Below are 49,882 nucleotides of genomic sequence, written 5' to 3' on the forward strand. Positions count from 1 at the left end.
TGCTGCCCGGGCTCGCGCCCTTCGGCAGGCCCCTGGCCGGCGCCGCCGCGACGGGCCTGGACTGGGAGGGGGCCCCCTCCGAGCGGGGCCTCGACGCCGACGGCATGCTGGCCGCCGCCGCCCGGGGCGACCTGGGCGCCCTGGTAGTCGGGGGCGTCGACGTGCGCGACTTCGCCGACCCGGACGCCGTGCGCGCCGCCATCGCGGCCACCCCCTTCGTGGTGAGCCTCGAGGTCCGCTCCTCGGAGGTGACGCGCCTGGCCGACGTGGTCCTCCCCGTGGCCCCGCCCATCGAGAAGAACGGGACCTTCATCAACTGGGAGGGCCGCCTGCGGCCCTTCGGCCAGGCCGTCTCCGCGCGCTCCCTCACCGACCGCGACGTCCTGGTGCGCCTGGCGGAGGAGTTCGACGCCGACCTGGGGATCACGGCCCTGTCCGACCTCTACGCGGAGGCCAACCCGCTGATGGACTGGGAGGGCGCCCGCGAGGCCTTCGCCCCCGTCGGCGCCCCGCCCGTGCCCGGAGTCGGCGAGGGCCAGGCCGTCCTGGCCGCGCACAAGCCGATGCTGGACGCGGGCCGCCTCCAGGACGGCGCGCCCTGGCTTGGCCGGGGCGGCGCGCACCCCCGTCGCCCGTGCCTCGGCCGCCACGCTGGCCGCCGTGGGAGCGGCGGACGGGCAGCCGCTCACGCTCACCACCGGCCGCGGCTCCCTCACGCTCCCCGCCGTCGCCGACGACCTGCCCGACCGCGTCGTGTGGGTGCCCGAGTGCTCCAGCGGTTCCATCGTCCACGAGTCCCTCGGCGCGCCCGGCGCCGTCGTGACGCTCAGCGCCAGTCAGGAGGTTGCCCGATGAGCGCCCTCGCCCCCGCGGCCGCTCACTACACCGCAGCGGATTTCAGCGAAGAGACCTGGTGGCTGTCCCTCATCAAAGCGGTCTTCATCATCGTCTTCCTCATCCTCAACGTCCTGCTCGCCCTGTGGGTGGAGCGGCGCGGCCTGGGGCGCATGCAGACCCGCCCGGGCCCCAACGTGGCGGGCCCCCTGGGCCTGTTCCAGGCCTTCGCCGACGCGGTCAAGCTCCTGTTCAAGGAGGACATGTGGACCAGGCGGGCCGAGAGGTTCCTCTACTTCCTGGCCCCCGCCATCGCGGCGTTCGCGGCCTTCAGCGTCTTCGCCGTGATCCCCATGGGCCCGAACGTGAGCCTGTTCGGCCACTCGTCCCCGCTGCAACTGGCCGACATGCCGGTCGCCACCCTGTACATCCTGGCGATCGCGTCGCTGGGCCTGTACGGCATCGTCCTGGGCGGCTGGTCCACGCGCTCCACGCTGCCCCTGTACGGCGCCGTCCGCTCCAGCGCCCAGGTGATCTCCTACGAGCTGGCGATGGGGCTGTCCCTGGTCTCCGTGTTCCTCATGTCGGGCACGATGTCCACCTCGCAGATCGTCGCCGCGCAGGGCCAGTACTGGTGGGTGTTCACCCTGTTCCCCGCCTTCGTCATCTACTGCGTCTCCGCCACCGGCGAGGTCAACCGCCTCCCCTTCGACCTGCCCGAGGCCGAGGGCGAGCTGGTGGCCGGGCACATGACCGAGTACTCGTCCATGAAGTTCGGCTGGTACTACCTGTCCGAGTACGTGAACATGCTCAACGTCTCCGCTGTGGCGACCACCATGTTCCTGGGGGGCTGGCACGCCCCCTGGCCGCTGTCCCAGGTGGAGTTCCTCGCCTCCGGGTGGATGGGCATGGTCTGGTTCTTCCTCAAGATGTGGTTCTTCATGTTCCTGCTCATCTGGACACGGGCCACACTGCTGCGCTTCCGTTACGACCAGTTCATGGCCCTGGGGTGGAAGTGGCTGATGCCCATCGCCCTGGCGTGGCTCGTCATGGTCGCCCTGGTGCGCGGCCTCACCCAGTTCGTCACGGTGTCCGCCCCCGTGCTCTACGGCTCGGTCGCCGTCGTCTTCCTGATCGCCCTGGTCGTCATCTGGGTCACCGACCCCGGCGAGGAGCCCGCCCACGACCCGGCCGACGAGGAGTACACGGGCTTCGCGGACGGCTTCCCCGTCCCGCCGCTGCCGGGGCAGAGCCCCGTCGCCTCGCCGCGCGCCGGGCGCGCAGCCGCTGCCGCAGCCGGGGGCACCAGCCCGGCAAGCCCCCACGAGGAGGGTTCCGATGAGTAAGAAGAAGCCCGCCGACGACGAGCAGATGCTCTTCGAGCACGACCCCAAGGGCCCCATCGGGCGCTTCGTGGCGCCCATGGCCGGGTACGGCGTGACCCTCTCGTCGTTCTTCCGGCCCACCGTCACCGAGCAGTACCCGCGCGAGGAGGCGCGCGTCATGCCGCGCTTCCACGGCCGCCACCAGCTCAACCGCTACGCCGACGGCCTCGAGAAGTGCGTCGGCTGCGAGCTCTGCGCCTGGGCGTGCCCCGCGGACGCCATCTTCGTCGAGGCCGCCTCCAACACGCCCGACGAGCAGTACTCCGCGGGCGAGCGCTACGGCCGCGTCTACGAGATCAACTACTTGCGCTGCATCTTCTGCGGGATGTGCATCGAGGCGTGCCCGACTCGGGCGCTGACGATGACCAACGAGTTCGAGCTGGCCGAGTACACGCGCGAGGACGACATCTACGTCAAGGACGACCTGCTGGTCCCCCTGTCGGAGGGGATGCTCTCGACGCCCCACCCGATGGTCCCGGGGAAGTCCGATGGCGACTACTACCGTGGAGAAGTCGACGGGCCCGTGCCCGAGCAGATCGACTGGGTGGGGAGCCGGCGCCCCGACGACCCCAGCCTGCCGGGCGCGCGGGCGCTCGTGGGAGAGGACGGATGATGAACCTGCTGCAAGGCTGGCCCGCCATGGGCTCCGTGGGAGAGGCGGTCCTGTTCGCGTGCACCGCGGTCTTCATGGTCGCCTGCGCCCTGGGCGTCCTCTTCTTCAAGAAGGCCGCCCACTCCGCCGTGTGCATGGTCGGGGTGATGCTGGGCCTGGCGGTCCTGTACATCGCCAACAACGCCCCCTTCCTGGGAGTCGCGCAGATCGTCGTCTACACGGGCGCGATCATGATGCTCTTCCTCTTCGTCATCATGCTCATCGGCATCGGCGAGTCCGACGACTACGCCCTGCAGGGGCGCGGCAGGATCATCGCCGCCGTCCTGGGCGGCCTGGGCCTGGCGGTGTGCGTGACGGCCGCCGTGGTCCACTCCACCGCCGACGCCCGCACGGCCGCGCCCGTGGACCCGTACTCGAACGCCCCCATCACGGACCTGGCGGTCATGCTCTTCGAACGCCACTGGCTGTCGATGGAACTGGCCGGGGGCCTGCTCATCACCGCCGCCCTGGGCGCCATGGTGCTCACCCATTCGGACCGCCTCGTGCCCAAGGCCGACCAGGCGCAGACCGCGCGCTCCAAGATGCGCGCCTTCGCCCAGACCGGCCGCCGCATCGGCCAACTGCCCGCCCCCGGCGTGTACGCCCGCTCCAACGCGGCCGACGTACCCGCCGTCTCCGGCGAGACACTGGGCCCCGTCGAGGAGTCCGTCCCCCGCGTGCTGCGCGTGCGCGGCCTGGAGCGCTCCATCGGCGAGGTCGACAGGGAGGTCGCCCAGGCCCTGGCCCTGGCGCGCTCCGACGGGCAGGGCGATTCGCCCTTCGGGGCCGTCGGCCCCGCCGATGTCGGCCGCTCCGGCTCGTGGGGCATGCCCGGGCCCGCCGCCCCCACCGGACTCAACCAGCCCAAGCCCCGCCGCAGCGACGGGGCAGCCACCCAGGAGGAAGCAAAGTGAGCCTAGCCTGGTACCTCGTCCTCGCGGCGGTCCTGTTCGCCATCGGCGCCGTCGTGGTCCTCGTGCGCCGCTCCGCGGTGATCTCCCTCATGGGCGTCGAGCTCATGCTCAACTCCGCGAACCTGGTGCTCGTCGCCTTCTCGCGCATCGGGTCGAACATCGACGGGCAGATCATGGCGTTCTTCGTCATGGTGGTCGCAGCCGCCGAGGTCGTCGTCGGCCTGTCCATCATCGTGTCCATCTACCGTTCGCGCGCCACGACCAGCGTGGACGACGCCAACCTGCTCAAGCACTGAAGGAGGGCACCACCATGACACCGTTCCTCCTGCCCGCCGCCGCGCCCGCGTCCGCCACGGGGGCCGCGTCGCTGGCGCCCCTGATGATCCTGGTCCCCCTGGTCAGCGCGGGCCTGCTGCTGCTCCTGGGCCGAGCCGCCGATTCCTGGGGGCACTGGCTGGCCACCGCTGCCTCGTGGGCGTCCTTCGGGATCGGCGCGGCCGTGGCGGCCCAGATGCTCGGCTCCGACCCGTCGTCGAGGCGCTCCTCCCAGACGCTCTTCACCTGGATCCCCGCCGGGGACTTCACGGTGGACTTCGGGCTGCTGGTCGACCCGCTCTCCCTCACCTTCGTCATCCTGGTGACCTTCGTGGGCTCCCTCATCCACGTGTACGCCATCGCCTACATGGCCCACGACGGGGCGAGGCGCCGCTTCTTCGCCTACCTCAACCTCTTCATCGCGGCGATGCTCGTCCTGGTCCTCGCCGACTCCTACGCGGGCCTCTTCGTGGGCTGGGAGGGCGTGGGCCTGGCCTCGTACCTGCTCATCGGGTTCTGGAACCACGTCCCCGCCAACGCCGTGGCCGCCAAGAAGGCGTTCATCATGAACCGCGTGGGCGATATCGGGATGCTCATCGCCATGATGGCGATGGTCGCGAACTTCTCGTCCGTCTCCTACGCCGAGGTCAGCGCCCGGGTGGGCGGGGCCGGGCAGGCCCAGGCCACCGTCATCGGCCTCTTCCTGCTGGTCGCGGCCTGCGGCAAGTCCGCGCAGTTCCCCCTGCAGGCCTGGCTGGGCGACGCCATGGCGGGCCCGACCCCCGTGTCGGCCCTCATCCACGCGGCCACCATGGTCACCGCGGGCGTCTACCTGGTCGTGCGCTCCGGCGCGGTCTTCACGGCCGCCCCGGCGGCCGCGGCGGCAGTGGTCGTCGTCGGCGCCGTCACCCTGCTCTTCGGCGCCGTCGTCGGCTCGGCCAAGGACGACATGAAGAAGGTCCTGGCCGCCTCCACTATGAGCCAGATCGGCTACATGATGCTCGGCGCGGGCCTGGGGCCCATCGGCTGGGCCTTCGCCGTCTTCCACCTGTTCACCCACGGCTTCTTCAAGGCCCTGATGTTCCTGGGCGCGGGCTCGGTCATGCACGGCATGGGCGACCAGGTGAACATGCGGCGCTTCGGCGCCCTGCGCGGCGCCATGAAGGTCACGTGGCTCACCTTCATGATGGGCTGGCTGGCCATCCTGGGGGTGCCGCCCCTGTCCGGGTTCTGGTCGAAGGACAAGATCATCGAGGCCGCGTTCTCGATCCATTCCTTCGGCGGCTCGGAGGCGCCGTGGGCGCCCTGGGTGTTCGGCACCGTCGCCCTGGTGGGCGCCGGCGTCACCGCGTTCTACATGTCGCGCCTGTTCTTCATGACCTTCCACGGCAAGGCGCGCTGGACCACCGAGGCCGAGGGGAGCCCCGTGCGCCCCCACGAGTCCGGCCCCCTCATGACCATCCCCATGGTCGTCCTGGCCGTCGGGGCCGTCGTGATCGGCGCGGCCCTGTCCGTCGGCGACTTCTTCACCACGTGGTTGGAGCCCGCCATCGGCCCCGTCGAGCACGGCGAACCCGTCGTGGGCGAGTACGCCCTGCAGGGCGCCACCCTGGTCCTCGTCCTGGTCGGCGCGTGGATCGCGTGGCGCAAGTACGGCGCCGCCCAGGTCCCCGCCTCCGTCCCCGCGGGCAACGCCCTCACCGAGGCGGCGCGCCGCGACCTCTACCAGGACACCGTCAACGAGGCGCTCTTCATGGCGCCGTCCAAGGGGCTCGTCGCCGTGGCCACGGTGGGCGACTCCGCCGTCATCGACGGGGCGCTCACGGGCGCCGGGCGCGCCTGCCAGGGCGTCGGGAAGCTCGTCGGCGCCACGCAGAACGGCTTCGTGCGCGCCTACGCCTCGTACATCCTCGCGGGAGCGGTGGCCGCGGTGGCGCTCGTCCTGGCGTTCAGGCTCTGAAGGGGATCACGAACAATGGAAAACGCAATGGAAGCCTCACAGTTCCCCTGGCTGACCGCGATGGTCGCCCTCCCGGCCCTGGGCGCCGCCCTGCTGGGCCTCGTCCCCGCGCTGCGGCGCTCGGCGGGCAGGGCCGTCGCCCTCGCCGTGTCCGCAGCCGAGCTGGTCCTCGCGCTGGTCGTCGCGGCCACGCGCTTCGACTGGTCGGCCCCCGCCTCGTACCAGGTCACCGACTCCTTCACGTGGATCCCCCAGCTGGGCATCAGCTGGTCCCTGTCCGTGAGCGCGCTGTCCCTCGTCATGGTGCTGCTCGCCACCGCGCTGGTCCCCCTGGTGCTCGTCGCCGGGTGGGACGAGGAGGAGTCCGCCGACCAGGGGGCCTACCCCGCCCTGGTGCTCGCGCTCGAGTCCTTCATGGTCGTGATCTTCACGGCGTGGGACCTCGCGGTCTTCTACTTCGCCTTCGAGGCGATGCTGGTGCCCCTGTACCTCATGATCGGCCGCTACGGGGTGGGCGGGGAGGCGGAGCGCCACAGGGCCGCCATGAAGTTCCTCCTCTACTCGCTCTTCGGCGGGCTCGTCATGCTGGGCGGCGTCGTCGCCCTGTGGGCGACGGCCCCCGCGCCCGGCTCCCGTGAGCTCTTCTTCCGCTTCGACACGCTCGCCCAGGTGTCCCAGTCGCTGCCCCAGGGCGCCCAGGCCCTCGTCTTCGCGACCTTCATGGTGGCCTTCGCCATCAAGGCGCCGATGGTGCCCGTCCACACGTGGCTGCCCGACACGGCCGCCGTGGCCCGGCCCGGGACGTCGGTGCTGCTGGTCGGAGTCCTCGACAAGATCGGCACCTACGGGATGATCGTCCTGTGCCTGCGGATGCTGCCCGGGCCCTCCGCCTCCGCCAGGTGGGCGATGGTGGCCCTGGCCGTCGTGTCCATCATCTGGGGCGGCCTGGCCGCCAACGGGCAGAACGACATCATGCGCCTGGTGTCCTACACCTCGGTGTCCCACTTCGGTTTCATGGTGCTCGGCGTCTTCATCGGCTCCGAGACCGCGCTGGTGGGGGCGATGTTCTACATGGTCGCCCACGGGGTGTCCATCGCCGCGATGTTCTGGCTGTCCGGGTGGCTGTCGCGCCGGGGCGGCACCCAGGACATGCGCGAGTACGCCGGGATGCAGCGCGTCGCGCCCGTCCTGGCGGGGCTGTGGCTGACCGCCGGCCTGGCCTCCATCGCGCTGCCCGGCCTGTCGGGCTTCGTGCCCGAGTACCTGGTCCTGATGGGGACGTGGCGCGTCAGCGCCGCGGCCGCCCTCTTCGCGGTCCTCGGCGTCGTCATCGCCGCCATGTACGTGCTCATGCCCTACCAGCGGGTGTTCACGGGCGCCCCCGCCAAGGGGAAGGAGGGCCTGAGCGACCTCGGCGGGCGCGAGAGGGCAGTCATGGCCCCCGTCGTCGCCGCGATGCTGGTCCTGGGCATCTGGAGCGCCCCGCTGGTCTCGGCGCTCACCCCCATCGCCAATGACGCGGCCCTGGGCTCCCCGGCGCCGACCGCCTCCGCTTCTCCCGAAGGGAGCTCCAAGTGATCCTCCTGCCCCAAGCAGCCTTCTCCGCCCCCGACGTCCGGTGGGCGGCGCTGGTGCCCGTCCTCATCGTCCTGGGCACTGCCGTGCTGAGCGTGCTGGTCGAGGCCTTCGCCCCCGTGCGCGCCCGCCGGCCCATCGTCATCGGCCTCGCCCTTTTCGCCACCGGCGCCGCGGCGGCCGTCCTGGCGCTGCGGTGGACCACCGTGCTGGCGGCCCCCGCCTCGTTGGGGGAGTACATCGAGGATCCGCTGACCGTGGGCGCGCAGTTCGTCCTGGCAATCATCGGCTTCCTGTCGGTCCTGGTCATGGCCGACCGCACGCGGGTGGGGGACGGGTCCTTCGCGGCCCAGCCCTCCGACCGCCCGGGCTCGGCCGCCGAGGAGCTGTCCGAGGCGAAGGGCTACCAGCGCTCCGAGGTCTTCCCCCTGGCCCTGTTCTCGTTGGGCGGCATGATGGTGTTCCCGGCGGCGGACAACTTCGTGGCGCTCTTCGTCGCCCTGGAGGTCATGTCGCTGCCGCTGTACGTGCTCGCGGCCACCGCCCGCAGGCGCAGGCAGCTGTCCCACGAGGCGGCGCTCAAGTACTTCGTCCTGGGCGCCTTCTCCTCGGCGTTCATGCTCATGGGAGCGGCCCTGCTCTTCGGCGCGTCGAACTCCCTGACGATCTCGGCCCTGGCCCAGGCGATCGGCGCCTCCGTGGCGATGGACCGCCTGGTCCTCATCGGCGTCCTGTGCGTCATGATCGGCCTGCTGTTCAAGGTGGGCGCGGCGCCCTTCCACGCGTGGGCCCCCGACGTGTACACCGGCGCGCCCACGCCCGTCACCGGGTTCATGGCGGCGGCCGTGAAGGTGGCGGCGTTCGGGGCGGTGCTCCGCTTCTACCAGGTGGTGGCGGGCCTGTTGTCGTGGGATCTGCTCCCCGTGTTCCTGGCGGTCGCAGCCGCCACCATCGTGGTGGGCACCTTCGTCGGACTCGTCCAGTCGGACGTGAAGAGGATGCTCGCCTTCTCGTCGATCGCCCACGCCGGGTTCATCCTCATCGGCGTGTTCTCCCTGGTCAAGGGCAGTTCCGGCCATGTGCTGCTCTACGTGCTGTCCTACGGCCTGGCCACAGTCGGCGCCTTCGGCGTCGTGACGCTGGTGCGCACGCGCGACCAGGACGGCGCGGTGGGGGGCGAGGCCAACCAGTTGTCGCGCTGGGCGGGCCTGGGGCGCACGAACCCGTGGGTGGCGGCCTCCATGCTGGTGTTCCTGCTCTCCTTCGCGGGCATCCCGCTCACGGGCGGTTTCATCGGCAAATTCGTGGTCTTCTCCGACGGGGCCGCCGGGGGGCTGGCCTGGCTGGTCGCCGTGGCCCTGGTCGCCTCGGCGGTCACGGCCTTCTACTACTTCCGCCTGGTGCGCCTCATGTTCTTCACCGAGCCGGAGGGGGACGCGGTAGTGGTGCGCAGCGAGGGCCTGACGGGGATCGCGGTCGCGGTCTGCGCTGTGGCGACCATCGCACTCGGCGTGTTCCCGGGCCCCGTCTTGTCCCAGCTGTCGAAGATCGTCATACTTCTTCCGTGAGCGTTTCAGCAGCAGATCTCCATGTTCCCGGCCTCGAGTCCCGGATCTCCCCGGGGCTCGAGGCCGTTGAGCGCCAGCTGGCCGGGGCGGTCTCCTCGTCCCGGGACCTCGTCGACGAGCTGACCGCCCACTTGTCGGCGGCGGGGGGCAAGCGGCTGCGCCCGCTGCTCACCCTGGTGTGCGCCCAGCTGGGGCGCCCCGAACTGGCGCTCGGCGAGCGCGTCATCACGGGTGCCACGGCTGTGGAGCTCACGCACCTGGCGTCCCTGTACCACGACGACGTCATGGATTCGGCGCCCACACGCCGGGGCGTGCCCTCCGCCCAGCGGCTGTGGGGGAACAACAGGGCGATCCTGGCGGGGGACGTCCTCTTCGCGAGGGCGTCGGCGCTGGTCGCCGCGCTGGGCCCGGAGATGGTCACGCGCCACGCCGTGACTTTCGAGCGCCTGTGCACGGGGCAGCTGAACGAGACCTTCGGCCCGGCTCCCGGGGAGGATCCCGTGGAGTTCTACCTGCGCGTCCTGGCCGACAAGACGGGGTCCCTGGTGTCGTCGGCGGCCGCCTTCGGGGCGCTGCTCTCTGACGCGGGGGCCTTCGTGGGCGACGTGGTCGCCGAGTTCGGCGAACGGGTGGGAGTGGCGTTCCAGATCGCCGACGACGTCCTGGATCTGGCGTCCTCGGGGGGCCAGTCGGGCAAGACACCGGGAACGGATCTGCGCGAGGGCGTGGACACGCTGCCGGTGCTGCTGCTGCGCAGGCGCGAGGCGGAGGGCGGCCTTGACGACGCGGGCAGGCGCATCCTGGAGGGCCTGGGCTCGGATCTGTCCTCCGACGAGGCGCTGGGCGACGTGGTGTCGATGCTGCGCGTCCACGACGTGCTCGACGAGACCCGCTCCCTGGCGCGCGCCTGGGCCGCCGGCGCCATCGACTGCCTCGAGGCGCTGCCCAAGGGAGAGCCGAAGACCGCGCTGGTCGCTTTCGCGCACCTGATGGTGGACAGGCTCGCCTGAGAACGAGTGGGGCTCGTCTCAGATGGGCCCGCCCCCCTCCCCGGTGGATACACTTGCGTGGGGCGCCCAACGGCGCGCCCGCCGCGCGCCCGCACCGGGGCGCGGCTCCCCCGGGCGCTGTGCCCTGGGAACACAGAAGGAGGAACTGGGGTGGCCCCACTCAACGTTGCCGTCATCGGCGCCGGCCCCGCTGGAATCTACGCGTCCGACATCCTGGCGAAGTCGGGGCTCGAGGTGAGCATCGACCTGTTCGAGCGCCTTCCCGCGCCCTACGGGCTGGTCCGCTACGGGGTCGCCCCCGACCACCCGCGCATCAAGCAGATCATCGTCGCCCTGTACAAGATCCTCCAGCGCGGGGACATCCGCCTGCTGGGCAACGTCGAGGTCGGCCGCGACATCACCATCGAGGATCTGCGCGACCACTACGACGCGATCATCATCGCCACGGGCGCCGACAGGGACGCGCCCCTGCCGATCCCCGGCATCGGCCTGCCCGAGTCCTACGGCGCCGCGGACTTCGTGTCCTGGTACGACGGCAACCCCGACTACCCGCGCACCTGGCCGTTGGAGGCCAAGGAGGTCGCTGTGATCGGCGTCGGCAACGTGGCCCTGGACATCTCCCGCGTCCTGGCCAAGCACGCCCCCGACATGCTGCGCACCGAGGTCCCCGCCAACGTCGCCAAGGCGCTGGCCGAGAACCCGGTCACCGATGTCCACGTCTTCGGCCGTCGCGGCCCCGCCCAGGTGAAGTTCACGCCGCTGGAGCTGCGCGAGCTGGGCAAGGTCCCCGACGTGGACGTCATCGTCTCGGAGGAGGACTTCGACTTCGACGAGGGCTCGCAGCGGGCGCTGCGCGAGTCCAACCAGCAGCGCCAAGTGGTCAAGACGCTCACGAACTACGCGATGGCGGACCCGGAGGAGCGCACGGCGTCGCGGCGCATCCACATCCACCTCTTCCAGTCGCCCGTGGAGGTCGTCGCCGATGGCAACGGGCACGTCAAGGCGCTGCGCACCGAGCGCACGCAGCTCAACGGCGACGGCACGGTGTCGGGCACGGGCGTCATCACGACGTGGCCCGTGCAGGCCGTGTACCGCGCGGTCGGCTACTACTCGTCGCCGATCCGGGGCCTGCCCTTCGACACGCGGGCGGGCGTCGTGCCGAACGTGGAGGGCCGCGTCATCGACTCGGCGACCACGAAGGACCAGTCCGCCCCCGTGATCCCCGGCGTCTACGCGACCGGGTGGATCAAGCGCGGCCCCGTGGGCCTGATCGGCTCCACGAAGTCCGACGCGCAGCAGACCATCGCCCACCTCGTGGAGGACGCGGGCGAGGGGCGCCTGCACGCCGCCACGCGGGCCGTCGGCCACGAGGCGATGGTCGCCCTGCTGGAGGAGCGCGGCATCGAGTACACCACATGGGAGGGCTGGGAGCTGCTGGACGCCTACGAGCAGGCGCTCGGGAAGGCCTACGGCGAACTCCCCGGCGGGCGCGGGCTGCGCGAGCGCGTCAAGGTGGTGTCCCGGCGCGCCATGACGGACATCTCGCGGGGCCGCGACGTGGATCCCGCGGGGGCGGACCTCATCGGGCAGATGGGGGAGATGGGCGTGCCCACTGCCCCCGAGCGCTTCGAGGACTACACGGGGCCGGGACGGCGCCACTGAGCGCCCGGCTGGCCCTCGGCGAGGGTCCGGGGCGGTGGTCGGGCGCCGGCGCCCCGGGCGGGCCCTGCGGGCCGGCGCCGGGGATTCCAGCAGGGTACCCGGGTTCTCCCAGGAGCTTTACAGGTAACCTCCGTAGACTGTCGCGCATGACCCACCGGAGTTATCACAACGGACTGAAGACAGTCCTGTTGCTCGGAGGAATGTGGGCCCTGCTGCTCGCCGTCGGCGCCGCCATCGCGGCGGGCACCGGCAACCGGCTCTGGATCTTCGTGTTCGCGGCCATCGGCCTCGTCCAGACGGGGTTCTCCTACTGGAACTCGGCGTCGGTCGCGCTGCGCTCGATGGACGCCTACCAGGTGGGCGAGGCCGAGCAGCCCGTCCTCCACGCCATCGTCCGCGAACTGGCCGAGCGGGCCGGGCAGCCGATGCCGACGATCTGGGTGGCTCCCACGCGCACGCCGAACGCCTTCGCGACGGGGCGCGATCCAGAGCACGCCGCGGTGTGCTGCACGGAGGGGATCTTGGAGATCCTGGGGGAGCGGGAGCTGCGCGGCGTGCTGGGGCACGAGCTCATGCACGTCTACAACCGGGACATCCTGACCTCGTCCGTGGCGGCGGCCATGGCGGGGATCGTCATGTCCATCGCCCAGTTCCTCATGTTCTTCGGCGGCGGTTCGCGCAGGGACGGCGAGGAGGGGGGCCTCGGCTTCCTCGGCGCCATCGCGATCGCGCTGCTGGCCCCCATCGCCGCCGCTCTCATCCAGTTCTCGCTGTCGCGCACGCGCGAGTACGACGCCGACGAGGACGGAGCTGAGCTCACCCACGATCCCCTGGCCCTCGCCTCGGCGCTGCGCAAGCTGGAGGCGGCGACGGACCGCGTGCCCATGGCGCCGACCCCGGCGAACCAGAACGTCGCGGCCATGATGATCGCGAACCCCTTCCGCGCCGGGGGGCTGGCGAACCTGTTCTCCACCCATCCGCCGATGGAGGAGCGCATCGCCCGCCTGGAGCGGATGGCGGGCTACTAGCGCCGTCGGCGCCCGCCGTCTCAGCGGTAGTTGACGAACTGGAGGGCGACGTCGAAGGCGTCCCCGTCGGGGCCCTTGAGCAGGGCGATCACGGCCTGCAGGTCGTCGCGGGACTTCGAGGACACCCGGAGCGCGTCGCCCTGGATCTGGGGCTTGACGCCCTTGGGGCCCTCGTCGCGGATGAGTTTGGCGATCTTCTTCGCGGTGTCCTGGGGGATCCCCTCCTTGAGGGGGCACGTGAGCGTGAAGAGCTTGCCCGAGGCCTTGGGTTCGCGGCCCGCGTAGTCGAGGACCTTGAGGGACAGGCCCCTGCGGATGAGCTTGCTCTGGAGCACGTCGAGGACCGCCAGGACCCGGGAGGCCGAGTTCGCCGTCATAGTGATCGAGTCGGCGGACAGGGCGATGGAGGCGTCGACGCCCCGGAAGTCGTAGCGGTTGGCGATCTCCTTGGCGGTCTGGTTGACGGCGTTGTCGACCTCTTGGCGGTCGAGGGTGGAGACGATGTCGAAGGAGGAGTCTGCCATGGTGGCGCCTTTCATTGGAATCCTGCCGTTCCCCGTGCCGATTGGCGTTGCGGGGACCTTTGGTGCTATTCTTCCACGGCACCGCAAAACGGCGCACGGCAGGTTACCAAAGCGGCCAAATGGATCTGACTGTAAATCAGACGCTTCGTGCTTCGGGGGTTCGAATCCCTCACCTGCCACTCTCCCGGCGGCCAGCCGCCGGGAGGCGCGTGTGAGTTCCTTCTCAGGGAATCGGATTGCCCGCAGCGTCCGCCTTGGGATAGAGTTTCCGGCGTTGCCCCGATAGCTCAGTAGGCAGAGCGTCTCCATGGTAAGGAGAAGGTCAAGGGTTCGATTCCCTTTCGGGGCTCTGGTCGCGGCCCAGGCCGCGACCGCTGCGGCGGGGTAGCTCAGCTGGTCAGAGCGCACGACTCATAATCGTGAGGTCGCGGGTTCGAGCCCCGCCCCCGCTACCGATAACCGACAGGTCGCTCGCGACACCAACAGCAAACGAGGGAAGTACCGTGGCAAGCAAGTCCCAGGACGTTCGCCCCAAGATCACTCTGGCGTGCTCGGAGTGCAAGGAGCGCAACTACATCACGAAGAAGAACCGCCGCAACACGCCCGACAGGCTCGAGCTGGCGAAGTTCTGCCCGCGCTGCAGGAAGTCGACGCGCCACCGCGAGACCCGCTGAGCGCGTCGCCCGCCGCCCCGAGGAGTGATCTCCTCGGGGTTCTTCTTATAGGCGGGATGTGGGGCATCTCATTCCCCCTGCGCCTGCTCGTCGGCCCCCCGGCTGTGTCCGCGGCGCCGGGGCGAGGGGCCCGGGCCGTGGGCCGCGGGCGCGGCGCCGATGAGGGACAGGAGCGGGAGGTAGTGGTCCTCGATGGCCTCCTTGTAGGCGTTGACGTCCCCCGACTCGCAGGCGCGCAGGATCGCCGCGTGCGCCTCGGCGCTGGCCAGGAGGTGCTCCTCGCTGGCCGTCTCCAGTTGCGGGGCGAGCGCCTGGTAGATCAGCCACATCGCCGAGACGAGCTGCGACATCAGGGGGTTGTGCAGGGACTCGAGCAGGGCGGAGTGGAAGGCGATGTCCTCGGCCAGTGATGTCCTGCCCGCTCGCGCCTTGGCGCGCATAGCGTCGGCGAGGTCCCACAGCCGGGGGTCGCGCTTGCCCTTCATGGCGGCCAGGAGCCCGGGGGCGATGCCGAGGTCCAGGGCGCGCCGGGTGTCGATGATCGAGCGCAGGGACTGGATCCCGTTGATCTCGTCGAGGGCGGAGCGCAGGACCAGTGTCTCGACCAGGGGCTGCAGGGACATGGTGCCGACGTAGGAGCCCGAGCCCTGCCGCACTGTGACGATGTCGAGGGCCTCGAGTTTGCGCAGGGCCTCGCGCACGGAGGAGCGCGACACGCCGAGGTCGGCGCACAGGGACGCCTCGGTGGGCAGGCGGTCGCCGGCGCGCAGGCCGTGCTGCAGGATGTAGGCCTTGATCGCGTCCATCGTCGCGGTGGAGCGCGTGTCGGCCGCAGGCGCGTTATCGTTCTGCAACCGTATCGACGAGATTGCGGCCTCTATGGCTTGCGTTGATTTGTCTGACAACATACGATCATCCTAACGGAGCGGGAACACCGCACATCCACCTTTCTCGAAGATGAGGAGAGAAAATTGCGAATCCGCAAGTCCCTCGCATCGGGTGCGGCCGTCGCGGCGGCGGCACTGGTGCTCACTGCCTGCGGTGGCGGACAGACTTCGTCCACGCCTCAGACTAGCGGTGCGGGGCCCACCGGCGAAATCAACGTCGGCGTCGCCTACGCGACCACCGACTACGGGCCGGTCACCACATCGGCCCTGGCGCTGGGCACCAACTGGCACGTGCTGGAGGGGCTCTACGCCTTCGACATGGTCGACTACTCGGTGCGGCCAGCCCTGGCCAAGGGGGATCCCGTGGAGGTCTCCGCCACCGAGTACGAGGTCGCCCTGCGCGACGGGGCGAAGTTCTCCGACGGGAACGCGGTCACGGCCAACGACGTCGTCGCCTCCTACGAGAGGGCCGTGGACCCCACCTCCGTCTACAAGCAGTTCTTCACCTTCGTCGACTCCGTCACCGCCAAGGACAGCGCCACGGTCACCATCAAGCTGAAGCACCCCTTCTCAATGCTCAAGGACCGCTTCACCAACGTGCGCGTCGCCCCCGCCTCCATGGACGCGGACGCGCTCAAGGCTCAGCCGGTCGGCTCGGGCCCCTACAAGTACGAGAGCATCTCGCCGACCGAGGTCACCGCCGTCCCCAACGACCAGTACAACGGGTCGGTGCCCGCCACCGCCGCCAGGATCCGCTGGCACGTCCTCAAGGACGACTCCGCGCGCCTGTCCGCGGCCATCGGCGGCACGGTGGACATCATGGAGGCCGTCCCCGCCAGCGCCGTCCACCAGCTCAGGGCGAGTGGGTGGGCCGTCGAGGCGGTCCCCGGGTACAACAACCCCTTCCTCATGTTCAACACCACGAAGGCCCCCTTCGACAAGCCCGAGGTGCGCCAGGCGGTCCTCAGGGCCATCGACCGCCAGAAGCTGGTCGACGGCCCGATGGAGGGCCAGGCCGTCGTCGCCACGTCCTTCCTGCCCGAGTCCAGCCCCGCCCACAAGAAGCCCGCCACCGACCTGGGCCACGACCCGCAGGCGGCCAAGAAGCAGCTGGCCGACGCGGGCGCCGTGGGAACCGAGATCACCCTCACCACCACCGACCACCCGTGGATCGCCAACCTCGTCCCGCAGGTGAAGGCGGACCTGGAGGCCCTCGGCCTGACCGTCAAGGTCGACCCCCTCGCCGACCCCTACACCAGCGCGACCGACGTCGACGAGCCCGGCTACGACATCGTCATGGCCCCCGGCGACCCGTCCGTGTTCGGCATGGACCCCGGCATCATCATGTCCTGGTGGAACGGCGACAACATCTGGACCCAGAAGCGCGACTCCTGGGCGAAGACCGCGCCCGACGCCTTCCGGTCCTTCCAGGGCATCGTCGAGGAGACGGTGCAGCTGGAGCCCGACGACCCCGCCGCGCTCGCCAAGTGGGGCCAGGCCCAGGATCTGCTGGCGGAGCAGGCCGTCATCTACCCCCTGTTCCACCGCAAGATGCTCACGGCCTACAAGCCGGGCAAGGTGGCCGACTTCAGCCCCATCGCCGCCACAGGCCTGCAGCTGCTCGGTGTGAGCGCCAAGTGACGCCGCACGAGACCCGCACCCGGGAGCTCCGGGGGCCCTCCCCCGCCGCTCCACCCACCCCACACGAAGGAATGAAATGAAATCGCAGATCCGCGGCGTCGTTCCGCCGCTCGCCATCCCGCTCAAGGACGGGGCGCTCGACACCGCCTCCCTGGAGCGCCACATCAACCGCATGATCGACGCCGGTGTCCACGGGCTCTTCGTGTCCGGGTCGTCGGGAGAGGTCGCCTTCTCCACCGACGCGCGGCGCGACCAGGTCCTCGCCGAGGCCCTCCGCGTCGTCGACGGGCGCGTCCCCGTCCTGGCGGGCGTCATCGACACGGAGACGGAAAGGGTCATCGAGCACATCCGCCGCGCCGAGGACTCCGGCGCGACGGGCGTCGTGGCCACCGCTCCCTTCTACGCCCTCGGCGGCGAGGCCGAGGTCGAGCGCCACTTCCGCCTCCTGGCGGAGAACACCGGATTGGAGCTGTGGGCCTACGACATCCCCGTGTGCGTGCACACGAAGCTGTCCCCCGACCTGCTGCTGCGCCTGGGCCGTGACGGCGTCCTCGCCGGCGTCAAGGACTCCTCCGGCGACGACGTCTCCTTCCGGTGGCTGTCCCTGGCCAACGAGGCGGCCGGGCACCCCCTGCGCCTGCTCACCGGCCACGAGGTCGTCGTCGACGGCGCCTACATGTCGGGCGCCGACGGCTCGGTGCCCGGTCTGGGCAACGTCGACCCCCACGGCTACGTGCGCCAGTGGCAGGCCTACGAGCGCCGCGACTGGGAGGCCGTGCGCGCCGAGCAGGACCGCCTGGCCGAGCTCATGCGGATCGTCCAGGTGAAGGGCGTCCAGGGCTTCGGCGCAGGGATCGGCGCCTTCAAGACGGCCATGATGCTCCTGGGCGTGTTCGACACCAACGAGATGCCCCGCCCGGTCGCCGCCCTGGAGGGCGACAACGTCGAGTGGGTCGCCTCGGTGCTCCGGGGCACGGGGCTGCTGGCCGGTTGACGGGGCCGGTGCGGGGGGCGGCGCCCCCCGCACCGGGAGCACGAGGAGGAGGCCGTGATGGAGGCCAATGGAGTCGCCCCGTCCGCACGGGGGCCGTGGGAACTTGAGGACGAGGGCGCGCGGGGGCCCGCCGGGCGCCAGCTGCTCGCCCTCGACATAGGGGGGACGAAGGTGGCGTGGGGCCTGGTCCGGGTCCGCGCGCGCCGCCTCAGCGCCTCCCAGCGGGGCTCGGTCCCCACTTCGGCCTGGGAGGGCGGCCCCGAGGTGGCGCGCCGCGTCACGGAACTGGCCCGGCGCCTCGTCGCGGACAACCCGGGCGTCGACGGGGTCGGCGTGGCCAGCGCCGGAGTGGTCGATCCCGCCTCGGGCGCCATCGTCTCGGCCACTGGCACGATGCCGGGCTGGGCGGGCACGCCCCTGGGGGCCGCGCTCGCGGAGGCGACGGGCCGTCCGGTGGCCGTCCTCAACGACGTGCACGCCCACGGCCTGGGCGAGGCGGTCCTGGGGGCCGGGCGCGGCTTCGGGACCGTCCTGTCCTTCGCGGTGGGGACCGGGCTGGGGGGCGCGCTGGTCCACCACGGGTCGGTGTTCCAGGGCGACCACCACATCGCGGGCCACTTCGGGCACGTCCACCACCATTTCGCGCCGGACATGGAGTGCTCCTGCGGGCGCTCGGGCCACATCGAGGCGTTCTGCTCGGGTTCGGGCATCGTCCGGTGGTACAACTCCCTGCGCGGCGGCGCCGACCCGCAGGCCCGCGACGGGCGGGGCCTGCAGGAGCTGGCCGATGGCGGCAACGCCCTGGCGGCCACGTGCTTCGAGCGCTCTGGCTACGCCCTGGGCGAGGCCGTCGCCTCGTTGTCGAACTGCGTCGATCCCGGTGCCGTCGTCCTGTCGGGATCGATGACCAAGTCGGGTCCGCGCTGGTGGGATGCGCTCCGGCTGGGTTACGCGGCGGGGGCGATGACGCCCTTGGCCGGCGTCCCCCTGCTGCCCGGCGCCCTGGGGGGAGACGCCCCCCTGCTGGGGGCCGCCCTCGAGTTCTTGTCACGTGAGCAATAGTGGCCGCAAGGCCAATCGTGGAAGGGAGAAAACCATGACACATCCGTTGATCGCTTCGCTGCGCGGCCGTTTGATCGTTTCCGTGCAGGCGTACCCCGGCGAGCCCATGCGCCACCCCGAGACGATGGCGCAGATCGCGCGCGCCGCTGAGATCGGAGGCGCCGCCGCGATCCGCTGCCAGGGGCTGTCGGACATCTCGGCCATCAAGGGCCGCGTGCAGGTGCCCGTCATCGGCCTGTGGAAGGAGGGGCACGACGGCGTCTACATCACCCCGAGCCTGCGCCACGCGCGGGCGTGCGTGATGGCGGGCGCGGACGTCGTCGCCATCGACGCCACCGACCGCCCCCGCGCCGACGGGCGCGACTACGCCCAGACCGTCACCGAGTTGAAGCGGGAAGGGGCCCTGGTCATGGCGGACTGCGGGTCCTTGGAGGACGCCAGGCGCGCCGTCGAGGCGGGTTCCGACATCGTCTCGACGACGCTGGCGGGCTACACGGGGGACCGCGGGAAGACCGAGGGTCCGGACTTGGAGCTGCTGGCCGGCATCGTCCAGGAGTTCCCCGGTGTGCCGGTGATCTGCGAGGGCCGCGTCCACACGCCCGGGGACGCCGCGGCGGCCATCGGTGCGGGCGCTTTCGCCGTCATCGTCGGCACGGGCATCACGCACCCCACGTCCATCACCGGCTGGTTCAAGGCGGCGGTCGAGGGGGCCCGGGCCTGACCCCGTGGCGGCGGACGGGGCCGGCCGCGTCCGCCGGAGGGGAGCCGCCGCGCCACCGCCACTGCCCGCATTCGTGTGGGCGGCGGCGGTGGCGCGTATCCGGCCCAGTGGGGGCCTGGGCTGTGGAGCGCTCGTGCGTGCGACGGTATAATTCCGAGACTTTGTGTTGTATTCATCCGGTATGTGGGATGGGGTTCAGTCGCCGGAGCGCAGTGAGTAGATTGGGGGTGCTTGCCCGTCAGCGCGGCGGGCGCTGGAGTGGTTTCAACGTGGAAAGAGGCGCTGGCATGGACGGTGTTGGTGGTGTTGATCCGGATTTGGAGGAGCAAGCGCGCGTGGCCGCGTCTTGGGGGACGGGGGATCTGGCGGACGCGTGCAGTAGCGGTCTCGAAGAGATCGGTGTGAGGCAGACGGCGGTGCGCTGGGGGTTCGAAAGGGCGGCGTTGCGGGTTAATTCGGCGTTCGCGCGGCTGTTGGGTGCGGTCAACAGTGATCTGGACGAGTGCGGTCGGGAGTTGGAGCGAATGATCAGCGCCTCGCAGCAGGTGGTTTCCAGTTACCTGGAGGACGAGGAGGCGATCGCCGCTGCTTTCAGGTCCATGGCGGACGCGCAGGGGCAGTCCGGCGCGCAGGCGGCGGGCAGTGCCTCCCCGCAGGACGCTAGTGCGTCGGCCGGGTCCGGCGGGGGCGGTTATGGGGCTGTTGGCTCCGGCGGGGACTGAGCGCGCTGGCGCGGCGTTCGGTTGGTTCAACGAGTCAGTGATCAGGAAAGGGGAAGCGCGATGAGTGGTTCGACCAAGCATGTGAGTGGGTTCTTCGATCGTTTGCGTTTGGTCGCGGATCTGGATTATTCCGATGCGGAGCAGGATCAGGCGTACGAGGCGGCGTTGGCGCGCATTGACGCCTGCGTGGAGCGCGTGAAGGCGTATGGGAAGGGGAATGGCTTCCATTCGCAGTTGGTGCGCGACGCCATTGATGAGCGGGTGGGGGATCTGTGCGCTCGGTTGGGTGCGGCGCGGGCGCGTTTGGTGGATGGGTACGAGGCGCAGCGGCGGGCCAGGGAGTCGATGACGCGGACGAAGGAGGCGTTCGAGACGAACGTGGCCCAGACGCTGTTGACTCCCGCTGAGATGGCGTGGCAGGTCTTGTACGGGGCGCAGGTGGCGCAGGTTCCTGTCCTGGGGACATTGGCGCATGCGACGATGGACACGTACTTCGCGGCGTTGGAGCGGGAGCGCAATGTCCTGCGCGAGGCGACGTGCCAGGTGATGCTCACCGTGTTCAACCAGGAGCTGGACGGGCACGCCAAAGCGATCCAGAAAGTAGCTGAGCGCGACTCTAACATTGCTCCTCCTAGCACGACTGCCCCAGTGCGGTCTGCGTCTTCCGGGCCGCAGGGAACGGATCCGTCCGGATCCGGCTACGGGCTCGGCGGTGTCGGTGGTGCTGTTGGGGGTGGGCCTGCGGAGGGCGGTCTTGGTGCTCCGGCTGTTGGCGGTGCGTGGTCCTCTGCCGCTGGCGGGGTGCTTCCTGGTGAGGAGTGGGCGTCGGAGGGGTTCGCGCGTCCGGGCCTGCCCCAGGACGCTCCGGCGCGTGTGGCGGTGGGTGATTTGGAGGGCGTGGGGTTGCAGGGGCGACCGATGAATGTGGAGGTGACGCCCAACGGCCTGGTGGGCGGGTACGTGCCCCCGTTTGCGGACCGCGCCTCGGATCCGCGTTGGGATCCGGCCTACCGGATCCCCTCTGAGGTGGTGGATGCGTCCAGGCGGGCGGCCCGTGGTGCTTTCGCTTCGGGGCCTTTGGGGGCGGGTTCGGCCATGGCGAGCGCGCGCGGGCTGATCTCGGGTACCGGTGTGGGCGGGGTCCTGTCCGCCTCGGTTGGGGCGGCGGCCGGGGCCGCTCGGGCTGGGGCAGCGGGCAGCGGCGGGCAGCCGGGTTTCGTTCCCGGGGTGCCTTTCGCGCCGATGGCGGCGGGGGAGGACAGTCGCGGACGCGGGGCGCGGGACCGTGGGCGCGCTGATGAGGACGAGGAGGAAGACGAGGAGCAGGTGGTCGACGGCCTGGACTGGGAGGTGGAGGAGTGCCACGAGCCTGTGTGGGATCCTGCCCATGGGCCGGGTTCTGCTGATGATGGTGTGGAGTTCGAGATCGATTGGGAGGAGTGGGAGCGGTGAGTGCGTGGAGGTTCCCCCCTGGCGGGAGTGGTGTGCTCCGCGTGGGGGCGGTGTTCGCCGTCGTGGCGGCGGTGGTGTGCGGGGGGCGGGTGCCCGCGTGGGGCGTCGAGGAGATCATGACGCAGGCGTATGTGGGCGTGCTGGGTGTTGACAACGCGGTGGCGCGGGGGCTTACGGGCAAAGGCGTGCGGATCGGGGTGATCGACAGACCTGCGGACACGTCGTTGCCGGAGTTGGCGGGCGCGGATGTCACGGTGAAGCAGATGTGCGACTTCACCACCTCCGACGTGCACCGTTCCCATGGGAGCGCGGTGGTGTCGATCCTGGCGGCCCGGGGCTACGGGCTGGCGCGCGACGCCCAGATCATCAACTACGCGATCCCTGGTGAGGGCGATGATTCGTCCAACTGCGGGAGCGGGTCTTCCGTTGGAGGTGCGATCAATGCGGCTGTGGCCGATGGGGTGAGGATAATTTCTATTTCTTTGGCGGGATACCTCAATGATGCTTTGCGTGAGGCTGTGGCGGGGGCGGTCGCCCGGGGTGTTGTTGTGGTAGTGGGCACTGGGAACTACGGCTCCAAGGATCCTGTTGTTTCTTATGCGTCGATGAATGGGACTGTGGGCGTGGGGGCGTCGGATCTGGGTGGGCGCATATCGGCGTACTCGAATTACGGGCGCGGGTTGACCGTGCTGGCGCCGGTGGAGGACTTCCAGTACCACGATCTGGGATCGGGGCAGGTGGTGACGGGTCCGGGCACGTCGTTCGCGGCTCCTATTGTCGCGGGGATGATCGCGGTGGCGATGCAGGTGTGGCCGGGTGCGAGTGGGGCACAGGTGGCGCAGTCGGTGGTGGGCACTGCGACGGTGGGGCCAACGGGGCAGGCACTGGTGAATTTCCCGGGGCTGATCGACACTGATCCGTCGGGGTTCGCCGATGAGAGTCCTGTGATGGACAAGTTCCCCGGTGAGGAGCCCAGTTGGGAGACGGTGGCGGATTACCGCGATGGGCTGCTGGGGACGGAGACCGTGTTCGACAACGACCCGTCCTACGTGTACCGGGGCGTGCAGGAGAACGTGGCGCGGGGCCACGCCGACCGTTCCGCGCTGGGCACTTCGCCGCGCTACCACCGCCGCGAATGAAACGAGTGGGCGCGGGGCGTCCGGCGTGTGCCGGGCCCCGGTCTTCGCGCGGTGTGGTGAGCGGCCACCTGGTGCGATTAACATCCAACAACGAGGAAGGGAGAACGCAATGACGGACGTCTATGTGGAAGCGGGCGACCTGGAAAGGTTGCACAGTGGGGTCGACGCGGTGGCCGACGGGTTGGCGCAGGTGCGCGTGGGGGACACGGCGGGGTACCTGCCCGCCGGGATGGTCGGCAGCGGTAGCGCGTCCGTGGTGATGGGGGCGTGTGACACGATCGACGGGCTGGTCGAGGGCGTTGTCGAGGCCCTGCGGGATTATTCGTCCAACGTCGGCGAGACCATCGCGCAATTCGTAGCCACGGAGGACGCCAACACTGTGGCGTTCCAGAACATTGCCAACTCTTCGGGGGTGAACTGATGGTCGCTTGGAGTGATGTCGTGCTCTGGCGCGCGGCGCACATCGAGACGGTCCAGGACGACGCCTCGGCTGCGAGGAAGGCGGCCAGGGAGCAAGTGCAGGAGTTGGAGGCCCATTACAGCCGGATCGCGTCCCAGGGGTTGGCGATCGACGCTATGCGGCAGGCCCTGTCGCGTGTGCAGGACGAGCTGGATCATGCGGTCAACGCGATCAGCGCGTACATGCTGGCGTGCGCGGAGGCCATTGACGGCGTCCGCGTGGTCGAGGCGAAGGTGAAGAGCGCGTTGGAGATCTCCGAGGAGATCGGCTGCACCATCTACGACGACGGCAGCGTCAGCATTCCTTACGTCGATTTGAGTGATGCGGTGAGATACGGAAAGGCAGCTGTTCTGCAGGGTAAGTACTCCGACTTGCAAATGTGCATTGCTGATGCTCTGTCGGTCGCCCGCAAGGTGGACGAGGAGTTGCGCAGGAAACTGCAGGAGTTGGCCGAGGACAGGTTCGAGCAGAACGGTCCGAAGGAGGGGCGCCACTCGGCGTCCCCGGGACTGCCCGACGACGCGGATGAGTCGTGGTCCCCGTCGGAGGTGAGCGCGTGGTGGGGCGCCCTGACCGATGCGGAGCGCCAGGCGTGCATCGAACGCGATCCTTTGAAGTACGGCAACCTGGACGGGATCGACATGGCGTCGCGGGACAAGGCGAACCGGATGGCCCTGTACGGCTACGACACGGGCGGGAACGCCAGTATCCGGTTGGGGAGCACGGGCCTGTTGCAGCAGGCGCAGGACAAGTTCGACCAGGCGCAGGCCGCGTACGACGATTGCGTGGGCGCGCACGGCCTGTTCAGTGACGAGGCCATGGCCCTCAAGGCGGAGCGGGACCGCGCCGGGAGGGATCTGGCCGACCTGCAGAAGATTGACGAGCGGCTGCGCAAAGGTGCCGGGGAGGATGGGACTCCCTTGTCCTTGCTCGCCTTGGACACGTCGGGGGAGCAGGTGAAGGCGGCTGTGGCTGTGGGGGATGTGGACCACGCCCAGCACGTCGCGAACTTCACCCCGGGCATGGGCACCAATGTGCGCGAGTCGCTGGACAACTACGTGGATGTCGCCGACCGCATGCGCGCGAATGCTGCGGATCAAGCAAAAATTGATAAGTCCGATGTCGCTGTAGTGGCGTGGTTGAACTACGACGCCCCGACGGACATCACGAAGACCTGGGACACGGATGTGGCCGGTACGGAGAAGGCACGCGCGGGGGCGGACCGTTTGGCGGGGTTCCTCACGGGTGTGCGCTCGTGGCGCGATGAGCAGGGAGGTTCGTTGCATTTGACCAGTGTGTCCCACTCCTACGGGTCCACCACCGCCGGTTTCGCGATGCGGCAGATGGGCGAGGGGGTTGTGGACGACCACATCTACCTGGGGTCCCCGGGCAGCGCTGCGTATACGGTGGGGGCGCTGGGGGTCGATCCCTCCCACGTGTGGGTCTCCGCCGTGCCCGAGGGCGACATGGTGCAGGGGATGGGTCCGGATGTGACCTTCGGACGGAATCCTGAGCAGCTGGAGGGCATCCAGCACCTGTCGGGGGACGCCACGGGGGCACAGGGGTACGATCCTCAGCCTTCGTGGCCTGTCGCGAACCACTCCTCCTACTTCGCCCCGCCCAAGCCGGGGGAGCGCAACAAGGCGTTCGATGACGTCTGCCGTGTCGTGGTAGGTGTGAAATGAGTGGCTGTGTGTTCGCCAGGGCTGCTGGTGTTCTTGTGTGTGTGGTTCTGTTGGTGTCGGGGTGCGGGTTGGTTCCGCGGTCGCAGACTCCGCAGGAGGCGTTGGGTGTGCCGCGGGCGGAGACGCCTTTTGCGCAGCGTGAGTCGATTGAGGAGTATTTGCGCACGGTGGAGCCCGCGATGGCGCGGTTCGTGCGCGCCCTCGCTGAGAAGGAGGGTGTGATCGGGGTCAATGGGCGGCGTTACTTCAACGCGTGCACTGATCGGGGGCCCGGTAAGGAGGAGGGGTGGGCGTTCGGGACCGAGCGGTTATTCATCTCGTCTTTGACGGACAGGGACGTCGAGGCCGCTGCGTCGCAGTATTTGTCGGTGTTGCCGTTGTACAAGGGGACGAGGGGGGATGTGCAGAAGGACGGGTCTTTTATCCTGCGTAGCGGGGATGCCGCCAATGGCGGTGAGTTGTCGGTCTACTATTTCCCGGATGATCGTTCCTCCATGCGCTATGAGTCGGGGTGCCGTCCGTCGGATGGGTCGATGGGGGACCTCAATGAGTACGTCCCGCCCACGGTCGAGGATGCCTTCCCCGATTTGGTGGTCTACCCGGCGTTCGACGAGGACACGAAGAAGCCGAACTCGCCCCCGCCGCCCCGAAGCGCCCCGGGCCAGTCCGGCCAGTCGGGTCAGCCTGCCCAGTCGGGCGGCTCCGATGACGGGTCGGGGGAGGACCAGTGAGCGCGCGGGGGAAATGGGGCGCGGTGGGCCGGTGGCGGGCACTGCGCCGACTCCGGCCGCCGTGCTTCTGCCCGCGCCACACTGGTTCCAGCCGTTGGGTTTCCGCATGCTCCCCACCGGCTCCAGCTGCTGTGTTTCCGCCCGCGCCGGGGTGCTCCAGTGAGGGGAGGTCTGGGATGACCAGTCGTGTGTTCGCCAAGGCCGGTGGTGTTCTTGTGTGTGGGGTTTTGTTGGTGTCGGGGTGTGGGTTGGTTCCTCGGTCGCAGACTCCGCAGGAGGCGTTGGGGTTGCCGCAGGCTGAGACGCCGTTCGCCCAGCGTGAGTCGATCGAGGAGTACTTGCGCACGGTGGAGCCCGTGATGGCGGCTTTCGTCCGGGCTCTGGCGGAGAAGGGCGGCGGGGTCATCGGCGTTGATCGGCGGCGTTACTTCAACGCGTGCACTGATCGGGGGCCCGGTAAGGAGGAGGGCTGGGCGTTCGGAACCGAGTTGCTTCACATCTCGTCGTTGACGGATGAGGACATCGAGGCCGCTGCGTCGCAGTACTTGTCGGTGTTGCCGTTGTACAAGGGGACGAGAGGGGATGTGCAGAAGGATGGGTCCTTTGTGCTGCGTAGCGGGGATGCCGCCAATGGTGGCGAGTTGCAAGTCAACTACTTCCCAGATGATCGGTCCTCCATGCACTACGAGTCGAGGTGCCGTCCGTCGGATGGGTCGATGGGGGATCTGAACGAGTACGTGCTGCCCACTGTGGAGGAGGCGTTCCCCGATATGGTGGTCTACCCGGCCTACGACGAGGACAGTGGGGCTCCGAACACGCCCCCGCCGCCCCGAAACGCCTCGGGCCATTCCGGGCAGTCGGGTCAGCCAGCCCAGTCCGGCGATGGGTCGGGGGAGGACCAGTGAGCGCGCGGGGGAGGTGCGAAGCGAGTGGCCGCCTGCTCGCCAGGGCCGCTGGTGCGCTCGCGTGTGCGGTTCTGTTGGTGTCGGGGTGCGGGGTGATTCCCCGGTCGCAGACTCCGCAGGAGGCGTTGGGCGTGCCGCAGGCTGAGACGCCGTTCGCCCAGCGTGAGTCGATCGAGGAGTACTTGCGCACGGTGGAGCCCGCGATGGCGCGGTTCGTGCACGCTCTCGCCGAGAAGGAGGGCGTGATCGGTGTGAGTGCTCAGCGTTACTTCAACGCGTGCACTGACCTGGGTCCTGGTAAGGAGGAGGGGTGGGCGTTCGGAAGCGGGATACTCTATTTCTCGTCGTTGACGGACAAGGACATCGAGGACGCCGCGTCGCAGTACTTGTCGGTGTTGCCGTCGTACAAGGGCGGGCGCGGGAAGACCCAGAAGGACGGGTCGCGGGAGTACCGCAGCGACGATGGCGCCAATGGAGGTGAGTTGCAGGTGGACTATTTCCCGGATGATCGCTCCTCTATGCACTATAAGTCGAGGTGCCGTCCCTCGGATGGGTCGATGGGGGACCTCAATGAGTACGTGCTGCCCACAGTAGAGGAGGCGTTCCCCGATATGGTGGTGTACCCGGCCTTCGACAAGGACACCAAGCAGCCGAACTCGCCCCCGCCTGCGCGGGGCGCCTCCGACCAGTCGGGCCAGCCTGCCCAGTCGGGCGGTTCCGGTGACGGGTCGGGGGAGGACCAGTGAGAGTGCGCCGGACATGGGGCGTGGTCCTCGCCGCCCTGCTGCTGGTCGGGTGCGCGCCCGTCTCGCCGCACGAAGGAGCACCGACCGCGCCACCGACGACGGGGGCGGCCTCCGCCTCGGGCGCTGCGGGGACGGATGACGGGCAGTCGGCCCGGCAGGGGGACGCCACCGCGGACGTGATGCGCGGGGTCACCCTCGACAGCGTCGATGACCTCGGCGCAGCGGAGCGGGCTATCGACGCGCTCCCCTTCACCGCCACGGTCCGCCTGGTCACCGACCCGGAGCGCGGCCCCGACGACTACCAGGAGGCGATCACCGCGCTGTCCTCCCGGGCGCGCCTGGTCGTGCAACTGGTCGACTCCACCGCCATGGCCGGCCTGGGAGTCGAAGAGGCCCGGTCGAGGGCGCGCGCCTTCGTGCAGCGCTACGCCGGACAGGTCGAGGTGTGGGAGGTCGGCAACGAGGTCAACGGCGCTTGGGCGGGCACCGGACCCCAGGAGATCAACGCGAAGGTGCTGGCGATGGCAGAGCAGGTGAGGGCAGCCGGCGAGCCCACGGCGATCACCGTGAACCTGTGGAGCCGCCCCGACTGCTACGAGGAGGAATGGGAGGACGAGGCCGCCTACCTCGCCACGGTTCCCGCGCCCCTGGCTGGAGCCATCGACTACGCGTTCCTCAGCGCCTATGAGACCGCTTGCGACCCCGTTCAGCGCCCCAGCGCCGCCGAGGTCGGGGACGCGTTGGAGGCCCTGGGCGCCGCGTTCCCGAAGGCCCGGCTCGGCATCGGCGAAATCGGAGCCCAACGCGGCGAGGACAGTGATAGCGGGCACATCATCTCCGAGCCCACGCGGGACGAGAAGATCGCGGTCGCGAGGCGGTGGATCGGCATGAACGGCCAACTCGCGCAGCGCTTCGGCGACCGGTACGTGGGCGGCTGGTTCTGGTGGTACTTCCGCCAGGATGTCGCCGAGGCGCCCGCGGGCGAGTCGATAGGCGGGGAGCTGGCGGACCTGCTGGGCGCCCTGTGATTCCGTGACTCCGAGGCGCCCGGTGTTCCTATGTGGGCGGACCGCTGCTCCTGCCGGGTGCCGGTCGGTCATGGTGAGCGGCCCTCCGGCCCTGTCGGGCGCCGGTCGTCTCCAGCGGGCGGCCCGCCGTCCCCTCTTCGCGCCGACGTCCCCGTTCTGCAGTCGACGGCGCGGCGGAGCGCCGCTGCACCCGGTCATGGTCGGGGTGTGGTGTCGAGGAGTGTTTGGACGAGGTCGGCGCCTTCGGGTAGTGCGAGGAGTGGGCGATCAGCGGGGTGGGTGTTGAAGTGGTCGAGGAGGGCGTCGAGCTGGGTGAGGGAAGTGACGGGGCAGTCGAAGATGACTGTGTAAGGGGGTTTGTCGGTTGTGGGGTCGGGGAGGAGCCTCGTGCCGAGGATGTCTGATGTTCCCACTCGGGTGTTGTCGGTCCAGGGGATGCGGACCTCGTCTTGCGAAGGAGAGGCTGTGAGGGTGAGTGCCTCAGGCGAGAGGAGGAGTGACTGTTTCGCGTGCAACGCCGCTCGCAGGCCCAGGTGGCGGTCCTGGGTGATGAAGTATCCTGCTGTTGCGGGACCGGTTGCCCACAGGAACGCGTGGACGGGGTAGCCGGTGATGAACCCGTAGACCATGGTCCCGGCGACGATCGCATAGCAGATGTAGGCCACAGTGATCAGAGTGATATGGATAATACCTGTTCCTGGTATTTCCACATGGTTTGTGAATACTGCTCGGGGCTTGCGGCGTGCCACGTAGGAGAAAGCTCCCGCGAGGAGAGCCAAGGGGAGGAGCATCGCGGTGACGAAGACATACCCGGTGCGCAAGTACTCGTAGTGCAATAACTTGTGCATGCCGACAAGCACTCCTACCCCCAACATGCAGGCGGCGGTGATCTTGGCTAGCAGCGGGCGAATCCGTCGCACCCTCTCATCGACCTCGGCGGGGCTCTTCGCCTCGGGCAGGCGCGTTGGGCGTTTCCTGTAGCGCATTACCAGTTGGCCAGGCCGAGGTGGTAGGGCAGGTGCCAGAAGAACGCGTCGATGCGCTCGCGCCATTCCAAGGGGACGGCGTTCGCGTAAGTAGCCCCTACGCCAGCGGCTACAGTAGCTCCGACCGCTGCCCCGATGGCAACCCCGGCCACAACACCTCCTCCGACGGCGGCTGCTCCTGCCCATGCGAATGGTGCCTCGCTGACGGCAGTGGTCACCGCTGCTCCTGCCGCTGCGCCGACCGCTGCGCCGACGGCTATTCCGGCGCCTTGGGCGAGGGCGGTTTGGCCGGGGGTGTCGGATGTGGCGATGTCGTAGGCCAGGGTCGCGTAGCCGATGCCCGCCACCGCTGTCCCCACGCCCTGGGCGCGGGTGCGCCCGGCGCGGAAGTCCGCCCTGGCTTCGAGGGCGTTCTTGACGGCCTCGTCCATGACGGGGCGCACCACATGGGAGGCCCCTTTGCCCTGCCTGCCGACTTCTGCGGCGGCCATCCCGGCGAAGAGCGGGCCGGAGCGGAGCGTCCCCTTGTCCGCCTCAATAGGAGTGAGTGAGGGGATCCGGAACCCGGGGCGTTTCCTGTAGCGCGTCATGGTTGACCGTCCAGCGTCCGCGTGGTTCTTTCTGCGCGCCCGGTCATGGTCGGGGTGTGGTGTCGAGGAGTGTTTGGACGAGGTCGGCGCCTTCGGGTTGTGCGAGGAGTTGGCGATCAGCGGGGTGGGTGTTGAAGTGGTCGAGGAGGCGGTCGAGTTGGGTGAAGGAGGTGGCGGGGCAGTCGAACTTGACGGTGTAGGTCAGTTTGTGGACTGAAGGGTCGGGGTGTATCTCTGTGCCTGTCGGGTCCGTCGTTCCTACGCGGGCGTTGTCGGTCCAGGGGATTCGGACCTCGCCCTGCAGGGGCGAGGCGGTGATGGTCAGGGCGTGGGGCGACAGGGTGAAGGACTGTTTGGGCATCAGAAGAGCGTGCAGGCTCGTGTGACGGTCATTGGCCAGAAGATATCCTGCTGACGCGGGACCGACCGCCCAGAGGAATGCGTGGACGGGGTAGCCGGTGATGAACCCGTAGACCATGGTCCCGGCGGCGATCGCGTAGTACGCGCAGACCATGAAGAACGTGACGAACCTTGCAGCGTTCGTTCCGGGGATCTCCACCTGGGTCGTGAACACCGCCCGGGGCCTGCGGCGGGCCACGTAGGTGAAAACGAGTGCTAAGGGGATGAGGGGGATGATCATCGCGGCGACGAAGACGTAGCCAGTGCGCAAGTATTCGTAGTGCAGCACCCTGTGCATGCCGACCAGCAGCGCCACGCCAAGTGTCATCGCGAGGACGAACCCGGCGAGAACTAGACCCGCGCGGCGCGTTCGTCGATCCGCCTCGGCGGGGCTCTTCGCCTCGGGCGGGCGCACTGGGTGTTTCCTGTAGCGCGTCATGGTTGACCGTCCAGCGCCCGCGCTGATCTTTCTGCGCGCCTTGTCATGGTTGGGGTGTGGTGTCGAGGAGTGTTTGGACGAGGTCGGCGCCTTCGGGTTGTGCGAGGAGCTGACGATCAGCAGGGTGGGTGTTGAAGTGGTCGAGGAGAGCGTCGAGTTGGGTGAGGGAAGTGATGGGGCAGTCGAACTTGACGGTGTAGGTCAGTTTGGGGATTGAAGGGTCGGGATGTATATCTGTGCCTGTCAGGTCCGTCATTCCTACGCGGGCGTTGTCGGTCCAGGGGATGCGGACCTCGCCTTGCAGGGGCGAGGCGGTGATGGTCAAGGCATCGGGTGAGAGGGCGAGCGACTGTCTGGGCATCCGGACAGTACGCGGTCCCAGGCATCCCGCCTCCGCCGTGACGTACCCCACTGTTGCGGGGCCGGTTGCCACTAGGAACGCGTGGACGGGGTAGCCGGTGATGAACCCGTAGACCATGGTCCCGGCGGCGATCGCGTAGTACGCGCAGACCATGAAGAACGTGACGAACCTTACAGCGTTCGTTCCGGGGATCTCCACCTGGGTCGTGAACACCGCCCGGGGCCTGCGGCGCGGCACGTAGGTGAGAACGACTGCCATAGGGATCAGAGGGGTGAAGAACGCGGCGATGAAGACGTACCCGGTGCGCAAGTACTCGTAGTGCAGCAACCTGTGCATACCGGCCAGCAGCGCCACGCCGAGCACCCCGCCGAGGACAACCCCGCCAGCGATAGGGCCCAGAAGGCGCGTCTTTCTATCCGATTCCGCCGGATCTTTCGCCTCGGGCAGGGGCGCCTGACGCTTCCTGTAGCGCATTACCAGTTGGCGAGTCCGAGGTGGTAGGGCAGGTGCCAGAAGGTCTCGTCGATGCGTTCGCGCCACTCCAGGGGGACGGTCTTCTCGTAAATCGCCCCCACACTGGCAGTAACGGCCCAAGCGGCGATGAGGGCAACACCAACCCCTGTGGCCGTCCCTAGTCCCACTACGGCGGCTGCTGGGGCCCCGCTACCGGCTGCGACCCCTGTCACCGCCGATCCGACTGCGCTGCCGACCGCTGTGCCGGCGGCCATTCCGGCACCTTGGGCCAGAGCGGTTTGGCCGGGAGTGTCGGATGTGGCGATGTCGTAGGCCAGGGTCGCGTAGCCGATGCCCGCCACTGCTGTCCCCACGCCCTGGGCACGGGTGCGCCCGGCGCGGAAGTCGGCTCGCGCCTCGAGGGCGTTTTTGACGGCCTCGTCCATGACGGGGCGCACCACATGGGAGGCCCCTTTGCCCTGCCTGCCGACTTCGGCGGCAGCCTTGTCCATCTGCAGCTCCAACATCTGGGCTTTCCTGGCGAACCCCTGGTCCACGGCGTCGAGCGCCAACTGCCACGGGCGGTCGACCACGCCCTGGACCTCCTGGTCGAGGTACTTCGCGAACAATAGTGTGAAACTCTCGACCTGCAGGGGCCGCAGGTACTTCTTGACCCATTCTTCCAAGTCCGACCAGACCCGTTCTACTCGGCGGTGGAGCTCCTCGTAACCCAGGACCTCCTCCTTCTTGCCCTTCCATATGAGGAAATCCTGGTCGTACGTCCACCACTCCGCGTGCGTGGCGTTCCGCGCGGGTTCTTGGGGCTCGGGCGGCAGCGGGGGCGGGCACATGATGTCGTAGTCGTCACGGATCTCCAGTCCGAGCATTTCGGCGTCGTGACGGATCGTCTCCATGTCCCTGTAGTGGTAGTCGAGCTGCTGGGCGTAGGCGCGCAGCACCTCATAAGCGCGATAATGACGGTCCGCCAACTTGCCGGCGGACAGGCGCAGTTTGCCCAGCATCTCCTCGTACGCGTTGGCCGCATCCCCCATCCAGTACTCCGGATTCCGCAGGAGGTTGCCGGTCATCTCGGCAACGGCGTCGGAGACCTTGCTGTACGCCTCGTAGAACCACGCCGCGACATCGCGGACGCTGTCGGGATTGCACGGAATGCGCGTGTCGATCGAAGTGGTCTGCACTTCCAGGGAAGTCCCGATCCCACCGGTGTCAGCCATGCTGCAGCTCCTGTTTCAGAGTCTCGAACGCCCCGGCCACGTTCTCCTCCGTTTCCAACTGCGCCACTATCAGGGCGCGGAGGTTGTCCTCGATCCTCCTGGCGCGCGAGGCGAACAGACCCAGATCCTCGTTCTGGGAGCGGATCAGATCGAGGATGGTGGCCTGTGCGATCCCGCCGTCGAGCTCGGTGGGCGCGGCCCTGCCGCACGTTTCCGCGTCCTCGGCGATGTACCCGTACTTCGTCGCCATGTTGCCCAGCAGGTCGAAGGTGATGCGCAGATCAGTGCTCATCGCGCCCGCCCATCCGCGCCTCCGGTTCGACGTAGTGGTCGACGCTCAGGTGGTCGAAACGCAGGTCCTCCTTGATGCGGGGCAACTGGTCCGCCATAATGAGCGCCCACCCCTGGTCTTCGCCCAGGCAGTCGAGCAGGCGGTCCAAGGACGTGTGCGCCAGCAGTACGCGCGTGCCGTCCTCCACATTCGCCACAACGACCTGTGCCTGCCCCGTGGAGTCCTGCCCCACCGGCACTTACAGGGCTGGAGAGGCCACATCCGGATGGGTATTACGCGACATGCCGTTCATAGGCTCAACCTACCACTGACCGATTGAGAAAAGGAAGCCCTTCCGAAGAACGGAACACGGTGTCCGCCCCCACCCCGGCTGTCCCCGCCCCGCCCGCGGCTGCGACTAGGCTTGTCCTCCATGAGCACACGCCTTTCCTCCCTGACCACGCTCCGCGTCGGCGGCCCCGTCGGCTCCTACACCGTGGCCGATTCCCGCGAAGACCTCATCAACCGGGTGCGCGCCGCCGACGCCGGAGGCGGGCCCCTGCTGGTCATCGGCGGCGGGTCGAACCTGCTCGCCGCCGACGCCCCCTTCAACGGGGTGGTCGTACGGGACGGGCGCCACGAGACGCGCGTCCTCGGGGAGGGCGGCTGCGCCGGGACTGCGGCGGAGGGCGGCGCCCCCGGCGGTGTCCTCGTGCGTGCCAGTGCCGGGACCCCCTGGGACGCCTTCGTGTCGTGGACCCTCGACCAGGGGCTGTCTGGGCTGGAGGCGCTGTCCGGGATCCCCGGCACAGTGGGGGCCTCCCCCGTGCAGAACGTCGGGGCCTACGGGCACGAGGTCGCCGAGACCCTCGACCACGTGCTCGTGTGGGACCGGCAGGAGGAGCGCGAGGCGCGCCTGAGCGCCCAGGACCTGGGATTCGGCTACCGCACCTCGGTCATCAAGCGCTCCCTGTCCGCCGACTGGGGGCCGACCGGGCGGTGGGTGGTCCTCGACGCCGTCTTCCGCCTCGAGCGCTCAGCCCTGTCCGCACCGGTCCTGTACGGCGAGCTCGCCCGCCGGATCGGCGCCCGCGCGGGGGAGAGGGCGCAGGCGCGCCTCGTGCGCGAAGCGGTGCTCGCCCTGAGGGCGGGTAAGGGCATGGTCCTCGACGACGCCGACCACGACACGTGGAGCGCCGGCTCCTTCTTCACGAACCCCATCCTCAGCGCCGACGAGGCGGACGCCCTGCCCGCGGGCGCCCCGCGCTTCCCCGCGGGTGACGGCCGGGTCAAGACCAGTGCCGCGTGGCTCATCGACCACGCGGGCTTCACGAAGGGCTTCGCGCTGCCCGAGGCGGGGGATCCGCCCCGCGCCTCCCTGTCCACGAAGCACGTCCTGGCCCTCACGAACAGGGGAGGGGCGGCGGCCTCGGACATCGAGGCCCTGGCGCGCGCGGTGCGCGCCGGGGTGCGCCGCGCCTACGGCGTCGACCTGGTGCCCGAGCCCGTTGCGGTCGGCATCGCCTGGTAGCCGCAGCCGCTTTCTTGGAAGCCGCAGCCGCCAGGGGGCCTCGGGCGTGGGCTGCGGTGACTGCCGATGAGGGCTCCGGGTGCGGCCGCCGGCGCGCGTTATCGGCATGAGCGCGCGTTGTCCGCACCGACGCGCGTTGTTGACACCAGCGCGCGTTATATCCCCCTCGCGGTGTCGACAACCCCCTCACGATGTCAACGACCCCCTCACGGTGCCGACAACGCGCGTCCACACCAGGGGGGCACCCGCGCCAGGGCCGGGCCCAGGAGGACTGCTCCGGATCGCGCACCGCCCCCTCGGAGTACGCACACAAGGACCCCGATTTAAGAAACACGCACCGCACACAAGGGCGGGATCAAGCCCTTGTGTGCGGCCCAGTGTTGCGTAATTCCCTCCCTTGTGTGCGACACCAGCGGACACGGACACCGAAAAAACGAAGCAAAGGGACGGACCGTGAAGAAAGGGGCGGTTGACCACCTGGGGAGCCGCGCCCGCACTGCCTGGGGTCCCGCGTCCGCACCCCTTCGCAGGAACCCCTGGGCCCCTCAAGCGGCTGCGGGCGGCGCCGCCAGCCACTCCTCGATCCGGGCGAACCAGCGGAGCTTGGAGGAGGACGGGGCCAGGGAGGCCTCGATGGACTGGCGCGCCAAACCCGCCAACTCGCGGTCGGACAACCCGAAGGCGTCGCGCGCCTGGGCGTACTGCTCCACCAGGCGCGAACGGAACAGCAGGGGGTCGTCGGCGCTGAGGGCCACGGTCGCGCCCGCGGAGATCAACGACGGCAGCGGCACCTGCGAGAAGTCCGTGTACACCCCCAAGTGGACGTTCGAGGTGGGGCACACCTCGAAGGCCACGCCCTCGGCGATCAGGCGGTCGAGCAGGCCCGGGTCCTCCGCTGTGCGCACCCCGTGCCCGATCCTGCGGGGGCAGAGGGCGGCCACGACCTCGCGGATCGACTCCGGCCCCGCCAGCTCGCCGCCGTGGGGGACCCCCACCAGGCCCGCGCGCCTCGCGATCCTGAAGGCGGGCGCGAAGTCCGCGGTGGCCCCCACCCTCTCGTCGTTCGACAAGCCGAAGCCCACGACCTGGCCCGGCCCGTCCCCCGCGTACTGGGAGGCCAGGCGCGCCAGCACCCGCGCGTCCAAGGGGTGGCGGATCCGGGAGGCCGCGACGATCAGCCCCACGTCCACGCCGGTGTCGGCCGAGGCGGCGCGCGCCTCGTCCATCACGATCTCCAGGGCGGGGGTGATCCCGCCGACCCACGGCGCGTAACTGGTCGGATCCACTTGGAGCTCGACGCGCACAGAGCCCTCGGCGGCCTCGTCCTCCATGGTCTCGCGCACCAAGCGCCGCATCGTCGCCTCTGAGCGCACCAGGTGGCGCGCCGAGTCGTAGGCGCGCTGGAAGCGGAACCAGCCGCGCCCGTCGGCGGGCATGTTCATCGGGTCGATGTACAGCAGGTGCGGGGGCAGGCGCACCTGCTGCTCGCGCGCGATGTCCACCAGCGTCGAGGGGCGCATCGCCCCCGTGAAGTGCAGGTGCAGGTGCGCTTTGGGCAGTGCGGCCAGGTCGCGGCGCCCCGGGGGAGTGGGCACGGGCGCTGTGAGGTCGGGGACGGCGCGGACGTCCATTCCCTCAGTGCTCACCCAGCCACGCGATGATGTCGCGGATCAGGCCGGGGCCCTCGGGCTCGTTGAGGAGCTCGTGGTAGGCGCCGTCGATGACGCGCAGGCGGATGTCGAGGCCGGGGTTGGCGGCCTCCGCCTCGGCGACGAAGTCCCGCGACGCCGCCAGGTCGGCCATCCGGTCCGCGGAGCCGTGCATCACGAGGATCGGCGTGCGGGCCAGGTGCGCGTGGCGCAGCACCTCGTCCCCCTGGATGACCATCGTCACCCCGGTGAGCAGTTGCACGCCGCCGTGGTAGCACAGCGGATCCGCGTCGAAGGCCTGCTGCACCCGCGGGTCGCGCGACAGGGGCGACTCCCCGCCCGCGGGTTCGGGCGGGCGGACCACCAGTGAGGGCAGCAGGCGCGCCAGCGGCGCCGCCTTGCGGGCCAACGAGGCGGAGGCGGGCGGCAGGGGGCGCATGGCGGGGGCGGACAGGACGGTGCCGCGCAGGCGTTCGGGGTCGATGAGCGTCGAGGCCGCGGTGACCACGCCGCCCATGGAGTGCCCGAAGAGGAACAGATCCGGCGTGCGCGCCCCGGCCAGCGCGAGTCGCCGCATCGCCAGGTGGTCGCGGATCAGCGCGCCCGCGTCCACGCGCCCCCGCGGCCCCCCGGAGGTGCCGTGGCCCGTGTGGTCGTAGAAGGCGATGTCGTAGCCCGCGCCGACCAGCGCTTCCTGCAGGGGCAGGTAGCGGCCCGAGTGCTCCCCGTACCCGTGGGCGATCAGGACCGTCCCCCGGGGGCTGCCGGTGTCGGCGAGGCGGCGGACGAGCCTGCGCGCGTCGGCGCTCATGACAGCAGCTCCTGGACGCGCCCGATGCCCTCGACCAGGTCGTCGTCGGCCAGGGCGTAGGAGAAGCGCAGGAACCCGGACCGGCCGAACGCCTCGCCGGGAACGGCGGCGACCTCCACCTCGTCCAGGATCAAGTCGGCCAGCTCCGAGGACGTGGTGGCGGTGCGGCCGCGGATCGGGCGGCCCAGCAGCGCCTCGACGCCGACGTAGGCGTAGAACGCGCCCTTGGGCGTGGGCACGTCCAGGCCGTCGATCTGGCGCAGCATGTCGATGATGGTGCGGCGGCGCCGGTCGAAGGCGGCGCGCATCTCGTGCACCGCGCCGAGGGGGCCCGAGACGGCCGCCTGGGCGGCGCACTGGGCGATGTTGTTGACGTTGCTGGTCAAGTGCGACTGGAACGAGGTGGCGGCTGCGACGACGTCGGCGGGCCCCATCATCCAGCCGACGCGCCACCCGGTCATCGCGTAGGTCTTCGCCACGCCGTTGAGGATGACGGCCTGGTCGGCCAGTTCGGGCACGAGGGCCACGATGTGGGCCGTCTGGGCGTCCTCGTACAGCAGGTGCTCGTAGATCTCGTCGGAGATCACCCAGATGCCGTGCTCGAGCGCCCACTGGCCGATCGCGGTCAGTTCGGCGGGGGTGTAGACGCTGCCCGTCGGGTTCGACGGCGAGCACATCAGGAGCACCTTGGTGCGCTCGGTGCGCGCCGCCTCGAGCTGGTCGACGGTGACCTTGTAGTCCTGGTCGGCGCCGGCGAACACCTCGATGGGCGTGGCCCCCGCCAGCTTGACGACCTCGGGGTAGGTCGTCCAGTAGGGGGTGGGCAGGATCGCCTCGTCGCCGGGCCCCAGCAGGGCGGCGAAGGCCTGGAACACCGCCTGCTTGCCGCCGTTGGTGACGACGACGTCGGCGGGGGAGACCTCGTAGCCGGAGTCGCGCAGGGTCTTGGCGGCGATGGCCTCGCGCAGTGCGGGCAGGCCCGCGGCGGGGGTGTAGCGGTGCATCGCGGGGTCGCGGGCGGCGCGGACCGCGGCCTCGACGATGTAGTCGGGCGTGGGGAAGTCGGGCTCGCCGGCCCCGAAGCCGATGACGGGCCGGCCGGCGGCTTTGAGCGCCTTGGCCTTCGCGTCGACGGCCAGGGTCGCCGAGGGCGTGATGGCGGTGAAACGGGCAGAGACACGTGATGCGGGCGTAGGAGTCATTTCCCCATCGTGCCACGAGGCGGCGCGCGGGAGTGGGCAGTGCGCAGAATGGACAGGTGAGCTACATCTCAACATGGGGTGCTTTGTCGGTATTCCAGTGGAAAGGGCGGCGCGTTGGCCGGGTCCGCTGGACAGTGCGAGCCCCGATCCCCTACACTCGCTCAGGCAGGTTCGCCTGCTTAGGGCAGTGGCGCAATTGGTAGCGCACCGGTCTCCAAAACCGGCGGTTGTGGGTTCGAGTCCCGCCTGCCCTGCCATACGGCTTCACCACAGGGAGGATTCAATGGCCAAGCACAGCGCCCCGAGCGCCGAGTCCTCGCGCAAGGACCGTGGGAAGGCGCGCGAGGGGAAGGGGGCGGCCCGCAAGGACCGCACCAAGGCCGGGGCGACCCGCAAGCGCGACGAGGCCGTGGCCGTGAAGGAGAAGAAGCGCGGCCTCTTCGCCCGCATGTGGCTCTTCCTCACCCAGGTCGTGGCCGAGATGCGCAAGGTCACCTACCCCACACGTTCCGAGACGTGGACCTACTTCGTCGTGGTCGTCGTCTTTGTGACTGCAATCATGGCTTTCACTGGTCTCCTCGACTTCGGATTCGGTAAACTGAGTGCACTGATCTTCGGCTGAGACCGACGAACCCGCCCGCAGCTCCTGCAGGCGGGTTTCTTCTACGGTCCGGCCCGTGCCAACCGCCAGGAGGAACCATGAGCGACGAGAACGCCCCCGGGCCCGATGCCTTCGACGGCCCCATCGCCGACGAGGGATTCGCCCCCGCCCCCATCGACATCGAAGCGGCCCAGGCGCGCGCCCTCGATGAGAGCGCTGAGGCCGAGGCCGACGGCGCCGCGCAGGAAGTGGTGGACCGCGCCATCGATGAGGCCGCGCAGGACGTGGCCGACGGGGAAGCCGCCCCCGCCCCGGAGGATGGTGCTGACGGGGAGGCCGCCCCCGCCCCGGAGGATGGTGCTGACGGGGGGGCCGCCCCCGCCTCGGGCGCCGAGGGCGCGGAACCGGACCCCGCCCCGGAGGACGACCCCGTCGAGAAACTGCGCCAGCGCCTGTACATGTCCCCCGGGGACTGGTACGTCATCCACACCTACTCCGGCCACGAGCGCAAGGTGAAGGCGAACCTGGAGCAGCGCATCACCACCCAGAACATGGAGGACTCGATCTTCAGCGTCGAGGTGCCCGACGAGTACGTCATGGAGTACCGGGGCACCGCGAAGAAGCGCGTGCGCCGCGTGCGCATCCCCGGGTACGCGATCGTCTGCATGGACTTCAACGAGGAGTCCTACCGCGTCGTGAAGGAAACGCCCGCGGTCACCGGATTCGTCGGCGACCAGCACAATCCCGTCCCGCTGTCCATCGACGAGGTCGTCATGCTGCTGACGCCCAACGTCCTCGAGGAGGCCGCGGAGAAGAAGAAGGACAAGCCCGCCCCCGTGCAGGAGATCCGCACGGCCTTCGAGGTCGGGGAGACCGTCACCGTCATCGACGGCCCCTTCGAGACCATGTCGGCCACGATCTCCGAGATCATGCCCGAGGCCCAGAAGCTCAAGGTCCTCGTCACGATCTTCGAGCGCGAGACACCGCTCGAGCTCGGCTTCGACCAGGTCGAGAAACTCGAGCAGTGATGTCGCGCACCCGGACTTGGGATCGTGTCCGGGTGCGCGTTACAATTCCCGTTTGTGTGCATTGGGCGCACTGTGCCCTCCTCGGAGAGGGCCGAGTGCCCCGCCGCCCCCTCGGCGGCGAGCCCGTTGGGGCGATGCGCCCCTGACCGGCGGCCGCCGGTGAGGAAAACCCGTAGAAAGACCCGTTTCAATGGCACCGAAGAAGAAGAAGGTTACCGGCCTGATCAAGCTTCAGATCGCAGCCGGCGCCGCCACCCCCGCTCCGCCCGTCGGCCCCGCTCTGGGCCAGCACGGCGTGAACATCGTCGAGTTCACCAAGGCTTACAACGCCGCGACCGAGTCGCAGCGCGGGAACATCGTCCCCGTCGAGATCACGGTTTACGAGGACCGCTCCTTCACGTTCGTCCTCAAGACCCCTCCCGCGGCGGAGATGATCAAGAAGGCCGCTGGCGTCCAGAAGGGCTCCGGCACGCCCAACACCGCCAAGGTCGGCTCGATCACCATGGACCAGGCCCGCGAGATCGGGCAGGCCAAGATGGCCGACCTCAACGCCAACGACGTCGAGGCCGCCGCCAGGATCATCGCCGGGACCGCCCGCTCCATGGGCATCACCGTCGAGGACTGACCCCGATTCCATTCCCCGTGGTAGGGCAGGCGCTGCCCGAAGCCCACGACTGCAAGGAGAAGAAGCAGAATGACGAAGCGCTCCAAGAGCTACCGCGCCGCGGCTGAGAAGGTCCACGCGGATGTGCTGTACACCCCCTTCGAGGCCATGAAGCTGGCCAAGGAGACCACCGTCACCAAGTTCGACTCGACCGTTGAGGTCGTGCTCCGACTCGGCGTCGACCCCCGCCAGGCGGACCAGATGGTCCGCGGCACCGTTTCCCTGCCGCACGGCACCGGCAAGACCGCCCGGGTCTTGGTCTTCGCCGTTGGTCCGCGCGCGCAGGCAGCCATCGACGCCGGGGCCGACGAGGTCGGCGGCGACGAGCTCATCGAGAAGGTCTCCAAGGGCTACACCGACTTCGATGTCGCCGTGGCCACCCCCGACCTCATGGGCAAGGTGGGCCGCCTCGGCCGTATCCTGGGCCCCCGCGGCCTCATGCCCAACCCGAAGACCGGCACCGTGACCATGGACGTGGCCAAGGCCGTCAAGGAGATCAAGGGCGGGCGGATCGAGTTCCGCGTCGACAAGCACGCCAACCTGGCCTTCGTCGTCGGCAAGGCGTCCTTCACCGCCGAGCAGCTCACCGAGAACTACGGCTCCGTCCTCGACGAGGTCCTGCGCCTCAAGCCGTCCAGCTCGAAGGGGCGTTACCTGCTCAAGGGCTCCGTATCCACGACCATGGGCCCCGGCATCCCCCTCGATGTCACCAAGGTCAAGGACCTTCTGGAGGGCTGAGCCCCCTTTCCGTCGGAAGCGCCGTGGGGCGCGGGCATTCGCGCCCGCGCCCCGCTCGCGTACTCCTGGCGTGTTCGGGCTCTTGCGCCCGCGCCCCGCTCGCGTCCTTCTGATCCTCCTGGCGCACCGGCCGGGGGAGGACGTTGACGCGGCTTCCCAGTCATGCCGGGCCCTCCTGCTTCGCACGGGCCGTGTCCGGTTTCCGGTGCTGCTTCAGGTCGGGTCGCTGTGCATTGGGGCAGGTAACGGTGCGTTGGGGCAGGCTGTTTGCCTGCCCCGATGTGGGCTAGCCTGCCCCATTGCCTGGTTGCGTGCCCCGGTGCTGCTTCAGGTCGGGTCGCTGTGCATTGGGGCAGGTAACGGTGCGTTGGGGCAGGCTGTTTGCCTGCCCCGATGTGGGTTAGCCTGCCCCATTGCCTGTTTTCGTGCCCCGGTGCGGCTCGCCGGGGTCCGTTTTCACAGCGATACCACGTTCTGCAAGCGTTATACCGCTTGCAAAGTGACGGTATCCCTTTGAAAACGTGGAATCGCTTGTGAAACTGCCCGCGTGCCACCTGGACAGGGCTGGTCGAGGGGCGCCCGCTGCCTTGGTGCTTGTGAGACTGTCCGCCTGCTGCCCTGACGGGGCTGTCGGACCCGGCCGCCGAACCCGCGCCCGGGCCGGACCCTTTCGCCCTTGGGGAACCGCCGTCACGCGATTCGGACCCGGCCGCCGAACCCGCGCCCGGGCCGGACCTTCTCGCCCTTGGGGAACCGCCGTCACGCTATGTGGGCTCCGCCCTCGCCGGTGCGAACGACCCGGACGGCGGTCACTAGGCCAGGACATTGAGCATAAAGATAGGCTATCCTAACTGCGAAGCGCATTCGATGTTAGTGGAGGCCGTCTCGTGACATCCGATCAACACCCAGCCGCGCCCGCGGATCCGGGCGCGAAGTACCGGGAGGGGCAGGCCGCCTTCAAACGCCTCACCCGCCCCATCGCCGTGCCGATGGCGATCAGCCGAGTCCTCGGAGTGGTGTACGGCGTGCTCGCCGTCGTCCCCTACGTCATCCTCGTCCACCTGGGCGGAGTGCTCCTCGAGGCGTGGGACCGCGGGGAGGGCCCCGACGCCGCGCGGATCGGCGCCATCCTCGCCTGGCTGATCGGCGCGTTCTGCGCCCGCCTCGGCATCTACTACGTCGCACTGCTCGTCACCCACATCGCGGACATCCGATTCGGGCACTACGTGCGCGAGCAGATCGTCCGCACGATGTCGCGGGCGCCGCTCGCGTGGTTCTCGGCCACGGCCTCGGGCAGGATCCGAAAAGCCGTCCAGGACGACACCCACGAGATCCACACGGTCATCGCCCATGCCCCCGTCGAGTCGACGGCGGCCGTTGCCAGCCCGCTGTCACTGGTGGTCTACGCCTTCGTCATCGACTGGCGCCTGGGACTGCTCTCCATCGCGACTCTGCCCGTCTACGCGCTCATCACATGGTGGATGACCAAGGACATGGGCCCCAAGACCGCCGAGATGGACCAGCACCTGGCCGAGGTCTCGGCCACCATGGTCGAGTTCGTGACCGGGATCACTGTTGTCAAAGCGTTCGGCCGCGTCGGCGACACCCACGGGCGCTTCCGCCGGGCCGCCGAGACGTTCTCCAGCTTCTACGTCGCCTGGTGCCAGCCCCTGCTGACGGGATCGGCGCTGGCCACCTCCGTAGTCTCCCCGGCAGTGCTGCTCCTGGTCAACCTGGGCGGGGGTGCCCTGCTGGTCGGCGCGGGATGCGTCACCCCCGTCCAAGTGATCGCGTGCTCGCTCATCGCCCTGGTCATCCCCCAGGCCATCGAGGTCCTCACCTCGACCGCCTGGGCCTATCAACTGGCGGGAGCCGCCGCCCTGCGCCTCGTCGAGATCCTCGACATCCCCTCCCTGGAGGACACGGGGAAGCGGGTGCCGGACGGCCACGACATCGTCCTCGACCACGTCTCCTTCTCCTACGGGGACCTGCTGGCACTCGACGACGTGAGCCTGACGATGCGCGAGGGCACGGTCACGGCCCTGGTCGGCCCCTCCGGTTCGGGCAAATCCACGCTGGCGACCCTGATCGCCCGCTTCGCCGATCCCGACTCCGGCAGCGTCGCCCTGGGCGGAGTGGACCTGCGCGACATCCCCGTCAAGGAGCTCTACCGCCACGTCGCCTTCGTGCTCCAGGACCCCCAACTGCTCGACATCCCGATCCGCGACAACATCGCCCTCGGCAGGCCCGGCGCCACCGACGAGGAGATCATGCGCTGCGCGGCCCATGCGGGCATCGCCGACTTCATCGAGTCGCTCCCAGCGGGCCTGGACACCGTCGTGGGCGCCGACACGGACCTGTCGGGCGGGCAGGCGCAGCGCGTGTCCATCGCCAGGGCGCTGCTGATGGACGCCCCGGTCCTGGTCCTCGACGAGGCGACGGCCTTCACGGACCCGGAGTCCGAGGCGGAGATCCAGGACGCCCTGTCAGAACTGGTCAAGGGCCGGACCGTCGTCGTCATCGCCCACAGGGCGGCCCCCGTGGCGGGGGCCGACCAGATCGTCGTACTCGAACGGGGCAGGATCACAGGGGAGGGGACCAGTGCCGAGCTGGCCGACCACCCCTACTACCGCGCCCTCGCGGGAACGCGCACTGAAGGAAGGAAGTGACAGGCGCATGGGATCATTCGTCGCCAACCTCAAGGAGACACTCTCCGAGAAGGGCAGGGAGTCCTTCCGGTGGGTCGTCGTCCTCTCCGTCGTCGTCGGCCTCATCCGGGGCGGGGCGCTCATCGCCTTCATCCCGGCCTCCAGTGCCCTCGTGTCCGGCCGGACCGTGTGGGGCCTGACCACTGGGGGCTGGGTCGGGGTCGTCGGCGCCTCCGCCGCCGCCGCTTTCGTCATCGAGTACGCGCTGTCCCTGAAGAACTACTCGGTCGCCTTCGACTTCCTGCGCTTCCTCCACATCGCGATCGGCCGCAAGGTCGCCGCCATGCCCCTGGGGGCCTTCACCCCGGACACCGCGGGCAAGACGTCCCGCCTTGTGAGCCGCGAACTCATGCTGCTCGGCGAGATCTTCGCGCATATGTTCTCCCCGGCCCTCATCGACGTCGTCACCTCGTTGACGATGCTGGTGGGGATCTGCGTGTGGAACCCGCCGCTGGGACTCGCTTGCCTCCTGGCGATCCCCTTCATGTGGGCGGCCGTCTGGGCGTCGCGCCGGGCCTTGGCGCACGAGGCGCGGCTGACCGAGCCCGCCGCTAACGAACTGGCCGGCCGCCTCGTCGAGTACGCCCAGAAGCAGGGCGCCTTGCGGGCGTGCGGGCGGGGTGACTCCTTCGACGCGCTCACCGCCGCCGAGGACGCCTACCAGCGGCGCGCCACCAAGGGCCTGTGGTGGGCCACCGCAGGGCAAGTCGTCAACGGCATGGCGGCCCAGGTCGTCGTCGTCTCCGTCGTCTACGCCATCGGGGCCGTCGCCGCGGGCGGATCCCTGTCGCCCCTGGAGGCGGTCGTCGCCATCGGCGTGCTTCTGCGCTTCATGCAGATACTGGTCAATATCGGCGCCCTGGTCTCTTCCTTCGAGACCCGCAGGCCCGTCCTCGAGCTCGCCCACGAGGTCCTGTCGACCCCCGAACTCCCCGAACCCGCCGAGTCCGCGCCCGTGACCGTTCCCGGGGAGGTCGTCGTCGACTCGGTGGACTTCGGGTACGAGGCGGGGGCCGGCGTCCTCCACGACGTGTCCTTCAGGGCCGCCCCTGGCACGATGACCGCCATCGTCGGGCCGAGCGGTTGTGGGAAGACCACGATCGCGCGCCTCGTCTGCCGTTTCTACGACGTGGACTCCGGGGCGGTGAGGGTCGGGGGGAACGACGTGCGCGACTACTCCACCGAGGACCTCATGGAGCAGTTGTCCATGGTCTTCCAGGACGTCTACCTCTTCGACGACACCCTCATCGCCAACATCCGCGTCGGGCGCGAGGACGCCACCGACGAGCAAGTCATGGCCGCGGCGCGCATGGCGGGGGCCGAGGAGATCGCCGACCGCCTTCCCCTGGGGTGGAGCACTCCGGTCGGCGAGGGCGGGCGCGCCCTGTCCGGGGGCGAGCGCCAGCGCGTCTCCGTGGCCCGGGCCCTGCTCAAGGGGTCGCCCATCGTGCTCTTCGACGAGGCGACCAGCGCCCTCGACCCGGAGAACGAGTCGCATATCGTGGAGGCGATGGAGGAGCTGAGGCGCTCATCGACCCTGATAGTCATCGCGCACAAACTCGACACGATCGCCTCGGCCGACCAGATCGTCGTGCTGGACGAGAACGGGCGCGTCGTCCAGATCGGCGCGCACCAGGAGCTCTACGATGCAGGTGGGCCCTACAGGCGGTTCTGGCGGGCGCGCGAGCGCGCCAAGGGATGGCGCCTGGTCTGAGACGACGCGGAAAGGGGGAACCGATGGGGCGCAGGACTGGGCCCAAGCCCTTTTTCAACGCCGACGACGTCGTGGACGCCGCCTACGCCGGGGGGCTGCACGTCATGACGCTGGCGGGCGTCGCGCGCAGCCTCGGCGTCGCCCCCCAGACGCTCTACCGCGTCTACCCCTCGCGCGACGCCGTGGTGGTCGCCTGCCTCGAACGGGCCGCCGCCACGCTATCGGCCCCCGATCCCGCGCTGCCCTGGAGCGACCAGCTGCGCGACTGGGCGGAGTCGGCGTGGCGGGTGTGCGAGGAGTTCCCCGGACTGGACGTCACCATCCACTCCTTCCCCTACCCCCACATCGCGGTCCTGCCCGTCATCGCCGCGCTGCGCGGGGGACTGGCGGACGCGGGCTTCCCGGGCGACGCCGACCTCGCGATCGACATGGTCGGCGACATCGCGGTCCTGGCCCATATGGGCGTCACGACCCGGGCCTCGGCCGCGCCCTGGCGGCGCAGGGCGGCTGCCAGGCGGGTGGAGGAGGCCACCGGTTCCCTGGACGCCGGCTTCAACATGAACGCCGGATGGCCGCTCCTGCGGGCCAAGGCGGCCGCGAAGCAGTGGATGGAGCGGAAAGTCGAGGTCGTCATCGCCGGGTTCGCGGCGGGGCCGCTGCCCCACGACAACAACCCCGCGCCCCGTAACGCCTAGAGTGCGTTCCTCGCGGAGTGAGGGCGCGGCGTTGCCGGTGCCACAAGCCCGGGTTGGCGCCTCCTTGGCCGGGGGTGCTACAGTATTCGGTGCCGAAGACCGTTGGTATCCGCTGCGCGGAGGGAAATCCAACGCAGGTACGTGACCACCTCGGTGGGGGAATACCAGCCCGACACGCGCCTGCGTGCCGGGTTTCTCATTACCGGCGGCCACGTAACTGGAAGGAGGACCATGGCGAAGTCCGACAAGGTGGCAGCAGTCGCCGAGCTGGTGGAGCGTTTCCGCGCGGCCGACGCTGTTCTGCTGACCGAGTACCGCGGCCTGACCGTTGGCCAGCTCAAGCAGCTGCGCCGGGGCCTGGGCGAGAACGCGACCTACGCCGTGGCAAAGAACACGCTGGCGCGCCTGGCCGCCAAGGAGGTCGGGCTCGACTTCCTCGCTGAGGACCTCAAGGGTCCCACGGCCATCGCATTCGTCACCGGCGAGCCCGTCGAGGCCGCCAAGACGCTGCGTGATTTTGCCAAGGACAACCCCTCCCTCGTGCTGAAGTCCGGTGCGATGGAGGGCGCCCAGCTCACCGCTGAGGCCGTCAAGAAGCTCGCCGATCTGGAGTCCCGTGAGGTCCTGCTGGCCAAGGCCGCGGGCGCCCTCAAGGCGAAGATCGCGCAGGCGGCGTACGCGTTCAACGCCCTGCCCATCAAGGCTGTGCGCACCATCGATGCCCTGCGCGAGAAGCAGGGCGAAGCGGCCTGACGAGACAGGCCCCTTCCCGCCGCCGGGCGGTGGCGCGGGAGGAACTCACCACCAATCTGCTCTCGAGCAGGCCAAACAGGAAGGATGCCACTCATGGCTAAGCTCTCCAACGACGAGCTCATCGAAGCTTTCAAGGAAATGTCCCTCATCGAGCTCTCCGACTTCGTGAAGCTCTTCGAAGAGACCTTCGACGTCGAGGCCGCGGCCCCCGTGGCCGCCGTCGCCGCGGCCCCCGCCGCCGACGCCCCCGCCGTCGAGGAGAAGGACGAGTTCGACGTCGTCCTGGAGTCCTTCGGCGACAAGAAGATCGCCGTCGTCAAGGTCGTCAAGAACCTGACCGGCCTGGGCCTCAAGGAGGCCAAGGACCTCGTCGAGTCCGCGCCCTCGACCCTCTTCGAGAACGCGAAGAAGGAGGACGCCGAGAAGGCCAAGGCCGAGATCGAAGAGGCCGGCGGCAAGGTCACCCTCAAGTGACCCTCCCGGTCTGATTCGTTCAGGCTCCCGCCCTGATGGGCGCACTGAACCCCGTCCCGCGCGAGCGGGGCGGGGTTCGCGCATGCCCGGGGGGCGCGTCCGGCTTGACCATGACGCGGCGTGAGGCATCAGGATCAATGGCATGAGCGACGACAACACTTTCTACACCGTCGGCGAGGTGGCTCAGCGCTTCGCGCTCACGGTGCGAACGCTGCACCACTGGGAGGCGCAGGGCCTCCTCGCCCCCGTCGAGCGGAGCTGGTCGAACTACCGGCTGTACTCGCCCGAGGACTGCGCCCGCGTGCAGAGGATCGTCATCTACCGCGCCACCGGCATGGGGCTGATGGACATCAAGGCGCTCCTCGAATCCGGGGAGTCGGGTGCTTCGCACCTCAGGCGGCAGCGGGAGAGCCTCGTCGCTCAACGCCAGCAGACGGACAAGATGATCGAAGCAATAGACCTACTACTGGAGGATGCGATGAACGGCAATGCGCTGACCGTGGAGGAGATCGGGGAGATCCTGGGGGACGCCGACTTCGCGGCCCACCAGGCGCGGGCTGAGGAACGCTACGGCGGCACCGACGACTGGAAGGAGTGGCACCGCCGCACCGCCTCGTGGCGGGAAGGCGACTGGCAGGCCAACGTCGAACGAGTCCAGCAGATCGAATCGGACATGATCGATGCGATCCGCGACGGCGTCGCCACCGACAGCGACCGGGCCGCCGAGCTGGTCGGCGCGCACAGGGAGGCCCTGAGTGAGTACTTCCCCGTGAGCCCCGCGAAGCACTACCTGATCTCGCGCGCATACCTGTGCGATGAGGGCTTCCGCTCCCACTACGATTCCCAGCAGGAGGGGTTCGCCCAGTGGCTGGCGACCGCGATCGAGCACGTCGCGCGCAACAGAGGCGTGGACACGGACAACCCCGAATGGAAATAAGTGGCCCTCGTCGCGCTGTCTGAGTGCTGGACCCGCGGGCCGCCCCGCGCCGCCGGGCAAGGCCTCTGCGGGTCCGGCACTCAGGGCCGCAGGGGACGGAGACGGGGAACGGAACCGGCCCGTTGGCGTGACGCGCGGCATAAGGGGATCGCTGTCTCCAAGTTGTCAGTCCCCTGGCCGCTCTGCTACTATTCTCTTTTGTCGCAATCCTGCGTAGCTCAACGGCAGAGCATCCGACTGTTAATCGGACGGTTACTGGTTCGAATCCAGTCGCAGGAGCTGAACCCCGGCCCAGGCCGGGGTTTTCGCTATACGGGCAGGGGGGGAGCCGTGTGGGTCGGTGTGGTGCTCCGGGTGGTCCGCCTCGGCCTGTTCGTCACCGCCCTGGTCTGCGTCGCTGTCGTCCTCTGGGCGGAGTGGAAGGACATCCAGGAGCGGAGGGAACGCGCCCAGCGGCGCACGGACTCGATCAATGAGAGCCGCTTCAAAGGCGCCCCCAAGAAGGCGGTGCGCCGCGAGCTCGACGCCCATATGGCCGGGTGGCGCGAACCGGACGGCGCGCGCCCCCGCGGGGCGCATCTCGTCGCCCCGGGCGCCCACCGGCTGCCCACCCGCATCCCCGTCGGCCGCATCGGGCGCTTCCTCGCTGGCGACTGGGTGCGCCCCACGTCGCCGCCCAGCCTGCTCGACACCGATCCCAGCGCCTGCGCGGAGGCCGCGGGGACCGACGAGGCGGGCGCCCCCGGCCTGCGCCTCGACGTGTGGACGGTCCACCCGAAGACCGTGAAGTCGCCGCGCCTCATGTCCTTCACCTTCGGAACGCGCGCCTGCATGGTGGAATTGCGGCAGTTCGCCACCCCCGGCTACGCCACTGCGGACCGCTCCGAGGTCCTGGGCTACGCCCGGGCCTTCATGCGACTGCGCTCCGACGGAGCCGATCCAGGAGGGCCCACGCGGATGCCCACCGCGTTGTTCGGGCCTCCGGGCGCGCCCCTGGGGCCCACTTCGAAGTACATGCGGGTCATCGGGGAGTCGCTGACGCAGGAGGGGCCCTTCGCGACCGCCGTCCACGAGGGCACGTGGCACGCGATCGACATCGGGTTCCACCGCGCGGAGTCGGCCGACTGGCGGCTGGTGGGCCGCCTGCGCCTGCTGGACGCGGGCGGGCTGGTGCTGGCGTGCCCGAGCCCCGACGGGACCTGCGCGATGGCGCCCGTCGACCCGGAGGACCTGTTCTGGGCGCTGGAGGGGGCTATCGGGGAGCTGGACTCCGACGGGCGCGCGATGCCCTCCAGCGCTGGCGGGGCGGGCGCTCCGGCCGGGACCGCTGGCGCTGGCGCGCCCGCCGCCGTGCGCGCCCTGCTGGAGG

Annotated in this window: 48 protein-coding genes, 5 tRNA genes and 1 pseudogene; 42 read left to right on the forward strand and 12 right to left on the reverse strand. The window is 69.5% G+C overall.

Annotated elements, in window-relative coordinates; all coding sequences use genetic code 11:
* From BH719_RS10265 to htpX, 11 genes and pseudogenes are all read left to right on the forward strand, one after another.
* Nucleotides 1-855, forward strand: a pseudogene (locus BH719_RS10265) (molybdopterin-dependent oxidoreductase); the annotation flags it as partial.
* Nucleotides 852-2,180 (forward strand): NADH-quinone oxidoreductase subunit NuoH, encoded by a 1,329-nt coding sequence (gene nuoH / locus BH719_RS09865; protein WP_034255413.1) that lies wholly within the window; start codon nucleotides 852-854, stop codon nucleotides 2,178-2,180. The pseudogene BH719_RS10265 and the gene nuoH, both read left to right, overlap by 4 nt.
* The gene (nuoI, locus tag BH719_RS08545; RefSeq protein ID WP_009744444.1) at nucleotides 2,173-2,832 is read left to right on the forward strand and encodes an NADH-quinone oxidoreductase subunit NuoI; all 660 of its coding nucleotides are present in this window, start codon (nucleotides 2,173-2,175) and stop codon (nucleotides 2,830-2,832) included. Before nuoH ends, nuoI begins: the two co-directional genes overlap by 8 nt.
* On the forward strand, nucleotides 2,832-3,785 hold the full coding sequence (locus tag BH719_RS08550) for an NADH-quinone oxidoreductase subunit J (RefSeq protein ID WP_034255415.1): 954 nt from the start codon (nucleotides 2,832-2,834) through the stop codon (nucleotides 3,783-3,785). Before nuoI ends, BH719_RS08550 begins: the two co-directional genes overlap by 1 nt.
* On the forward strand, nucleotides 3,782-4,081 hold the full coding sequence (nuoK, locus tag BH719_RS08555; RefSeq protein ID WP_009744446.1) for an NADH-quinone oxidoreductase subunit NuoK: 300 nt from the start codon (nucleotides 3,782-3,784) through the stop codon (nucleotides 4,079-4,081). The genes BH719_RS08550 and nuoK overlap by 4 nt, the downstream gene beginning before the upstream one ends.
* A gap of 14 nt (nucleotides 4,082-4,095) precedes the next feature.
* Nucleotides 4,096-6,060, forward strand: coding sequence for an NADH-quinone oxidoreductase subunit L (gene nuoL, locus BH719_RS08560; protein ID WP_009744447.1), 1,965 nt, complete (start codon nucleotides 4,096-4,098; stop codon nucleotides 6,058-6,060).
* A gap of 27 nt (nucleotides 6,061-6,087) precedes the next feature.
* Complete coding sequence (locus tag BH719_RS08565; RefSeq protein WP_009744448.1) at nucleotides 6,088-7,638, forward strand: complex I subunit 4 family protein; 1,551 nt, start codon at nucleotides 6,088-6,090, stop codon at nucleotides 7,636-7,638.
* Entirely contained in the window at nucleotides 7,635-9,203 is a 1,569-nt protein-coding gene (gene nuoN / locus BH719_RS08570) for an NADH-quinone oxidoreductase subunit NuoN (protein ID WP_009744449.1), read from the forward strand. The genes BH719_RS08565 and nuoN overlap by 4 nt, the downstream gene beginning before the upstream one ends.
* On the forward strand, nucleotides 9,200-10,213 hold the full coding sequence (locus BH719_RS08575; RefSeq protein ID WP_009744450.1) for a polyprenyl synthetase family protein: 1,014 nt from the start codon (nucleotides 9,200-9,202) through the stop codon (nucleotides 10,211-10,213). Before nuoN ends, BH719_RS08575 begins: the two co-directional genes overlap by 4 nt.
* Nucleotides 10,214-10,363: 150 nt before the next feature.
* Entirely contained in the window at nucleotides 10,364-11,875 is a 1,512-nt protein-coding gene (locus BH719_RS08580; RefSeq protein WP_009744451.1) for an FAD-dependent oxidoreductase, read from the forward strand.
* Nucleotides 11,876-12,021: 146 nt separating this feature from the next.
* Entirely contained in the window at nucleotides 12,022-12,903 is an 882-nt protein-coding gene (gene htpX / locus BH719_RS08585) for a zinc metalloprotease HtpX (protein WP_034255417.1), read from the forward strand.
* A gap of 20 nt (nucleotides 12,904-12,923) precedes the next feature.
* Here the strand turns inward: htpX and BH719_RS08590 are convergent, their stop codons facing one another.
* Nucleotides 12,924-13,427, reverse strand: a complete 504-nt coding sequence (locus BH719_RS08590; protein WP_034255812.1) for a YajQ family cyclic di-GMP-binding protein — start codon at nucleotides 13,425-13,427, stop codon at nucleotides 12,924-12,926.
* Between the two features lie 97 nt (nucleotides 13,428-13,524).
* Between BH719_RS08590 and BH719_RS08595 the strand changes: the two genes are divergently transcribed.
* The 4 genes from BH719_RS08595 to rpmG all read left to right on the forward strand — a co-directional run bounded on the left by BH719_RS08595 (nucleotide 13,525) and on the right by rpmG (nucleotide 14,101).
* Nucleotides 13,525-13,606: transfer RNA gene (locus BH719_RS08595), tRNA-Tyr, on the forward strand.
* Nucleotides 13,607-13,703: 97 nt separating this feature from the next.
* Nucleotides 13,704-13,776, forward strand: a tRNA-Thr gene (locus tag BH719_RS08600).
* 29 nt (nucleotides 13,777-13,805) lie between these two features.
* A tRNA-Met gene (locus BH719_RS08605) sits at nucleotides 13,806-13,879 on the forward strand.
* 51 nt (nucleotides 13,880-13,930) lie between these two features.
* Nucleotides 13,931-14,101, forward strand: coding sequence for a 50S ribosomal protein L33 (gene rpmG, locus BH719_RS08610; RefSeq protein ID WP_005870485.1), 171 nt, complete (start codon nucleotides 13,931-13,933; stop codon nucleotides 14,099-14,101).
* Nucleotides 14,102-14,169: 68 nt separating this feature from the next.
* Here the strand turns inward: rpmG and BH719_RS08615 are convergent, their stop codons facing one another.
* Entirely contained in the window at nucleotides 14,170-15,009 is an 840-nt protein-coding gene (locus tag BH719_RS08615) for a FadR/GntR family transcriptional regulator (protein WP_009744454.1), read from the reverse strand.
* Between the two features lie 63 nt (nucleotides 15,010-15,072).
* On the opposite strand from BH719_RS08615, the gene BH719_RS08620 reads away from it, so the two are divergent.
* From BH719_RS08620 to BH719_RS08680, 13 genes are all read left to right on the forward strand, one after another.
* Nucleotides 15,073-16,629, forward strand: a complete 1,557-nt coding sequence (locus BH719_RS08620) for an ABC transporter substrate-binding protein (protein WP_009744455.1) — start codon at nucleotides 15,073-15,075, stop codon at nucleotides 16,627-16,629.
* A 76-nt stretch (nucleotides 16,630-16,705) separates the two neighbouring features.
* The gene (locus tag BH719_RS08625) at nucleotides 16,706-17,623 is read left to right on the forward strand and encodes a dihydrodipicolinate synthase family protein (protein ID WP_009744456.1); all 918 of its coding nucleotides are present in this window, start codon (nucleotides 16,706-16,708) and stop codon (nucleotides 17,621-17,623) included.
* Nucleotides 17,624-17,680: 57 nt separating this feature from the next.
* Nucleotides 17,681-18,685: an ROK family protein gene (locus tag BH719_RS08630; protein WP_009744457.1), complete on the forward strand. Its 1,005-nt coding sequence runs from the start codon at nucleotides 17,681-17,683 to the stop codon at nucleotides 18,683-18,685.
* 34 nt (nucleotides 18,686-18,719) lie between these two features.
* Complete coding sequence (locus BH719_RS08635; protein WP_009744458.1) at nucleotides 18,720-19,406, forward strand: N-acetylmannosamine-6-phosphate 2-epimerase; 687 nt, start codon at nucleotides 18,720-18,722, stop codon at nucleotides 19,404-19,406.
* A gap of 287 nt (nucleotides 19,407-19,693) precedes the next feature.
* The gene (locus BH719_RS08640) at nucleotides 19,694-20,128 is read left to right on the forward strand and encodes a hypothetical protein (RefSeq protein ID WP_009744459.1); all 435 of its coding nucleotides are present in this window, start codon (nucleotides 19,694-19,696) and stop codon (nucleotides 20,126-20,128) included.
* A 60-nt stretch (nucleotides 20,129-20,188) separates the two neighbouring features.
* Nucleotides 20,189-21,580 (forward strand): hypothetical protein, encoded by a 1,392-nt coding sequence (locus BH719_RS09760; RefSeq protein ID WP_009744460.1) that lies wholly within the window; start codon nucleotides 20,189-20,191, stop codon nucleotides 21,578-21,580.
* Nucleotides 21,577-22,719: a S8 family peptidase gene (locus BH719_RS08650; RefSeq protein WP_245683284.1), complete on the forward strand. Its 1,143-nt coding sequence runs from the start codon at nucleotides 21,577-21,579 to the stop codon at nucleotides 22,717-22,719. Before BH719_RS09760 ends, BH719_RS08650 begins: the two co-directional genes overlap by 4 nt.
* A 109-nt stretch (nucleotides 22,720-22,828) precedes the next feature.
* Nucleotides 22,829-23,140, forward strand: coding sequence for a hypothetical protein (locus BH719_RS08655; protein ID WP_009744462.1), 312 nt, complete (start codon nucleotides 22,829-22,831; stop codon nucleotides 23,138-23,140).
* 20 nt (nucleotides 23,141-23,160) lie between these two features.
* Nucleotides 23,161-24,864: an alpha/beta hydrolase gene (locus BH719_RS08660; protein WP_245683285.1), complete on the forward strand. Its 1,704-nt coding sequence runs from the start codon at nucleotides 23,161-23,163 to the stop codon at nucleotides 24,862-24,864.
* Nucleotides 24,861-25,595 (forward strand): DUF4853 domain-containing protein, encoded by a 735-nt coding sequence (locus BH719_RS08665; protein WP_034255419.1) that lies wholly within the window; start codon nucleotides 24,861-24,863, stop codon nucleotides 25,593-25,595. The genes BH719_RS08660 and BH719_RS08665 overlap by 4 nt, the downstream gene beginning before the upstream one ends.
* A gap of 176 nt (nucleotides 25,596-25,771) precedes the next feature.
* A complete protein-coding gene (locus tag BH719_RS08670) occupies nucleotides 25,772-26,500 on the forward strand; it encodes a DUF4853 domain-containing protein (protein WP_009744465.1) in 729 nt (242 codons plus the stop codon).
* Complete coding sequence (locus BH719_RS09210; RefSeq protein WP_009744466.1) at nucleotides 26,497-27,246, forward strand: DUF4853 domain-containing protein; 750 nt, start codon at nucleotides 26,497-26,499, stop codon at nucleotides 27,244-27,246. Before BH719_RS08670 ends, BH719_RS09210 begins: the two co-directional genes overlap by 4 nt.
* On the forward strand, nucleotides 27,243-28,274 hold the full coding sequence (locus BH719_RS08680) for a glycoside hydrolase 5 family protein (RefSeq protein WP_245683289.1): 1,032 nt from the start codon (nucleotides 27,243-27,245) through the stop codon (nucleotides 28,272-28,274). The genes BH719_RS09210 and BH719_RS08680 overlap by 4 nt, the downstream gene beginning before the upstream one ends.
* 194 nt (nucleotides 28,275-28,468) lie before the next feature.
* On the opposite strand, the gene BH719_RS08685 is transcribed toward BH719_RS08680, so the two are convergent.
* From BH719_RS08685 to BH719_RS08715, 7 genes are all read right to left on the reverse strand, one after another.
* Nucleotides 28,469-29,122 (reverse strand): hypothetical protein, encoded by a 654-nt coding sequence (locus tag BH719_RS08685; protein ID WP_245683290.1) that lies wholly within the window; start codon nucleotides 29,120-29,122, stop codon nucleotides 28,469-28,471.
* A gap of 137 nt (nucleotides 29,123-29,259) precedes the next feature.
* A complete protein-coding gene (locus tag BH719_RS08690) occupies nucleotides 29,260-29,850 on the reverse strand; it encodes a hypothetical protein (RefSeq protein ID WP_009744469.1) in 591 nt (196 codons plus the stop codon).
* A 43-nt stretch (nucleotides 29,851-29,893) separates the two neighbouring features.
* Nucleotides 29,894-30,577 carry a hypothetical protein gene (locus BH719_RS08695; protein ID WP_009744470.1) on the reverse strand — a complete coding sequence of 228 codons (684 nt, stop codon included), beginning with the start codon at nucleotides 30,575-30,577 and terminating at the stop codon, nucleotides 29,894-29,896.
* Between the two features lie 154 nt (nucleotides 30,578-30,731).
* Complete coding sequence (locus tag BH719_RS08700) at nucleotides 30,732-31,523, reverse strand: hypothetical protein (protein ID WP_009744471.1); 792 nt, start codon at nucleotides 31,521-31,523, stop codon at nucleotides 30,732-30,734.
* Nucleotides 31,523-32,737: a hypothetical protein gene (locus BH719_RS08705; RefSeq protein WP_009744472.1), complete on the reverse strand. Its 1,215-nt coding sequence runs from the start codon at nucleotides 32,735-32,737 to the stop codon at nucleotides 31,523-31,525. Before BH719_RS08705 ends, BH719_RS08700 begins: the two co-directional genes overlap by 1 nt.
* Nucleotides 32,730-33,029 (reverse strand): hypothetical protein, encoded by a 300-nt coding sequence (locus tag BH719_RS08710; RefSeq protein ID WP_009744473.1) that lies wholly within the window; start codon nucleotides 33,027-33,029, stop codon nucleotides 32,730-32,732. Before BH719_RS08710 ends, BH719_RS08705 begins: the two co-directional genes overlap by 8 nt.
* Nucleotides 33,019-33,267, reverse strand: a complete 249-nt coding sequence (locus BH719_RS08715) for an SAV_915 family protein (protein WP_009744474.1) — start codon at nucleotides 33,265-33,267, stop codon at nucleotides 33,019-33,021. Before BH719_RS08715 ends, BH719_RS08710 begins: the two co-directional genes overlap by 11 nt.
* 174 nt (nucleotides 33,268-33,441) lie before the next feature.
* Here BH719_RS08715 and BH719_RS08720 point away from each other — a divergent pair, with 174 nt between their 5' ends.
* The gene (locus tag BH719_RS08720) at nucleotides 33,442-34,539 is read left to right on the forward strand and encodes a UDP-N-acetylmuramate dehydrogenase (protein WP_009744475.1); all 1,098 of its coding nucleotides are present in this window, start codon (nucleotides 33,442-33,444) and stop codon (nucleotides 34,537-34,539) included.
* A 545-nt stretch (nucleotides 34,540-35,084) separates the two neighbouring features.
* Here the strand turns inward: BH719_RS08720 and BH719_RS08725 are convergent.
* The 3 genes from BH719_RS08725 to BH719_RS08735 are packed head-to-tail and all read right to left on the reverse strand — an operon-like array spanning nucleotide 35,085 to nucleotide 38,201.
* Entirely contained in the window at nucleotides 35,085-36,170 is a 1,086-nt protein-coding gene (locus BH719_RS08725; RefSeq protein ID WP_009744476.1) for an adenosine deaminase, read from the reverse strand.
* A 4-nt stretch (nucleotides 36,171-36,174) separates the two neighbouring features.
* Nucleotides 36,175-36,999 (reverse strand): alpha/beta hydrolase, encoded by an 825-nt coding sequence (locus BH719_RS08730; RefSeq protein ID WP_009744477.1) that lies wholly within the window; start codon nucleotides 36,997-36,999, stop codon nucleotides 36,175-36,177.
* On the reverse strand, nucleotides 36,996-38,201 hold the full coding sequence (locus BH719_RS08735; RefSeq protein ID WP_009744478.1) for a pyridoxal phosphate-dependent aminotransferase: 1,206 nt from the start codon (nucleotides 38,199-38,201) through the stop codon (nucleotides 36,996-36,998). Before BH719_RS08735 ends, BH719_RS08730 begins: the two co-directional genes overlap by 4 nt.
* Nucleotides 38,202-38,382: 181 nt before the next feature.
* Between BH719_RS08735 and BH719_RS08740 the strand changes: the two genes are divergently transcribed.
* The 13 genes from BH719_RS08740 to BH719_RS09765 all read left to right on the forward strand — a co-directional run.
* Nucleotides 38,383-38,458: transfer RNA gene (locus BH719_RS08740), tRNA-Trp, on the forward strand.
* A gap of 26 nt (nucleotides 38,459-38,484) precedes the next feature.
* Entirely contained in the window at nucleotides 38,485-38,823 is a 339-nt protein-coding gene (gene secE / locus BH719_RS08745) for a preprotein translocase subunit SecE (RefSeq protein WP_009744479.1), read from the forward strand.
* A 77-nt stretch (nucleotides 38,824-38,900) separates the two neighbouring features.
* Complete coding sequence (gene nusG, locus BH719_RS08750) at nucleotides 38,901-39,830, forward strand: transcription termination/antitermination protein NusG (RefSeq protein WP_009744480.1); 930 nt, start codon at nucleotides 38,901-38,903, stop codon at nucleotides 39,828-39,830.
* Nucleotides 39,831-40,020: 190 nt separating this feature from the next.
* Entirely contained in the window at nucleotides 40,021-40,455 is a 435-nt protein-coding gene (gene rplK / locus BH719_RS08755) for a 50S ribosomal protein L11 (protein WP_009744481.1), read from the forward strand.
* Nucleotides 40,456-40,524: 69 nt separating this feature from the next.
* Nucleotides 40,525-41,232, forward strand: a complete 708-nt coding sequence (gene rplA, locus BH719_RS08760) for a 50S ribosomal protein L1 (protein WP_009744482.1) — start codon at nucleotides 40,525-40,527, stop codon at nucleotides 41,230-41,232.
* Between the two features lie 887 nt (nucleotides 41,233-42,119).
* Nucleotides 42,120-43,901: an ABC transporter ATP-binding protein gene (locus BH719_RS08765; protein WP_009744483.1), complete on the forward strand. Its 1,782-nt coding sequence runs from the start codon at nucleotides 42,120-42,122 to the stop codon at nucleotides 43,899-43,901.
* A gap of 7 nt (nucleotides 43,902-43,908) precedes the next feature.
* The gene (locus BH719_RS08770; protein WP_009744484.1) at nucleotides 43,909-45,654 is read left to right on the forward strand and encodes an ABC transporter ATP-binding protein; all 1,746 of its coding nucleotides are present in this window, start codon (nucleotides 43,909-43,911) and stop codon (nucleotides 45,652-45,654) included.
* 23 nt (nucleotides 45,655-45,677) lie between these two features.
* The gene (locus tag BH719_RS08775) at nucleotides 45,678-46,349 is read left to right on the forward strand and encodes a TetR/AcrR family transcriptional regulator (protein ID WP_009744485.1); all 672 of its coding nucleotides are present in this window, start codon (nucleotides 45,678-45,680) and stop codon (nucleotides 46,347-46,349) included.
* Between the two features lie 231 nt (nucleotides 46,350-46,580).
* Nucleotides 46,581-47,102, forward strand: a complete 522-nt coding sequence (rplJ, locus tag BH719_RS08780; protein WP_034219863.1) for a 50S ribosomal protein L10 — start codon at nucleotides 46,581-46,583, stop codon at nucleotides 47,100-47,102.
* Nucleotides 47,103-47,195: 93 nt separating this feature from the next.
* The gene (rplL, locus tag BH719_RS08785; protein WP_009744487.1) at nucleotides 47,196-47,576 is read left to right on the forward strand and encodes a 50S ribosomal protein L7/L12; all 381 of its coding nucleotides are present in this window, start codon (nucleotides 47,196-47,198) and stop codon (nucleotides 47,574-47,576) included.
* Nucleotides 47,577-47,718: 142 nt separating this feature from the next.
* Nucleotides 47,719-48,513: a MerR family transcriptional regulator gene (locus tag BH719_RS08790; RefSeq protein ID WP_009744488.1), complete on the forward strand. Its 795-nt coding sequence runs from the start codon at nucleotides 47,719-47,721 to the stop codon at nucleotides 48,511-48,513.
* A 207-nt stretch (nucleotides 48,514-48,720) separates the two neighbouring features.
* Nucleotides 48,721-48,792: transfer RNA gene (locus BH719_RS08795), tRNA-Asn, on the forward strand.
* 51 nt (nucleotides 48,793-48,843) lie between these two features.
* On the forward strand, nucleotides 48,844-49,882 hold a 1,039-nt coding region (locus BH719_RS09765; RefSeq protein ID WP_009744489.1), incomplete at its 3' end, for a hypothetical protein.

It is taken from the genome of Pauljensenia hongkongensis, assembly GCF_001746855.1.
Classification (GTDB): domain Bacteria; phylum Actinomycetota; class Actinomycetes; order Actinomycetales; family Actinomycetaceae; genus Pauljensenia; species Pauljensenia hongkongensis.

Bases quoted from the DNA above. Each gene is read 5' to 3' on its own strand.
- BH719_RS08590 (WP_034255812.1), bottom strand. From the start codon at position 13,427: ATGGCAGACTCCTCCTTCGACATCGTCTCCACCCTCGACCGCCAAGAG.
- BH719_RS08710 (WP_009744473.1), bottom strand. From the start codon at position 33,029: ATGAGCACTGATCTGCGCATCACCTTCGACCTGCTGGGCAACATGGCG.
- BH719_RS08640 (WP_009744459.1), top strand. From the start codon at position 19,694: ATGGACGGTGTTGGTGGTGTTGATCCGGATTTGGAGGAGCAAGCGCGC.
- BH719_RS08770 (WP_009744484.1), top strand. From the start codon at position 43,909: ATGGGATCATTCGTCGCCAACCTCAAGGAGACACTCTCCGAGAAGGGC.
- BH719_RS08655 (WP_009744462.1), top strand. From the start codon at position 22,829: ATGACGGACGTCTATGTGGAAGCGGGCGACCTGGAAAGGTTGCACAGT.
- BH719_RS08735 (WP_009744478.1), bottom strand. From the start codon at position 38,201: ATGACTCCTACGCCCGCATCACGTGTCTCTGCCCGTTTCACCGCCATC.
- BH719_RS08615 (WP_009744454.1), bottom strand. From the start codon at position 15,009: ATGTTGTCAGACAAATCAACGCAAGCCATAGAGGCCGCAATCTCGTCG.
- BH719_RS08700 (WP_009744471.1), bottom strand. From the start codon at position 31,523: ATGCGCTACAGGAAGCGTCAGGCGCCCCTGCCCGAGGCGAAAGATCCG.
- rplA (WP_009744482.1), top strand. From the start codon at position 40,525: ATGACGAAGCGCTCCAAGAGCTACCGCGCCGCGGCTGAGAAGGTCCAC.
- htpX (WP_034255417.1), top strand. From the start codon at position 12,022: ATGACCCACCGGAGTTATCACAACGGACTGAAGACAGTCCTGTTGCTC.
- BH719_RS08730 (WP_009744477.1), bottom strand. From the start codon at position 36,999: ATGAGCGCCGACGCGCGCAGGCTCGTCCGCCGCCTCGCCGACACCGGC.
- BH719_RS08690 (WP_009744469.1), bottom strand. From the start codon at position 29,850: ATGACGCGCTACAGGAAACGCCCCGGGTTCCGGATCCCCTCACTCACT.
- BH719_RS08670 (WP_009744465.1), top strand. From the start codon at position 25,772: ATGACCAGTCGTGTGTTCGCCAAGGCCGGTGGTGTTCTTGTGTGTGGG.
- BH719_RS08665 (WP_034255419.1), top strand. From the start codon at position 24,861: ATGAGTGGCTGTGTGTTCGCCAGGGCTGCTGGTGTTCTTGTGTGTGTG.
- BH719_RS08775 (WP_009744485.1), top strand. From the start codon at position 45,678: ATGGGGCGCAGGACTGGGCCCAAGCCCTTTTTCAACGCCGACGACGTC.
- nuoL (WP_009744447.1), top strand. From the start codon at position 4,096: ATGACACCGTTCCTCCTGCCCGCCGCCGCGCCCGCGTCCGCCACGGGG.
- nuoI (WP_009744444.1), top strand. From the start codon at position 2,173: ATGAGTAAGAAGAAGCCCGCCGACGACGAGCAGATGCTCTTCGAGCAC.
- BH719_RS08635 (WP_009744458.1), top strand. From the start codon at position 18,720: ATGACACATCCGTTGATCGCTTCGCTGCGCGGCCGTTTGATCGTTTCC.
- BH719_RS08720 (WP_009744475.1), top strand. From the start codon at position 33,442: ATGAGCACACGCCTTTCCTCCCTGACCACGCTCCGCGTCGGCGGCCCC.
- BH719_RS08695 (WP_009744470.1), bottom strand. From the start codon at position 30,577: ATGACACTTGGCGTGGCGCTGCTGGTCGGCATGCACAGGGTGCTGCAC.
- BH719_RS08685 (WP_245683290.1), bottom strand. From the start codon at position 29,122: ATGCACAAGTTATTGCACTACGAGTACTTGCGCACCGGGTATGTCTTC.
- BH719_RS08790 (WP_009744488.1), top strand. From the start codon at position 47,719: ATGAGCGACGACAACACTTTCTACACCGTCGGCGAGGTGGCTCAGCGC.
- BH719_RS08565 (WP_009744448.1), top strand. From the start codon at position 6,088: ATGGAAGCCTCACAGTTCCCCTGGCTGACCGCGATGGTCGCCCTCCCG.
- BH719_RS08550 (WP_034255415.1), top strand. From the start codon at position 2,832: ATGAACCTGCTGCAAGGCTGGCCCGCCATGGGCTCCGTGGGAGAGGCG.
- BH719_RS08630 (WP_009744457.1), top strand. From the start codon at position 17,681: ATGGAGGCCAATGGAGTCGCCCCGTCCGCACGGGGGCCGTGGGAACTT.
- rplK (WP_009744481.1), top strand. From the start codon at position 40,021: ATGGCACCGAAGAAGAAGAAGGTTACCGGCCTGATCAAGCTTCAGATC.
- BH719_RS08705 (WP_009744472.1), bottom strand. From the start codon at position 32,737: ATGGCTGACACCGGTGGGATCGGGACTTCCCTGGAAGTGCAGACCACT.
- BH719_RS09760 (WP_009744460.1), top strand. From the start codon at position 20,189: ATGAGTGGTTCGACCAAGCATGTGAGTGGGTTCTTCGATCGTTTGCGT.
- BH719_RS08725 (WP_009744476.1), bottom strand. From the start codon at position 36,170: ATGGACGTCCGCGCCGTCCCCGACCTCACAGCGCCCGTGCCCACTCCC.
- nusG (WP_009744480.1), top strand. From the start codon at position 38,901: ATGAGCGACGAGAACGCCCCCGGGCCCGATGCCTTCGACGGCCCCATC.
- rplL (WP_009744487.1), top strand. From the start codon at position 47,196: ATGGCTAAGCTCTCCAACGACGAGCTCATCGAAGCTTTCAAGGAAATG.
- secE (WP_009744479.1), top strand. From the start codon at position 38,485: ATGGCCAAGCACAGCGCCCCGAGCGCCGAGTCCTCGCGCAAGGACCGT.
- nuoH (WP_034255413.1), top strand. From the start codon at position 852: ATGAGCGCCCTCGCCCCCGCGGCCGCTCACTACACCGCAGCGGATTTC.
- BH719_RS08625 (WP_009744456.1), top strand. From the start codon at position 16,706: ATGAAATCGCAGATCCGCGGCGTCGTTCCGCCGCTCGCCATCCCGCTC.
- rplJ (WP_034219863.1), top strand. From the start codon at position 46,581: ATGGCGAAGTCCGACAAGGTGGCAGCAGTCGCCGAGCTGGTGGAGCGT.